Here is a 49,180-nt window from a genome sequence, read left to right on the forward strand (position 1 = left end):
GTGCGGCCGGCGCCGGGGGTGCGGCCACGGCGGTTTCGGCAGGGCGGGGAGCTGGCGGCGGCGCCACCGGGGTGGCGCAGGCGGCGAGCAGCGTCAGCGAGAGAAGGCAGACGGCGCGGGGCAGGGGGGCAGCGCGCGGCGAAGGCGGCTGCCAGGGGTCAGTTTGCATGGGGCAGTTCGATGCGGAAATGGGCGCCGGGGCCGCCGGGCAACAGGTCGATGCGGCCTCCGTGGGCCAGAATGTACTCGTGCACGATCGACAGCCCGATGCCAGAGCCTTTGACCGCATCGGCTGGCTGGCGTTCTCCCCGGTAGAACGGTTCGAAGATGCGTTCGCGGTCTGCCGGCGCGACGCCGGGGCCCTGGTCCTGCACGTCGATCAGCACCCGGCCGGGCTGGCGGGAGAGCGAAAGCCGCACCGTGGCGCCGGAGGGCGAGAAACGGATGGCGTTGGACAGCAGGTTGCCCAGTGCCGAGGCCAGCTTGTCGCGGTCCACCGGCAGCGAAATCGCCGGTCCATCGACCTGCACGTCCAGCTGGTGCGTCTGCCAGCGCAGGCGCTGGGCCTCGACCTGGGTTTCCAGCAGGGCCCGCAGATCGGTCATTTCGCGGTTCAGCTGGCGCGCCTCGAAGGCGGCCGCGTTGAAGCGCAGCAGGGTTTCGATCTGGTGTTGCAGGGCCTGGGTGTTGCCCTGCAGGATGCGCACCACCTCGGCCTGATCGGCGTTGAGTTCGCCGGCGATGCCATCGCCCAGCACGGCCACGCCTTCGTGCAGCGAGGCCAGCGGCGTCTTGAGTTCGTGCGACACATGCCGCAGGAAGCGCGCCTTGTCGGCTTCGAGCTCGGTCAGGCGCAGGCGCAGCCATTCCAGTTGCTGGCCCACGCTGCGGATGTCCGGCGGGCCGGGAATGTCGATCGGTTCGCCCAGGCGGTTTTCGCCCAGCCCGACAATCGCCTTCTCCAGCCGGCGCAGCGGGCGCGTCAGCCAGATGCCGAAACCCACGGCCAGGGCGGCGGCCAGCAGGATCGAGCCGATCACCTGCACCGCCAGTTGCTGGCGGTTGCGCTCGAAGCGCGCCTGCAGGGCCGCGTTGCGGCCGCCAATGATGGCCTGCACCTTCTGGGCGATGGCGCCGCTGTGCATGTCGAGTTCGCGGAAGGCGCGAGCAACCTCGCGTTCGCGCTCCAGGGCGGTTTCGGGAGGGCCGTCGAGCAGGGCGGCAATGTCGTCGAGCTGCCGTTGCCAGGCGGTGGCGAGTTCCGGTGGCAGCTCGTTGTCCTTGAGGCGCACCAGAATGCCGCGCGCCAGCACGGCCGCTTCTTCGAAGCGCTGGCGCAACTGGGCGTCGCGCAGCACCAGCGACTGGCGCGCGGCGCGTTCCATGGCCACGCTGCGCTCGGCCAGCGACTGGGCGGCGGTGCTCAGCTCGATGGCCTGGGTGGCCCCGTCACGGCTTTGCGCCATGAGGTTTTCCAGCGTGAACAGCGCCCGCAGCGCGGTGGCGCCGAGCAGCGATCCGATCAGCAGGAACGCCACCAGCAGCAGTTGCGGAAACGAAAACCGGAAATTCACGGGCGCAATCCCGCCACGCTGCGCGCGCGCTCAAGAGGGCGATGCGGGTGGCCTGGCGAAACCGCCTTCACCGCATTCGCGGCCAAGGCGCGTGCGCCGGAGACAGGTGGGCGTTTCATCTCACTGCACCAGGACGTCACCTCGGAGCGAGTGCGGCAGCGCCTGGGTGATCTTCACATCGATCATCTGGCCGACCAGGCGCGCGCCGTTCGGGCCCCCGTCGAAGTTGACGATGCGGTTGCACTCGGTGCGGCCCATCAGCTCGGCGGCGCCGTCCTTGCCCGGCCGGCGCGACGGTCCTTCGACCAGAATGCGCTGCACCGTGCCTTCGCGGCTGGCGCTGATGCGGCGCACGTTTTCCTCGATGGTGGCCTGCAGGTGCTGCAGGCGCTGGAGCTTGACGGCGTGCGGCGTGTCGTCGGGCAGGTTGGCCGCCGGTGTGCCGGGGCGCGGGCTGAAGATGAAGCTGAAGCTGCTGTCGTAGCCGACGTCGGTGATCAGCTTCATCATCTTCTGGAAGTCTTCTTCCGTCTCGCCGGGGAAGCCGACGATGAAGTCGCTGCTCATGGCAATGTCGGGCCGGATCGCTCGCAGCTTGCGGATCGTGCTCTTGTATTCCATGGCGGTGTAGCCGCGCTTCATCGCCATCAGGATGCGATCGCTGCCGTGCTGCACCGGCAGGTGCAGATGGCTCACCAGCTTGGGCACCTTGGCGTAGGCCTCGATCAGGCGCGGCGTGAACTCGTTGGGGTGGCTGGTGGTGTAACGGATGCGTTCGATGCCCGGGATGTCGGCCACGTACTCGATCAGCATCGCGAAGTCGGCGATCTCGGCCGTGTCGCCCATGGCGCCGCGGTAGGCGTTGACGTTCTGGCCCAGCAGCGTCACCTCCTTGACGCCCTGGTCGGCCAGGCCGGCCACTTCCACCAGCACGTCCTCGAACGGGCGGCTGACCTCTTCACCGCGTGTGTAGGGCACCACGCAGTAGCTGCAGTACTTGCTGCAACCTTCCATGATGGAGACGAAGGCCGAGGCGCCTTCCACGCGCGCGGGCGGCAGGTGGTCGAACTTCTCGATCTCGGGGAAAGAGATGTCCACCTGCGGCTGGCTCAACCGGTCGCGCGCCTTGAGCATCTCGGGCAGGCGGTGCAGGGTCTGCGGGCCGAACACCACGTCCACGAAGGGCGCGCGCTTGATGATCTCGGCGCCTTCCTGGCTGGCGACGCAGCCACCGACGCCGATCAGCACGCCCTTTTTCTTGAGGTGCTTGACGCGGCCGAGGTCGGAAAACACCTTCTCCTGCGCCTTTTCGCGCACCGAACAGGTGTTGAACAGGATCAGGTCCGCCTCTTCGGGGTCCTGGGTTTTTTCGAAGCCTTCGGCGGCGCCGAGCACGTCGGCCATCTTGTCCGAGTCGTACTCGTTCATCTGGCAGCCAAACGTCTTGATGTAGACCTTCTTGCTCATGGGGTGGTTTTCCAATGGCCCCCGGCCGCGCGGTGGTGGCGCTTGCTGGCGGGAGGTTGCCCCGAGGCCGGCCGGGCCGGTACCCGGGTGCGTCGGGGGCGGGTTTTCGGGGGGGCGGTTATTCGCCAGCGCGGGCGCGCTTTTCGGCGGCTTCGGCGTCGGTCAGCACCCAGACTTCGTGCACCAGACCGTGGGCTTCCACGGTGTAGTTGACAGTCAACTCCTGATTGACCAGGGTGGACGACAGCAACAGGGTGTTGTTCGGGCCCTTGATGCGGGCGCCGGGCGAGAGGCGGGCGGCCTGGCCGTCGATCGTGATCGCCGGCGGTTGCGTCACCACCAGGGTGCCGCGCCAGGCGTTGGCGGGAAAGTCGCGCACGGCCTGGGCCGATGCGCTGGTGGCCAGGGCCGCCAGCGCGGCGGCGACCAGCAGGCCGGCAAGGCGCGGGGCGTGTCGGGATGGCGTGGGGCAGCGGTTCATGGTGTAGATCCAGAGGCTGTGAAAGGCCGTCCGGGCGGCGGCCAAAGGAAGCGCAATTGTCTCACGCGGCCCGGCGCGTGCTGAGTCTCACTTCCAGCGCACGGGCTCCAGATGCACGCTGCCCAGCGGGCTGGACAGGGTCAGTGCACCGTCCTGGATCAGCGCCTGCAGCTGCATGCTGCGCTCGGCCAGCGACACCAGCGCCTGGGCCTGCTCGGCCGGCAGGCGCCAGACCTGGAGCTTGTCCAGCCGCGTGAGCTTGGTTTCGATGCCACGCCACCAGACCTCGGCCGCGTGCCCGAAGGCGTAGACGATGACCGCGTCGGACTGGCTGCAGGCCTTGGCCAGCGGCTTGTCTTCAGGCTGGCCGACCTCGATCCACAGGCGTTTGCGGCCGGTGAAGTCGGTCAGGTGGGCATCGGGGTCGGACGGGTCGCTGAGCCCGGTGCCGAAGGCCAGCGTGCCGTCGCCACCGCAGGTGTCCTGCAGTTCGTGTGCTTGCAGCGCCAGCGCCACGAGGCGCACCATCATGCGCTCGTCGGTCTCGCTCGGGTGGCGGGCCAGGGTGAGCGCGTGGTCGGCGTAGTAGCCGTGGTCGATGTCGGCGATCGACAGCTGCGCCTTGAAGATGGTGGATTTGAGGGCCATGGTCGCTCCGGTGTCGCAAGAAAGCCGGGCAAGAAAAAACCCCTGAAAACGGCGTCTTCAGGGGTTTCTTGTCTGGTGGCGATAGGTGGACTTGAACCACCGACATCAGCATTATGAATGCTGCGCTCTAACCAACTGAGCTATATCGCCGAAAGACGCGCATTATAGCCAGTTTTTTGGCGCGCGCTCAAGCATGTTTGAACACGGCCGCCCGCTTGTTCACGAACGCGTCCATGCCTTCCTTCTGGTCGGCGGTGGCGAACAGGGCGTGGAACAGGCGCCGCTCGAACATCACGCCGTCCGAGAGGCCGCTTTCAAACGCGCGGTTGACCGATTCCTTGGCGGCCATCACGGCCAGCTGCGAGAAGTCGCAGATCTGCAGGGCGGCGCCCAGGGCTTCGTCCATCAGCTTGTCCAGCGGCACCACGCGGCTGACCAGGCCGGCGCGTTCGGCTTCGCTGGCGTCCATCATGCGGCCGGTGAGCGCCATGTCCATGGCCTTGGCCTTGCCCACCGCGCGCGGCAGGCGCTGCGTGCCACCGGCGCCGGGGATGATGCCCAGCTTGATCTCGGGCTGGCCGAACTTGGCGTTGTCGGCGGCGATGATGAAGTCGCACATCATCGCCAGCTCGCAGCCGCCGCCCAGGGCGAAGCCGCTCACGGCGGCAATCACCGGCTTGCGCACGCTGCGGATGGTTTCCCAGTTGCGGGTGATGTAGTCGCCCTTGTAGACGTCCGAGAAGGTGTAGGTGGCCATGGCGCCGATGTCGGCACCGGCGGCAAAGGCTTTTTCGCTGCCGGTGACGATCATGCAGCCGATGTTCTCGTCGGCGTCGAAGGCCTTGAGCGCGGCGCCCAGCTCGTCCATGAGCTGGTTGTTCAGCGCGTTGAGCTGTTTGGGGCGGTTCAGGGTCACGATGCCCACGCGGCCCTCGGTGCGCACGGTGATCAGTTCGGGGGAGGTGGTCTCGCTCATGGTGTCCTCGGTGGGTGGGGATGATTGACGTAAACGTCAACTATAGCTGCCCGTTTGGCGGGGGGATGTCTCAGGGAAAACATTAGCCGACCGATTGGTCGGTCAATGGTAGATTGGCACATTCCCTTCGAACCACGCCGCCGGGTACGGTGGCCCAGGAGACCCCTTTTCATGAACACCCCCGCTCCGGGCGGTACCGTGCTGTACGAAGCACGCGGTGCCGTCGCCCTGCTCACGCTCAACCGGCCCGATGCCCTCAACAGCTTCACCCGGCAGATGCACCGCGACCTCTGGGCGGCGCTGGACCGCGCCGAAGCCGATCCGGCCATCCGCGCGGCGGTCCTCACCGGCGCCGGGCGCGGGTTCTGTGCTGGCGCCGATCTGGCCGAGTTCGACTTCGAGCCCGGGCCCGATCTGGTGCAGCGGGCCGACCCCGGGCCGGTGATCGACCAGGCCTTCAACCCCACGGCGCGGCGCATCCAGTCGCTGCGGTTCCCGGTGGTGGCGGCGGTCAACGGGGTGGCGGCCGGCGCCGGCGTTTCGCTGGCCATGACCTGTGACATCGCCATCGCGGCGCCGGGTGCCGGTTTCATCCAGGCCTTCAGCAAGATCGGCCTGATCCCCGATGCCGGCGGCAGCTGGTTCCTGGTCGAGCGGCTGGGGCTGGCGCGCGCCATGGCGCTGGCGATGACGGGCGACAAGCTGCCCGCGCAGCAGGCAAAGGAGTGGGGCCTGATCTGGGACGTGCAGGACGATCCGCTGGCCGCCGCGCTGGCGATGGCCGAGCGCCTGGCGGTGATGCCGACCCAGGCCCTGGTGGCCACGCGCGCGCTGCTGCGTGACGCGTCCACGCGCACGCTGGACGCGCAGCTCGATGCCGAGCGCGACACGCAATCGGCGCTGGGCCGCACGCACGACTACATCGAAGGCGTGATGGCGTTCCGCGAAAAGCGCGGCCCGCGGTTCAAGGGGCAATGACATGAGCCCGGAAGAACGCGCCCGGCAAGTCGGTGACACCATGTTCGCGGCCGACGTGGCGGCGCGCGAAACCATGGGCATTCAGATCGTGAGCGTCGAGCCCGGCCGCGCCGTGCTGCGCATGGGGGTCCAGCCGCTGCACCTCAACGGGCATCGGATCTGCCACGGTGGCTTCATCTTCACCTTGGCCGACACCACCTTTGCCTACGCCTGCAACAGCTACAACCGCAACGCGGTGGCGGCGGGCTGCAGCATTGAGTTTCTCAAGCCCGGTCTGGAAGGTGACGTGCTGACCTGCGAGGGCGCCGAGCAGGTGCTGCAGGGCCGGCATGGCATCTACGACATGCGGGTCACCAACCAGAACGGCGAGGTGGTGGCCGTGTTCCGCGGCAAGAGCGCGGTGATTCCCGGCCAGGTGTTTCCGGAGGAGCCGTGCGCATGAACCCCTTTCCGCTCGAACCCATCGAAAAGGCCAGCGTCGACGAACTGCGGGGCCTGCAACTCAAGCGCCTGCAGGCCACCCTGCGCCACGCCTACCGGAACTCTCCGGTCTACCGCCGCAAGTTCGACGAAGCCGGCGTGCACCCGGACGATTGCAAGTCGCTGGCCGATCTGGCCAAGTTCCCGTTCACCACCAAGCAGGACCTGCGCGACAGCTACCCGTTCGGCATGTTCGCGGTACCGCGCGCGCAGTGCGCGCGCATTCACGCCAGCAGCGGCACCACCGGCAAGCCGACCGTGGTGGGCTACACGCTGCGCGACATCGACACCTGGGCGACGGTGATGGCGCGCAGCATCCGGGCCAGCGGCGCCAAGCCCGGCGACATGGTGCACGTGAGCTACGGCTACGGGCTGTTCACCGGCGGCCTGGGCGCGCACTACGGCGCCGAGAAGCTGGGCCTGACCGTGGTCCCGTTCGGCGGCGGGCAGACCGAGCGCCAGGTGCAGCTGATCCAGGACTTCCGGCCCGACATCATCATGGTCACGCCCAGCTACATGCTGGCCATCGCCGACGAATTCGAGCGCCAGGGGCGGGACCCGCGCGAGAGCAGCGTGCGCCTCGGCATCTTCGGTGCCGAGCCCTGGACCAACGACATGCGCGTGGCGATCGAGGCGCGCATGGACATCGACGCGGTCGACATCTACGGCCTGTCCGAGGTGATGGGGCCGGGCGTGGCCAACGAGTGCGTCGAGACCAAGGACGGCCCGACGATCTGGGAAGACCATTTCTATCCCGAGATCATCCACCCCGAAACGGGCGAACCGGTGGCCGACGGCGAGATGGGCGAGCTGGTGTTCACCAGCCTCACGAAAGAGGCGCTGCCCATCATCCGCTATCGCACGCGCGACCTCACGCGCCTGCTGCCCGGCACGGCGCGCACCATGCGCCGGATGGAAAAGATCACCGGCCGCAGCGACGACATGATGATCGTGCGCGGCGTCAACGTGTTCCCGACGCAGATCGAAGAACTGATCCTCCGGCGCCCGGAACTGACCGCGCACTACCAGTGCCTGTTGCGCCGCGATGGGCACATGGACGAGCTGACCGTGGCGGTCGAGACCCGGCCGGGCCTGTCACCCGACAGCCTGGAGGCGCGCGCGGCGGCCGAGCTGCTGCGGCACGAGATCAAGGTCTATGTCGGCAGCAGCGTCGAGGTCGCGTTGCGGCCCGAAGGCGGCGTGGAGCGCAGCCAGGGCAAGGCCAAGCGGGTGCTGGACCTGCGCCACGGCTGAGGCGCCGCGACGGCGTGCGGCTCAGGGGGCCAGCCAGGCCTGCAGGCGCTGGGCGTCGGCCGGGCCTACCCGCAGCGCCTGCACAGGTTCTTCAGGCCAGACCAGCTCGCAGCGCAGCAGGCGGCGGTCGCGCGCGACGATCGCGGTGCAGCGCCGCCGAGCGCCGAGCAGCAGGGGCAGCTCGTCGAGTTTGCGGATCTGCCAGGCTTCGGCGGGCTGGCCGCGCCGCGGCGGCGGTATCTCGATGCCCAGCCATTCGTCGCCAGCCGCCAGCCCGGCCGCTTCGGCCGCGCCACCGCGCAACACGGTCTTGATGGTGATGCCGCCGGATTCGCTCACGCGCAGCCCCAGTTGCTGCGCCAGCGGCGCCTTGTCGCGGTCCACGCTGGCGCCTTGCGCGCGCAGCAGCTCGGTCAGCGGCAGGTCGTCGGTGCCGTGCACCCAGTCGCGCAATTCGCGGGCGAAGCTGCGGCCGCCGACCGCGCGCAGCGCCCGGGCAATGTCGGCCTCGCGCACCGGGCCCCCGGCACAGGCGGCCCACAGGTGCCGCATCACGTCGTCCAGCGAGCCGGTGCCGGCCGCGCGCAGCGTGAGGTCCAGGCACAGCGCCACCAGCGCTCCCTTGGTGTAGTAGCTGACGGTGGCGTTGGGCGTGTTTTCGCCGACGCGGTAGTACTTGATCCAGGCGTCGAAGCTGGCCTGCGCCACGCTCTGCAGGTGGCGTCCCGGCGTCTGGAGCACCTGGTTGGCGGTCTTGGTGACCAGTTGCAGGTAGGCGAGGTTGTCGATCAGGCCCGCGCGGCGCAGGAACAGGTCGTCGTAATAGCTGGTGAAGCCTTCGAAGAACCACAGCAGCTCGGTGTAGTTCTCGTGCGCGTAGTCGTAGGGGGCGAACTCGGCCGGCCGCAGGCGCTTGACGTTCCAGGTGTGGAAGTACTCGTGGCTGATCAGCCCGAGCAGCGTGGTGTAGCCGTCAGCGGCCTTGAGCGGGGTGGTGGCCCGCGCAGCGGCGGAGCGTGGGGGCAAATCCGCCCTCTGGCAGATCAGGGCGGTGCTGTTGCGGTGTTCCAGGCCGCCGTAGCCGTCGGCGCTGGCGTGCAGCATGAACACGTAGTGGGTGAAGGGCGGTGCCTGGTCGCCATGCCAGAAGCGGATCTGCGCTTCACAGAGGCGGCGCGTGTCGGCCAGCAGCCGTTCGCCGTCGAAGCCCGCGCCGGCACCGCTGACCACGAAGCGGTGGGGCACGCCGCAGGCTTCGAAATCGCCTTGCCAGAAGGTGCCCAGCTCGACCGGGCAGTCGGCCAGCTCGTCGTAGTCGGCTGCCCGGTAGCGCCCACGGCCGTCGGCATCGGCCTGCTCGGGGCTCAGGCCCGTGGCGACGCGCCAGCCGGCCGGCAGATCGTCGGCGGCCAGCGTCAGCGTGTGGGGCTGTGCGGTCTGGCCCGCGACCCGCAGGCACAGGCTGGTGCTGTTGAAGAAGCCGCGCGTGGCGTCGAGAAAGGCGGTGCGCACCGAGGCGTCGAAGGCGTAGACCTCGTAGCGCAGTTCCAGCGGCTGACCGGCTTGGGCATCGATCTGCCAGCTGTGTTTGTCGAGCTGGCGCACCGCCACGGCCTGTCCACCCTGGGTGGCTTGGAGGTTCTGCAGGTGCTGCGAAAACTCGCGCACCAGGTAGCTGCCCGGGATCCAGACCGGCAGCGACACGCGCTGGCGCGCACTGGGGTGGTGAATGGTCAGCGTGAGCGCGAACAGGTGTCGGTGCGGATCGGGGATGGCCACGCGCAGGTGCACGCCGGCCGGCGTTTCGGCCGGGCGGGCGGCGCGTTTCGGGCGGGCGGGACGGGCAGGGGGGCGGGTGGTGGTCATCGGGTCGGGGCGGTCAGAGCGCACCGGCTCCGACGAAGCAGCACAGCGCCGCCACCGCAGACAGGCGGAAGCGCAGGGTCAGCCAGGCTTGCAGCCCGGCACGGGGATAGAGCGTGCGATCGGCCAGATAGCACAGCACGAACAGGAAGCCCAGCCAGGCCAGGCCCGCGAACGGGGGCATGAGGATGCCGGGCCAGGCCAGCAGCGGTGGCACGATGCCCCAGAGGAAATGGGGGCGGCAGGGATGGCGCGGGGGCACGCCGGCGTCCGGATGGCCGAGCGCGTGCCAGCCGATGCCCCAGTGGATGCCGCCCAGGAACGATGCCACCAGCGCGCCGTAGGCGGTGATCGCCATGGCGACCCAGGCTTGCAGGCCCGGTTCCACCAGCCAGAGCAGCACGGCCAGGCCGATGAACGGCAGCAGGCCGGCGTGGCCGAGGGTGCGCACCAGCGCGAGGTCCTGCGGATCGTGCAGTTCGGAGGCGGCCACCGGGGTCATGGGCGAACGGGGCTCAGTTCTTGATCTCGTTCAGGCGCTTTTCCACCCGGTCGGCGCCGATGGCGCCGGGCACACGCGAGCCGTCGGCGAAGAAGATGGTGGGCGTTCCGGTGATGCGCATCTTGCGGCCGAACTCGGTATTGCGGGCCAGCGCGCCGGCTTCGCACTGGGCGGTGGGCGGTGTGACGTCCTTGGTCATCCAGTCGAGGAAGGCCTTGCCCTTGTCCTTGGCGCACCAGATGTTGCGGGACTTTTCCGGTGAATCGCCGCCCAGGATGGGATAGAGGAACACGTGCACGGTCACGTTGTCGATCTTGGCCAGGTCGCGTTCGAAGCGTTTGCAGTAGCCGCAGTTGGGATCTTCGAAAACGGCCAGCTTGCGTTTGCCGTTGCCGCGCACGATGGTGAAGGCGTCCTTGAGCGGCAGCTCATCGAACGCCACCGCCGAGAGCTTGTCCAGCCGCTGTTCGGTCAGGTCGACCCGGTTGCGCGCGTCGATGAGGTTGCCCTGGATCAGGTAGTTGCCCTGTTCGTCGGTGTAGAGCACCTCGTTGCCGTTGATGCGGACTTCGTAGAGCCCAGGCATCGGGGTCTTGCTCACCTCGTCGATCTTGGGCAGGTTGGGCAGCCGCTCGGCCAGGTTCTTGCGGATCGTGGCTTCCTGGGCGAAGACCGCCAGCGACAGGGTGGTGGCCAGCAGCGCTGCCAGGGTGTTCTTGAGAAGGTTCATGCCAGGCCCGAAGGCTCTCCTGATAGACAACAAGTCGGTCGGCTCACAGCGCGTGCTGGCCCATGGCCTGGCGCGCAAGCCAGTGTTTCAGCGGGCCCAGGCGGTCCACACCGCGCAGGCCCCAGTTGCGCAGGGCCTGCACGCGGGCGTCGGGCTGGGCGAACAGGCTGAACAGACCGTCGGTCAGCCGGCTCATGGCGCCCACGTCGGCTTGCCGCGCCCGTTCGTAGCGGCGCAGCAGCCGCGGGTCACCCAGCTCGCGCCAGAACTCCCGGCCGTGCAGCACCCGCGCCAGTTCCGCTGCGTCGGCCAGGCCCACATTCAGGCCTTGCCCGGCCAGCGGATGCATGGCGTGGGCCGCGTCACCCGCGAGCACCACACTGGTACGCCCCTGGGTGGCGATCCACCGCCGGGCGCGCGCCAGTTCCAGCGGCCAGGCCTGGGGGGCGCTTTGCAGCGTCATGTTTCCCAGGGTCTGGCCGGCCCGTTCCTGCACCGCTTCGGCCAGGGCTTCGGGCCCGGCTGCCAGCCAGGTGTCGGCCCGCTGTGCCTGCACAGACCAGACCAGCGCCACAGAGTTCCCCTGGGCGCCGCCCAGCGGCAGCAGGGCCATGACCTCGCCGTCGCGGAACCACTGGCGCGCCACGCCGCCGTGCGGCCGTTCGCAGGCCAGGCGGGCGGCGATGGCCTTGTGGGGGTAGGGGTGGGTGTCGTAGTCGATGCCCCATTCGGCGCGGGTGCTGCTGCGTCGGCCTTCGCACACCACCGTCAGCGGGGCGGGCAGCGTGGGCGGGGCGTCCAGCCGGTCGATGCCGGCCTGGAAGTGCACCGCGTCGGCCAGGCGCTGCTCCAGCGCCGGCACGTCCACGATCCAGGTCAGGGCGTCGGTGCCCAGGGCGCTGGCGTCGAAGTGCAGCTCGCCGCCCTGGTCGCCGTGCACCGCCATGGCGGTGACCGGGGTGACCGACGCGTCGGCCGCCGCGCCGCTGTGCGGGGCCGAGGCCTCCGGCCAGGCGCGCACCGAGCGCAGCAGATCGCGGGCGGCGGTGTTGAGGGCGTAGGCGCGCACGTCGGGCGTGCCCGGGGTAGCGCGGGGCGGGCTTACCAGCGCGACCTTGAGGCGCTCGCGCGCCAGCAGCAGGGCCAGCGTCTGGCCGACCACGCCGGCACCCCGGATGACGACGTCGTACCGGCGTGGGGCGCCTGGGCGGGAAGGGCTGGAAATCATGCGGGGATTCTAGGCGCCGGGCACAATGCGGCCCTGTTTCCCGCCCATGACCCTCCTGTTTGCCCTGTTGCCCGCATGACCGATTCCTTGCCGCAGGCCGATGCTTCGGCCGACCTCCAGGCCCGTATCGCCGAACTCTGGGTCTACCCCGTGAAATCCTGTGCCGGCGTCGCCATGCCGGAGGCCGAGCTCACGCCCACCGGCCTGGCCTGGGACCGGGCCTGGATGGTGGTGGACGAAACCGGCGGGTTCGTGACCCAGCGCGAGCTGCCACGCATGGCCCTGATCCAGCCGGCTTTCCGGCTTGGACAACTGGTGCTGCGCGCGCCCGGCATGCTGGCCCTGCACCTGTCGCTCGAAGCCGCCGAGTTCCCGCGCCGGGTGCGCGTGTGGGACGACGAGGTCGACGCCTGGGACATGGGCGACGTCGCGGCCCAGTGGTTCAGTGACTTCCTCGCGCCCGAGGCACCGCCGGCGCTGAAAAAGCTGCGTCTGGTGCGTTTCGATCCCGAGGTGCAGCGGCGCTGCAGCGAAAAGTGGACGGGCGGTCGCGCGGCGTTTGCGCAGTTCGCCGACGGGTTCAGCGTGCTGGTCACCAGCACCGCTTCGGTGGCCGAGCTCAACCGGCGCCTCGGGGCGGCGGGCGAAGCTGCGGTGGATCAGCGGCGCTTTCGCGCCAACATCGTGCTGGCCGATGTGGAGCCTCACGACGAGGACCGCATCGGGGCCTGGCGCGTGCACACGGCCGAAGGGGTGGCGGCGCTGGAAAACGTCAAACCCTGCTCGCGCTGCCCGATTCCGAACATCGATCCCGACACGGCCCAGTCCCACCCGGCGGTGAACGACGCGCTGCAAGCCTACCGCCAGGATCGGCGCCTCGGTGGCGCCCTGACCTTCGGCATGAACGCCATCGTGCTGGAAGGCGACGGCTTGGTGCTGCGGGTGGGGCAGGCGGTGAGCGCCGACTGGGCGTTTGACTGACCGGGCCCGTGCGCCCCGGCTGTGCGCCCGGCCTTGCGGGGCGCGGGTGTCCGGGGCTCGCAGCGCTTGCGGACAGGCGCTTCTTTAAAATCCCCCGTTTCCCCTGAACCCGAAAGCCTCGCCATGAGCCTCAAATGCGGCATCGTGGGCCTGCCCAACGTCGGCAAGTCCACCCTCTTCAACGCCCTGACCAAGGCCGGCATCGCCGCCGAAAACTACCCCTTCTGCACCATCGAGCCCAACGTGGGCGTGGTGGAGGTGCCCGATCCGCGCCTGGCGCAACTGGCCGAGATCATCAGCCCCGAGCGCATCGTGCCGGCCATCGTCGAGTTCGTGGACATCGCCGGCCTGGTGGCGGGTGCCTCCAAGGGCGAAGGCCTGGGCAACCAGTTCCTGGCCCACATCCGCGAAACCGACGCCATCGTCAACGTGGTGCGCTGCTTCGAGGACGACAACGTCATCCACGTGGCCAACAAGGTCGACCCGATCGCCGACATCGAGGTGATCCAGACCGAACTCTGCCTGGCCGACATGACCACGGTGGAGAAAAGCCTGCAGCGCTACACCAAGGCCGCCAAGAGCGGCAATGACAAGGAAGCAGCGGCGCTGGTGCAGATCCTGACCAAGGTGCAGGCCGTGCTCGACGAGGGCAAGCCGGTGCGCACACTGGAACTCAGCGACCAGGAAAAGGTGCTGCTCAAGCCCCTGTGCCTGATCACCGCCAAGCCGGCCATGTTCGTCGGCAATGTGGCCGAGGACGGTTTCGAGAACAACCCCTTCCTGGACCGCCTGCGCGAGTACGCCGCCGCGCAGAACGCGCCGGTGGTGGCCATCTGCGCCAAGATCGAGGCCGAACTGTCCGAGATGGACGACGCCGACCGGCTGGAATTTCTCAAGGAACTGGGCCAGGACGAACCGGGGCTGAACCGCCTGATCCGCGCCGGCTTCAAGCTGCTGGGCCTGCAGACCTACTTCACCGCCGGGGTGAAGGAAGTGCGCGCCTGGACCATCCACATCGGCGACACGGCCCCGCAGGCGGCTGGCGTGATCCACGGCGATTTCGAGCGCGGCTTCATCCGCGCCCAAACCATCGCCTTTGACGATTTCATCGCCTTCAAGGGCGAGCAGGGCGCCAAGGACGCGGGCAAGATGCGCGCCGAAGGCAAGGAATACGTCGTCAAGGACGGCGACGTGATGAACTTCCTGTTCAACGTCTGATGGACGACAGCGCCAGCCCGGTGGGTGAGCGCCTGGCCAAGCGCCTGGCCGCTCAATTGGGTTGCTCGCGCGCCGAGGCCGAACGCTACATCGCGGGCGGCTGGGTGCGGGTCGATGGCCAGGTGGTCGAAGCGCCGGAAGCGCGGGTGGTGCCGGCCCAGACGGTGGCACTGGACGAAGGTGCGCGACCCGAAGACCTGGGGCCGGTGACCCTGCTCTGGCACAAGCCGGCGGGCGTCCAGGTGCCCGAGGGCCTGCATGTGCCCACCGACACCGCGCTGCTGTGGCTGGCCGATGCGCAGCGCTCGCCCGCCGACCGCTCGCGCGTGCGAGCCCTGCGCGTGCACCGCCACCGCCTGCAAGCCTTGCTGCCCCTGAGCCGGGACGCGTCGGGCCTGATGGTCTTCACCCAGTCGCCGGGAGTGGCGCGAAAGCTCGGCGAAACGGCGGCCGATCTGGAGCATGAGTGGCTGCTGGACCTGGCCGCCACCGCCCCGGTGCCCGACGCCGCGGCACGCGAGTCCGTGCTCCGTTCGTTCGCACAGGCGGTCACCTTTGACGGGCGCCGTCTGCCGCCGGCACGCGCCAGCTGGCAGAGCGACCGCCGTCTGCGTCTGGCCCTCAAGGGATGCGTGCCCGGGCAGCCGGCGTTTCTGGTCGAGCGTGCCGGGCTGGCCGTGGCCAGTGTGCGCCGCCAGCGTCTGGGCCGCGTTGCGCTGACCGGGCTGGACGCCGGGCAGTGGCGCTACCTGCTGCCCACCGAACGTTTCTGAACCCGCGTGGCCCATGTGCTCAGCGCCATGGCCAGCAGCATCAGCACCAGGCCCACGGCATGCAGCCGCAGCATGCCACCCTGGGCAATGAGCGCACCGCCCAGGGCGGCTCCCAGGGCTTGTCCGCCGTAGATGGCCGAGGTGTTCAGGGCCACCGTGGCCGGGGCCAGTGCCGGTGCCATGTGCACGAGCCGGGCCTGCTGGGCGGAGTTGCACGCGAAACAGCCCAGTCCCCAGGGCACCAGCACCAGCATCTGGACCCAGAGCGCGTTGGTGCCCAGCGGCCACAGGGCCAGGCTCAACGCCATGGCGCCCAGGGTGAGCAGCACCGCCCGCGGCGGGCCGAGCCGGTCGATCCGCCGGGACACCAGCATGTTGCCCACCAGCCCGAAAGCGCCGAACCAGAGAAACAGCAAGGACAGGGTGCCGGTCCCGGGGCGCAACACCTGCTGGAAATAGGGGGCGAAATAGGAAAACAGCACGAACTGCCCGAATGCGGACAGCAGTGTGACCCCGACCGCCATCATCAGCGCCGGCGAGGCCAGGGTGCTGGCCCAGTCGCGGCGCGTCAGCGCGGCCGGCCGCACGCCGTCGGGCATGGCGCGCCAGACTGCGACGGCGCTGGCCAGGGCCAGCACGGCCACCAGGCCAAAAGCCCAGCGCCAGCCGAGCAGGCCGCCGATCCATGCCGACAGTGGCATGCCCAGCACCGATGCCACCGACCAGCCGAGGAACACGAAGGTGATGGCCCGCCCCCGGCCGGCCATGGGTACCAGCAGGCCCACGCAGGCCGCGGCCTGGGGCGTGAAGATCGCGGGAGGCACCATGGCCAGCACGCGCAGGGGCAGCAGCATGCCGTAGTGCGGGGCGAGCGCGCAGGCGGCCATGAACACGGCGTACCACAGCATGCACAGGGTCAGCAGGCGCCGCCGGTCCCAGCCGGCGACCAGGCCGGCGAACACGGGCGCGCCGACGCCGATGAGCGCGGCGCCAACCGTGATGAGCTGACCGGCCTGGGGCACCGACACGGCCAGCGAGGCGCTGATGTCGTTGAGGGTGCCCGGCACCGCCATCACCCCGGTGCCGATGACGAAGTTGCCCAGCATGAGCGCCCACAGGCTGGCGGGCAGGCGCGGGGCGGTGGATGGGGGAGCGGCAGGCGGGGTCATGGGGCGCGGTGTGGGCGCCGCAGTATCGCGGCCACCGCTCAGAGCGACAGTCCCCCGGGAAACACCCACATCAGCGCGCCGGTCATTGTGAGATAGCGGGCGAACTTGCCGATGGCCATGTAGACCACGCAGGGCCAGAACGGAAACCGCAGCCAGCCGGCCACGGCGCACAGCGGGTCGCCCACGCCCGGCAGCCAGGACAGCAGGCAGGCCTTGGGCCCGAAGCGCTCCAGCCAGCGCAGCGCGCGCCATTCGGTGGGCGTGTGCCGGGCCTTGTCCACCGCATGGTGCGCGCCGTATCCCATGCCCCAGCTGATGGCGCCACCCAGGGTGTTGCCGGCGGTGGCCACGAGAATCGCGGGCCAGAACAGGGACGGGTTCAGCTTGATCAGGGCAAACACTGCCGGTTCGGAGCCCATGGGCAAGAGCGTGGCCGAAACCGTGGCCACGACAAAAACGGTGCTCAATCCGACCTCGGGCAAGGCCAGGGTGTTCAGCAGGGCAGAGAACCAGTCGGGCATGGGTGGGGCGTGAGGGAGGAAGTCGCGAGCATATCGCCTGCTGAAAAAAGAGGCAGATACAATGCGCGTCCCCCGCCCGTTTCCACCGGGTCCGCCGATGCTGGCGCCGGGGTCTTCCCTTCCCGCAGCCACCACCGAGTTCTCCGCCTTCGCCCGAGCCATGCAACTGGGTCCCTACACCTTGCCCAACGCTTTGTTCGTTGCCCCGATGGCCGGGGTGACGGACCGGCCGTTCCGCAAGCTGTGCAAGCGGCTGGGCGCGGGCTACGCGGTCAGCGAGATGGTGACCAGCCGGCCCGACCTGCAGGACAGCCTCAAGACGTCGCGCCGCGCCGATCACCGGGGCGAACCCGCGCCCATCGCGGTGCAGATCGCGGGCACCGATGCGCAGATGATGGCCGATGCCGCGCGTTACAACATCGACCGCGGCGCGCAGATCATCGACATCAACATGGGCTGTCCGGCCAAGAAGGTCTGCAACAAATGGGCCGGTTCGGCCCTGATGCAGGACGAGGCCCTGGCCCTGGCCATCGTCGAGGCGGTCGTGGCCGCCTGCGCGCCGCAGGGTGTGCCGGTCACGCTCAAGATGCGCACCGGGTGGTGTGCCAGCGTGCAGAACGCGCCCACGATCGCGCTGGCGGCCGAGGCGGCCGGCGTGCAGATGTTGACGGTGCACGGCCGCACGCGCGAGCAGGGCTACAGCGGTCGTGCCGAACACGACACCGTGGCCCAGATCAAGAGCCGCGTGCGCATTCCGGTGGTGGCCAATGGCGACATCGATTCCCCCGAAAAGGCGGCCGCTGTGTTGCGCCAGACCGGCGCCGATGCGCTGATGATCGGGCGTGCCGCCCAGGGGCGGCCGTGGATCTTCCGCGAAATCGCCCACCACCTGACCACGGGCGGGCATCTGCCGCCCCCGGACTTGGGCGAAGTGAAAGGCTGGCTGCTGGAGCACCTGGCCGAGCACCACGAGCTGTACGGCGAATTCACCGGCGTGCGCAGCGCGCGCAAGCACCTGGGCTGGTACGCACGTTCGCTGCCGGTGCCCGCGGCGGAGGCGGAGGCTTTCCGCCGCCGTGTCAACGCCTTGACCACCGCCGATGCGCAGGTGCATTGCGTGGGCGAAGCCCTGGACGCCTGGGCCGCCGGGCTGGCGCTCGACGGCCGGCCGTTGCCGGCACCCGAAGAGGAACCCCTTTGGAGACTGGCCGCCTGACTGGCCAGACATCACAAGACCATGAGCAACCCGCAGAACCTGCACGATTGCGTGCGCGCCAACCTGGAAACCTATTTTCGCGACCTGGGGGGCACCGAGCCTTCGGACCTCTACGACATGCTGGTCAAGGCGGTCGAGAAGCCCCTGCTCGAAGTCGTGATGGCGCAATCGCAGCACAACCAGTCGCGCGCAGCGCAATGGCTGGGGCTCAACCGCAACACCCTGCGCAAGAAGCTGCTCGACCACCACCTGCTCTGATTTCCGTTTTCTCCATCCACCCTCATCCTCCACAGTCATGCGCGCACTGCTCTCCGTCTCCGACAAGACCGGCATCGTCGAATTTGCCCAGGCCCTGCACGGCCTGGGCGTCACGCTTCTTTCCACCGGCGGCACCGCCAAGCTGCTGGCCGACAAGGGCCTGCCGGTGACCGAAGTGGCCGAGGTCACGAACTTCCCCGAGATGCTGGACGGTCGCGTCAAGACCCTGCACCCCAAGGTGCACGGTGGCCTGCTGGCCCGCCGTGAGCTGCCCGAGCACATGGCCGCGCTGAAAGAGCACGGCATCGAAACCATCGACCTGCTGGTGGTCAACCTGTACCCGTTCGAGGCCACCGTGGCCAAGGCCGGCTGCACGCTGGCCGATGCGATCGAGAACATCGACATCGGCGGCCCGGCCATGGTGCGCAGCGCCGCCAAGAACTGGAAGGACGTGGGCGTGGTCACCGACGCCGGCCAGTACGAGGCCGTGATCGCCGAACTCAAGGCCGCCGGCAAGCTGAGCGACAAGCTGCGCTTTGCGCTGTCGGTGGCCGCCTTCAACCGCATCGCCCAGTACGACGGCGCCATCAGCGACTACCTGTCGTCGGTGGCGTTTGAGGAAGAAAAGCTGGCCGAGAGCTATGTGCCGGCCCGCAACCTGTTTCCCGGCCAGTCCAACGGCCAGTTCATCAAGGTGCAGGACCTGCGCTACGGCGAAAACAGCCACCAGCAAGCCGCGCTGTACCGCGACCTGTACCCCGCGCCCGGTTCGCTGGTCACCGGCGTGCAACTGCAGGGCAAGGAACTGAGCTACAACAACATCGCCGATGCCGACGCGGCCTGGGAATGCGTCAAGAGCTTCGACGCGCCCGCCTGCGTGATCGTCAAGCACGCCAATCCCTGCGGCGTGGCGGTGGGCAAGGATGCCCACGAGGCTTATGCCAAGGCCTTCCAGACCGATCCGACGAGCGCGTTCGGCGGCATCATCGCCTTCAACCGCACGGTGGACAAGGCGGCGGCCGAGGCCGTGGTCAAGCAGTTCGTCGAAGTGCTGATGGCGCCCGACTTCACCCCCGAAGCGCTGGAAATCTTCAAACCCAAGGTCAATGTGCGCCTGATGAAGATCGCCATGCCCAAGGGCGGCGCCAGGGCCTGGGACCAGGGCCGCAACGCCATGGACGCCAAGCGCGTGGGCTCGGGCCTGCTGCTGCAGACCGCCGACAACCATGAGCTCGCGCTGGCCGATCTGAAGGTGGTCACCCAGTTGCAACCCACCGCGCAACAGCTCGACGACCTGATGTTTGCCTGGAAGGTGGCCAAGTACGTCAAGAGCAATGCCATCGTGTTCTGCAAGGATGGCATGACCATGGGCGTGGGCGCCGGCCAGATGAGCCGGCTCGACTCGGCCCGCATCGCCAGCATCAAGGCCGAACACGCCAAGCTCTCGCTGCAAGGCACGGCGGTCGCCAGCGACGCGTTCTTCCCGTTCCGCGATGGCCTGGACGTGGTGATCGACCACGGCGCCACCTGTGTCATCCAGCCGGGCGGTTCCATGCGCGACCAGGAAGTGATCGACGCGGCGAACGAGCGCGGCGTGGTCATGGTGTTCAGCGGCGTGCGCCACTTCCGGCACTGAAGGTGATGCTCTCCTTGCGCCGCGTTGCGGCTTTCCCCTCCGTGGCGCGCCTTCGGCGTTTCGCATGAGCTTCGATGACTTTCGGCTGAGCCCCGCGTTGCGTCGCGCGGTGACCGATCTCGGGTTGACCGAACCCACCGCCATCCAGGCCCAGACCATGGCGCCCGTGACCCAAGGGCGCGACGTCTGGGCCGCGGCGCCGACCGGCTCGGGCAAGACGCTGGCTTATGCACTGCCGCTGGTGCAAGGGCACGAACGCGCCGCGCGCAAGGACGGCTACCGCCGGCCCGTGCGCACCCTGGTGCTGGTGCCCACGCGCGAGCTCGCGTTGCAGGTGGGCGAGGTGCTGACCCACCTGGCCTATCCGCTGTTTCTGCGCGTGGGGGTAGTGCACGGCGGTGTGTCGATCAACCCGCAGATGATGGCGCTGCGCGGCGGCGCCGACATCGTGGTGGCCACGCCCGGCCGCCTGCTGGATCTGGTGGCGCACAACGCCGTGCGGCTGGGCGATGTGCAGCACCTCGTGCTCGACGAGGCCGACCGCCTGCTCGACAGCGGCTTTGCCGACGAACTGCAGCGCGTGCTCGCGCTGCTGCCCGCCCGGCGCCAGACCTTGCTGTTTTCGGCCACCTTCGCTCCCGAGGTGCAGGCTTTGGCCGAAGCGGTGCTGCGCGACCCGGTGCGCCTGGGAGTCGTCGCCCCCGACGCCCCGCCATCGGACGATGGGCACCCACAGCCGGACATCCGGCAGCACGCTGTCGCGGTGGACGCGCGCAACCGCACCTCTTTGCTGCGCCACCTGCTGAACACGCAAGGCTGGTCGCGCGTGCTGGTGTTTGTGGCCACCCGCCATGCCTGCGAGCACGTCGCGACCAAACTGCAACGGGCCGGGATCGGCGCGGCACCTTGGCATGGCGAGCTGGCGCAGGGCGCGCGCCAGCGTGTGCTGGCCGATTTCAAGGCCGGGCGGTTGCAGGTGCTGGTGACCACCGATCTGGCCGCACGCGGCATTCACATCGACAGCCTGCCCGTGGTGGTCAACCACGACCTGCCGCGCTCGGCCACCGATTACACCCACCGCATCGGTCGCACCGGTCGTGCCGGCGCGGCAGGCGAAGCCTGGAGTTTTGTGACCGCCGAGACCCACGCCCATTGGGCGTTGATCTGCAAACGCGAACAGATCGACCTGACGCCCGAGCCCGTGGTGGGCTTCGAACCGACGGACGCACCCTTGCCAGCGGCACCGCTGGTCGCCGCCGATGGTGGCGGGATCAAGGGGCGGCGACCCAGCAAAAAGGACAAGCTGCGTGCGGCCCAGGCCGCCGGCACCGGTGCGGCCCGGGGATCAGCGCCGGGCTCGCGCTGATCAGTCTTGCGAGGGCGACTCGGCCGGCGTGTCGGTCTTCGGCGGGCGGGGCGTTCGCACGCCGTGCTTGCCGAGGATCTCCACGTACACCGCGTCGATGCCCGTTTGGGCCAGCGCGTCCACCGTCGCGATGACTTCACTCACCTGCACCGTTTCGGCGCTGTCGGCCGTGGCGCCGACCTTGCAGTCGAAGTCCCAGAAATCCACGCCTTCGGGCAGTGGGCGGCCGCGCTCGCGCCGGAAATAACGGCGGATGTCGTGCTTGACGGCATCGAGCACGCGGTCGGGGTGCTTTTTGCCTTGGGCTTGCAGGGGGTAAGTCTTGCGCATGGGGGCTGTCCTTCTCGGGTGGCCACGGCCCGGGATGGACGTGATGCAGGGGGCGGATTATCACCGCCAGAGCCCCCGCCACCGCCTGTCCTGGCATCTCCGCCCCATCCGGGTGGGTCGGGGTATGGGTTGTTAATGAGATTCATTCTTGATAAATCCGGTATGCTCGCCGGCCATGCGTCCCCCGGCTCTGTCCCTTGTCCTGAACGAGTTTCCCCAGCGCTACGAAGCCATCGTGCGCTTTTTGCGTCGCCGTCTGGGCAGTGTGGAGGATGCCCGTGAGGTGGCACACGAGACCTGGTTGCGGTTGGCCGAGCAGGCGGGCACTGAAGCATCCTGCGGTCCGGCAGCCGATGCCCGGGCGTACCTCTATACCGTGGCGGCCAACCTCGGGCAGGATCGCCAACGCCGCGCACATTGGTTGCAAGCCCATCTGCAGCAAGGGAGGGAGGCTGGAGCGGGCGTCGACCACACGCCCGATGTGGCCGAAGGCCTGATGTACCGCCAGGCTCTGAGCGCGCTTGACGCCACACTGATGGCGATGCCGGCCAGGGTACGCGATGTCTTTGTGGCGCACCGTATCCACGGCGAAGCGCAGGCCGATATCGCCTTGCGCCTGGGGGTGTCGCTCAATACCGTGGAGCGCGACCTCATGGCGGCCCATGACCGGGTGGATACTGCGCTTCGACACTGGCGGGGGGAGCCCCGGCGCGGCCTGGGTGGCCCGACACAGGGGCGGCGCAAAAGCCTGGCTTCGCTGCTGGGGGCGGCGGCGGTGGGGGTGCTGGGCCTGGTCGGAGGCTGGCGCTACCGGCAGACCCAGGCGCTGCATTGGGCGGCGGCTCTGTCGACGCCGCAGGGGCAGCGTCTGCAACAGAGTTTGCCCGACGGTTCGATGCTCACGCTCGATGCGCAGACCAGTGTGGAGATGGCTTTCGATGCGCGCCGCCGCACTGTGCGACTGCTGCGGGGAGCCGCTTTTTTTGCCGTCAGCACCGATGCCGATCGCCCTTTCACGGTGGAGGTGGGGGCGCTGAGTGTCACCGTTCTGGGCACGCGGTTCGGTGTCGACATCGAGCCGGCCGGCACGGTGCTCGTGCAGGTCGAATCGGGCCGTGTGCGGGTCGCGCGCTCCACGCAGGTATTGGCGGCGGGGCTGACGGCGGGCCAGGGGCTTCGCGTGGCGTCGGACGGGCGGAGCCAGGCGGTCATTGGCCCAGCGTCGGCGTGGCGGCAGGGGCGTGTTCATTTCGACGCGGTTCCCCTTGGCGAGGCCGTGGAACGCCTGGCACGTTATGCGAGAGTCGATCTCCGTGCCGACCCCAGGACGGCCCAACTGCGTGTCAGCGGCACGGTCGAGATCGCTCGGTGGGACGACTGGTTGCAGGCCTTGCCCGCTGTCTTGCCGGTGCGCGTCGTGCGCGACAGCGAGGGTGGCGTCATGCTGATGGCTCGCTAGCGTTGCGTTCCGCGATGCGACGTCGCTTCGCTCTTTCAAAAAAAGCTTCAGGGTTGTGCCGATTCGTTCGTCCAGCAGAAGAAAGCCTTTTCTTCATGCCCTATCCAGGACGATCTTCTATGCATCACCGATTCCCCGCTTCTTCCCTGCCGCGCACCCGTGTGGTGGCCAGAGCGGCCCTGGCCCTGGGCCTGGCACTCCAGATACAGGCCACCATGGCACAGACTGTGCGCTTCGACATTCCCGCGCAACCGCTGGCGCCCGCGCTCACCGCACTGGCCAGCCAAGCCGGGCTGCAACTGGCTTTTGCGCCGGAGCTCGCGCAGGGGCGGCAGGCGCCCCCGATCCTCGGCCTGCAGGACGTGGCGCAGGCACTGCGGACCCTGTTGGCCGGCAGCGGTTTGCAAGGGCGGGTGCAAGGGCGAACGCTGGTGATCGAGCGCCCGGCACCTGGCGGCACCGTTCTGCCCGAAGTGGTGGTGCGTGCCAGCGCCGAGCGTGATGCCGCCACAGGTCCGGTCAGCGGTTACGTGGCACGACGCAGCGCGACCGGCACCAAGACCGACAGCTCGATTATCGAGACGCCGCAGTCGATCACCGTCATCGGGGCGGAAGAGATCGACACCCTGAAGGCGCAAAGCCTGCAAGGCGCGCTGGGTTATGTGGCCGGCGTCAGCCGCACCGAGGGCATGGACCGAACAACCGACGGCATGTTTCTGCGCGGGTTCCAGACCGGCAGTGTCGGCAGCCACTACCGGGACGGCACACCGTACAGCGTCAACTACTACAACGGTCAGCAGGAGCCCTATGGGCTCGAGCGCATCGAACTGCTCAAGGGCGCAGCGTCGGTGCTGTACGGCGCTGCTGCGCCCGGCGGCATCATCAACACGATCAGCAAGCGCCCGACGGCGACGCCGCTGCGTGAGCTCAATGTGGAGGTCGGTAGCTTTCGCCGGCGCCAGGTGTCGGGGGATTTCGGCGGGGCGTTGGGAGACGGCAGCGACTGGTCGTACCGGCTGACCTTTCTCCGACGGGACAGCGACAGCTTTGTCGAGCACGTGCCCGATGACCGCACTTACCTGGCGCCGGCCCTGCGCTGGCAGCCCAGCGCGGACACCTCGCTGACTTTGCTGGCCGAGTACCACGAAGACAAGACGGCCTATGTCTACGGCCTGCCAGGCCCCGGCACCGTGCTGCCCAACCCCAGCGGTCGATTGCCGCGCAACCGCTTCACAGGCGAGCCCGGCTACGACCGGTTCCACCTCCGGCGCCACAGCGTCGGCTATCTGTTCGAGCACGCCTTCACCGAGCAACTCAAACTCCGCCACAGTCTGCGCCACTACCGTGCCGAGAATGTGTACAACAACGCGTGGATCTGGGGGCTGGAGAGTGATCTGCGCACCACCGCCTTTCGGGGTGCCCAAGATCGTCAGGACCGTTCATCGGCGACGACGATGGACACCTCGTTGCAGTACCAGACCTCACACGGCAACGTGCAACACACCCTGCTGGCGGGCTTCGATTACGCCACACCGCGCCATCGGGATGAGCGCTACAACCGCGACAGCGCACCGCTGGACCTGTACGCGCCGGTGTACGGCGCCGAGCGTGGACCAGCAGCTCCCGCGTCCAATTCGTCCATTGCCAGGATGAAACGCATGGGCGTGTACGCACAGGACCAGATCAAGATCGATCAGCGCTGGGCGATGCTGCTGGGCGGGCGGTACGACACCGTGCGCTATGACGAGCAGGCACTCTTTTCCGGTGACAAGAGCGCCGATGGCGAAAAGAGCCACGCCTTCACCGGCCGCGCTGGGCTGGTCTACCTGGCGGACAACGGGGTGGCGCCGTTTCTGAGCTACAGCGAGTCTTACGAACCCACCACCGGCACCGATCGCCTGGGGCGTCGCTTCAAACCCACGAGCGGTGAGCAGGTGGAGGCGGGGGTGCGTTTTCAGCCCCCCGGCACGGAGACACTGCTGTCAGCGGTGGTCTACCGGTTGACGCGTGACCATGTCACCGTGACCGATCCGCTGGACGTGAACCACATGATCCAGCAGGGCCGGGTGCGCTCCCAGGGGTTGGAGCTGGAAGCCCGCACCCGCATCGGGCGCCACACCAACCTGATTGCCGCCTATGCCTACACCGACGCCCGCACGCTGCGGGCCAGCCCTTTGCAACCCGAAGAAAGGGGGCAGCGATCGATCGGTGTGCCTGACCACCAGGCATCGCTCTGGGGGGATCACGACTTTGGCGCGTTTGGGCTTTCGGCGCTGAAGGTCGGCCTTGGGGCGCGTTACGTCGGCGAGTCACGTGGTCGCGCTCACGGACTGGCCGTGAGCGTGCCGGCCTTCACGTTGTTTGACGCCATGGTGGCGTACGACACCGGTCTGTGGAGGTTGGCCCTGAACGTGAGCAACCTGGCGGACAAAACCTACATCGGCAGCTGCGCCATGTACGGCTGCTTCTACGGAGAGCCGCGCAAGGCCATCGTCACGGCCACCCGTCGCTGGTGATGCAGGCCGGAGCCGCCAGATGGCAGTCCTTTCAGGGACTGAATTCCAGGAGGCGTTGAGGGCTCAGGACCCGCGGGCGAATACCGCTCGCGCGGCAGCCACCGTGGCCGCGATGTCCTCATCGCTGTGCGCCGCGCTCACGAAGCCCGCTTCGTACAGGGCTGGCGCGATGTACACCCCCCGGTCCAGCAGGCCGTGGAACAGGGCGTTGAACTTCGTGCCATCGCTCTTCATCACGGCCGCGTAGTTCTGGGGCAGTTCGGGCAACAGGAAGAAGCCGAACATGCCGCCCTGGCAGTCGGCGCTGAAGGGGACGCCTTCTGCGGCGGCGGCGGCCTGGAGACCGTCGACCAGCGTGCGGGTTTTGGCCGACAGCGCTTCGAAGAAACCGGGCCGGCTGATCTCGCGCAGCGTGGCCAGACCGCAGGCGGTCGCCACGGGGTTGCCGCTCAGGGTGCCGGCCTGGTACACGGGCCCCAGCGGGGCGAGCTGCTCCATCACGGCGCGCTTGCCGCCAAAGGCCGCCAGCGGCATGCCGCCGCCGATGACTTTGCCCATGACCGTCATGTCGGGCTCGAAACCCGGGATCAGGCTGGCATAGTGGCCCTGGGCACTGCCCAGACCGACGCGAAAGCCCGTCATCACCTCATCGAAGACGAACAGCGCGCCATGTTGCGTGCACAACTCGCGGATGCGCGCCACGAACGGCACGCTGGCGCGGACGAAATTCATGTTGCCGGCGATGGGCTCGATGATCACGCACGCGATGTCGGCGCCATGCTGCGCAAAGGCCGCTTCGATCTGCGCGACGTTGTTGTACTCAAGCACCAGCGTGTGCTGAACCACCTCGGGCGGCACGCCAGCGCTGGTGGGGTTGCCGAAGGTGGCCAGGCCCGAGCCGGCCTTGACCAGCAGCGCGTCGGCATGGCCGTGGTAGCAGCCCTCGAATTTGATGAGGGTCTTGCGGCCGGTGGCGCCACGGGCCAGGCGGATCGCGCTCATGCCGGCTTCGGTGCCCGAGCTGACCAGGCGCACCATTTCCAGGCTGGGCACCAGTTTGATGATCGCTTCGGCCAGTTCAACCTCGCGTTCGGTGGGCGCGCCGAACGAGAAGCCGTCGAGCGCCGCTTTCTGCACCGCTTCCAGCACGGCCGGGTGGCCGTGGCCCAGGATCATCGGACCCCAGGAGCCGATGTAGTCGATGTACCGCTGGCCATCGGCGTCCCAGAAATACGCGCCCTGGGCGCGCTGCACGAAGCGCGGCGTGCCCCCCACCGCGCGGAAGGCGCGCACGGGCGAGTTCACGCCGCCGGGAATGGTCTGCTTGGCGCGTTCGAACAGGGCAAGGTTGCGGTCGGTCATGGCGGGGAGGTCCATCAATGCTTGGTGGTGTCGAGCGGAAAGTCGTCGGCGTCGAGCGCGCTGTCCGGGGTGGGCTCGCCGTCTTCGGCGCTTTCGTCGGCTCCATCGTCTTCGTGCGCCCAGAACAGCCGGTCGGGAACCGCGTGGCCCATGCCAGGCTGGAAACCGGCGTTCAGGCACTGGTCCAGATAGGTCAAGGCCTCGGCACAGGCTGTCTGCAGGTCGTTGCCGCCGGCGATCAGGGCGCACAGCGCGGCCGACAGGGTGTCCCCGGCGCCGCTGAAAGTGGCTTCGAAGCGTTCGTAGCGCGCGCTGGCCAGCACGCTTTCGGGGCTGGCGAGGTGGCTTTCCAGGTACTGGTCGGCCGCGTTGAATCCGGTCACCAGGGTGTAGGGCACACCGTGTACGGCGGCCGCACGGGCCACTTCGCGGGCATTGGGGGGGCGGTCGCCTTCCCATTCGGGCAGCAGCCAGCGGCACAGGGTGCTGTGATTGCCCACCAGCACCGTGGTCTGGGGCAGCAGCAGTTCGGCGAAAGCATCGAGGTAGGTCTCGATGGCCAGTTCATCCCACCAGGACAGGTCGGGCATGTAGGCAATCACCGGCGTCTCGCTGTAGTCGCTGGTGATTTCAGCGATGGCGCTGAGGTTCTCGGGGGTGCCCACGAAGCCCACCTTGAAGGCTTGCACCGGCATGTCCTCCAGGGCGCAGCGTGCCTGGTCGGCCACGGCTTCCTCGTCGAAGGCGACGTGATCGTGGATCTCGGTGGTGTCGCGCACGTAGCTGCCCGTGACCACGGCCAGCACGTGCGCCGAAGCGCTGCTCATGGCCGTGAGGTCGGCGCTGAGCCCGCCCGCACCGCTGGGGTCGTTGGCGTTGAACACCATGGCGCAGGGCAGGGTGGCTTCGGCAGCGGACAGGGAGAGGTTGGTGGCGCCGGATTCGGGGGAGTCAGACATGGAGGGCGCGATGAACGGGGCCGTGAGGGCGATGGCCGGCAGATCGGGTTGGGCCCTCGCGACAAAGCCATGGATGTGTGACCGGAGGGGCTGTCATGGCTCGATACAATGATTGCATTCTATGCCATCGCCCTCTATAACCATGCCCGAAACGAAGACTTGGATGTGCCTGATCTGCGGCTGGATTTACGACGAGGCAGCGGGTGCGCCCGATCACGGCATTGCCCCCGGCACGCCGTGGGATCAGGTTCCCATGAACTGGACCTGTCCGGAGTGCGGTGCACGCAAGGAAGATTTTGAAATGGTCCAGATCTGAGACGGCGGCTGGATCACGGAACGACGTTCGGGAAGGCTTCGAATCGCCCGCCCCCTTGACCCAACGATCACCCAACCAGGGAGCCTGCGCGCATGAGTTCCACGCCTTTGAAAGTCCTCGTGGTGGACGACAGCAACACCATCCGGCGCAGTGCGGAGATCTTCCTCAAGCAGGGAGGGCATGAGGTGTTGCTGGCCGACGACGGATTCGATGCGCTGGCCAAGATCAACGACTACAAACCCGATCTGGTGTTCTGCGACATCCTGATGCCGCGCCTGGATGGTTACCAGACCTGCGCGATCATCAAGCGCAACGCCCGTTTTGCCGACATTCCCGTTGTGATGCTGTCTTCCAAGGACGGGGTGTTCGACAAGGCCCGTGGCCGCATGGTCGGGTCGCAGGAATACCTGACCAAGCCGTTTACCAAGGACCAGCTGCTGCAGGCCGTGCAGCAGTTCGGTATGCATTCAACCGGAGCCGCGTGATGCCCATTCGAAGTGTCCTGATCGTTGACGATTCCAAGACCGAACTGATGGTTCTGTCGGACCTGCTGGGCAAGAACGGCTACAGCGTCCGCACGGCCGAGAATGCCGAGGAGGCATTCCGCAAGCTCAGCGAGCAAAAACCCGACCTCATCCTCATGGACGTGGTGATGCCGGGGCAGAACGGCTTTCAGCTGACCCGGGCCATTGCGCGCGACCCGCAATACTCGGAAATCCCCATCGTGATGTGCACCAGCAAGAACCAGGAGACCGACCGGGTCTGGGGGATGCGCCAGGGTGCCCGGGACTACGTGACCAAGCCGGTGAATGCCGAGGAACTGCTGTCCAAGATCCGGGCCATCGGCTGACGGTCGGCATCTTCGAGCACAGCATGGCCAAACGCCAGTCCCTCAAAGAATTGCAGGAACGCCTGGCGCGGCGTCTGACCGCCGCCCGGGCCGAAGCCGCCACCGCCTCCTGGCTGGCCATTGAAGTGGCCGGCCAGGGATTTCTGGTGCCCTTGGTCCAGTCGGGCGAGATCTTTCCGTGGTCCGGGGTGCAGAAGGTGCCTTTCACCAAGCCCTGGTATGCGGGGGTTGCCAGCTTGCGCGGCGGGCTGTTCGGTGTGGTCGACCTGGCCGGTTTCCTCGGCGTCGATGCGGCCGGCGGTGACCGGTTGAGCATGGATGCGCGGCTGGTCAGTCTGAACCCCACCTTCGGGGTCAACGCGGTCCTGTGGGTGGATCGCCTGCTCGGGCTGCGCAATCCGTCCGTGTTCACGTCGGTGGAGCCGACTCCGCCGGAAGCGCCGGGCTTTGTTCCGCGCCAACTGACCGACGCGCAGGGCCGGGTCTGGAAAGAGCTGGACCTGGGCGTGCTGGCCAGTCAGGCCGAGTTCCTGGCCATCGCGGCGTGATGCGGCGCGCGGGAGCCAGGGTTTTCTTCAAGGCCGGAGCCCGGTTCCGGTCCGGGCATTAGTTCACTCATCGTTGGAAGGTTGTTTCATGGCCATGTTTGATCGACTTCAGGGGCTGTTCAAGCGCAAGGAGGTGGGCAACGAGGACGTGGACCTCTCGCGCGCGACGGACCAGGATCTGGCCGAACTCGCGGCCGCGCGGCTGGCGCCCGCTGCGACCGTCCAACCCTTTGCGGAAAGCCGGCTGGCGCCGGACGAGGGGGATGCCGGACCTGTGGACCTGGAGACGGTGTCGGTTCCCCTGCTGGGTCGCAAGCCGGTCGAGGTGCACCGCCGCTCGCTGCTGACCCTGCTGGGGCTGGGCGCGGTGGTGCTGCTGGCCACCATCTTCTTCATCCTCACCCAGACCGAGAAGTTCGGTCAGCAGGTGGCCGCCAGCGGTCAGGCGTTGATGCAGTCCCAGCGGTTGGCCAAGAGCGTGTCGCAGGCGCTGGTGGGCAGTGTGCCCGCCTTCGGCGAGGTGCGCGAAAGCGCCGACGTGCTGGCCCGCTCGGTGCGCGGCCTCAAGCAGGGCGACGACGCGATGTCGCTGGCCGCGGTGGGGCCAGAGTTCGGTGCGTCGCTGGAGGAGATCGCGCCACGGGTCGACCGGGCCGAGCGCAATGCGGCGGCCGTGTTGGCCCAGCAACAGATCCTGACGCAGGTGGGCGACGCGCTGCGCTCCATCAACCGCCAGACGTCCGATCTGCTGGAGATCGCCGAGACCGTGTCTTCGCTCAAGTTGCAACAGGGTGCGCAGGCGGCCGAGATTTCGGCCACCGGCCAGCTCGTGATGCTGACGCAGCGCATCGGCAAGTCGGCCAACGAGTTCCTGACCATGGAGGGGGTGAGTCCCGAGGCGGTGTTCCTGCTCGGCAAGGACCTCAACACTTTCAAGGAAGTGGCCGAAGGTCTGCTCAATGGCAGCAGCGAACTGCGCCTGGCCCCGGCGCGCGATGCGCAGGTGCGCGAGCGGCTCGGGGCCCTGCTCAAGCTCTACGACGAAACCCGGGTGGAAGCCGGTGCGATTCTGGGGAACCTGCAGGGGTTGGTGTCGGCGCGCGAAGCGCAGGCAGGCATCGTGGCCGACAGCGAACCGCTGCGGCTGGGGTTGCAGAAGCTGCAGGACGGGCTGTCGGCCCGTTCGGGGCTGGGTGGTGGTGAGCTGGTGGCCCTGCTGCTGTCGACGCTGTTCGTGCTGCTGTGCGGTGGGGGCCTGGCTTATGTGCAGCTGCAGGACAGCCGCCAGCGTCAGCAGATTGCCGAGTCGCAACGGCTGTCGGCCGAGTCGCTGGAGCAGGATGCCAAGCGGGTCAACGACGCCAACCAGGCGGCCATTCTCCGGCTCATGAACGAGTTGCAGACGGTGGCCGAAGGCGACCTGACCCAGGAAGCCACGGTGACGGAGGACATCACCGGCGCCATCGCCGACTCGGTGAACTACACGGTCGAGGAACTGCGGTCGTTGGTGGGCAACGTGCAGGCCACGGCGCAACGGGTGGCGCAAACCACGGCCGCCGTCGAAAGCACGTCGACCGAACTGTTGGCCGCCTCCACGGAGCAGCTGCGGGAGATCCGCGAAACCGGCCAGTCGGTGCTGGACATGGCGCAGCGCATCAACCAGGTGTCCGGTCAGGCGCAGGAATCCGCCACGGTGGCGCGGGCTTCGCTGGAAGCCGCCGAATCGGGCCTGAAGGCGGTGCAGGATGCCATTGGCGGTATGAATGCCATCCGTGACCAGATCCAGGAAACCTCCAAGCGGATCAAGCGGCTGGGCGAATCGTCGCAGGAGATCGGCGAAATTACCGAGCTGATTTCCGACATTACCGAGCAGACCAACGTGCTGGCACTCAACGCCGCCATCCAGGCCGCCTCGGCCGGTGAAGCGGGCCGGGGCTTCTCGGTGGTGGCGGAAGAAGTGCAGCGGCTGGCCGAACGGTCGGGCGATGCGACGCGCCAGATCGCGGCGCTGGTGAAGGCCATTCAGACCGATACGCAGGATGCGGTGGCCGCCATGGAACGTTCCACGCAGGGTGTGGTGGAAGGGGCGCGCCTGTCGGACAACGCCGGCACGGCGCTGTCCGAGATCGACCGCGTGTCGCGCCGGCTGGCCGACCTCATCGAGCAGATTTCCAGCGCGGCCTCTCGCGAGGCCCAGTCGGCCAACGAGGTGGCGGGCAACATCCAGCACATTTTTGCGGTGACCGAGCAGACCGGTGAGGGCACGCGCTCCACCGCCGAGCAGGTGCGTGAACTCTCGGCGGTGGCCGAGGAACTTCGCCAGTCGGTGGCGCGGTTCAAGATCGCCTGATTCATCGACACGTTCCGAACCCCCATCCGATCGCCATGTCCGATTCCACGTCCCACCGATCGCCCGAAGACGCATCTCTGGCCGACCTCGGGCCACTGGCCTGGGTGTTCGATGAACTGCGCAAGTCGCTGGACGGCGCGAACAAGGCGGTTCGCCGTTTCCTGCGCGAGCACGAGCAGTCCCACCGCGAGGACCTGGAGGCGGTGGACCCGGCTTCGCTGCGTCTGGCGCGGCAGCAGCTGCACCAGGCCGTGGGGGCGCTGGAGATGGTGGGTCTGGGCGCGCCGGCGCAGGTGTTGCGGGCCATGGAGGCTGCGGTTCACCGCTTCATCCAGAAGCCGCAGACCTGCACCGAGGCCGCCGCCACCCAGGTCGAGCAGGCCAGCTTTGCCCTGATCGAATACCTGGAAGCCGTGCTGGGCAACAAGGTGTTGTCGCCTGTGGCGCTGTTCCCCCAGTACCGCGATGTGCAGGCACTGGCGGCAGCCGAGCGGGTGCACCCGGCCGATCTGTGGCCGTTCGAGCAGCGCGGGCAGGAAATGGGCGCGCCCGCCGACGTGGCCCCCCTGCAGCCCGACGTGCGCATCCGCTCGATGCTGGACCGTCTGGTGCTGCTCTCGATCAAGACCCGCAGCCCCGCGGCGGCGCAGCAACTGGTGCGCCTCTGTGCAGGGCTGTCCGCCAGCGCCGGTGCGGTGCGCGCAACCACCTTCTGGCGCGTCGCCGCAGCCTATTTCGAGGCGCTGGCACTGGACGCTCTGCCGGGTGATCTGTACGTGAAGCGGGCCGCGTCGCGCGTGCTGCTGCAGTACACGACCCTGGCCCAGGGACAGCAGCAGGTGTCCGAGACGCTGATGCACGACCTGCTGTTCTTCTGTGCGCAGGCCACCTTGCCGGCGGATGCGCCGGCGCCCCATGTCCGGGCGGTGCGGCAGGCGTTCGGGCTGGAGCAGGAGCCGCGTGTCGACTACGCCCGCGCCGAACTGGGCCAATACGATCCGGCCGTGCTCGCGCAGGCGCGCAAGCGCATCGGGGCGGCCAAGGAATCCTGGTCCCTTTTCACCGGTGGCGATACCAGTCGGGCGCGCCAGGTGCTGGACCAGTTCAGCCTGATCGGTGACTCGCTGATCAAGCTGCATCCCGGCAGCCAGGCGCTGGCCAAGGCCCTGCTCAAGGCGGTCGATTTTGCGGTCCGCAGCAGCCAGGGCGTGCGCCCCGAGCTGGCGATGGAGGTGGCGACCACGACCCTTTATCTGGAGGCCACGTTCGAGGACTTCGACCCGAACGATGCCGAGCTGTCGCGGCGGACCGAAGCGCTGGCGCAGCGCCTCGAAGGGGTGTTGTCGGGGCAGGCACCGCAACCGCTCGAACCCTGGATGGAGCAGTTGTACCGCCGCATCAGCGATCGCCAGACGATGGGCTCGGTGGTCGGCGAGCTCAAGGTGTCGCTGGCCGAGGCCGAGAAATCGCTCGACCAGTTTTTCCGCACCCCTGCCGAGAAGGGCGGCTTGCACGCCGCCGTGTCCCAGTTGTCGCAGATGCGGGGCGTGTTGTCGGTGCTCGGCCTGGAGCCGGCGGTGCAGACGGTGTCGCGCATGCGCACCGTGATTGAACAGAGCCTGCACGAAGACAGCGCGCTGGCCGAAGGCGAGAGCCTGCGGCTGCTCGGCAACAACCTCAGCGCGCTGGGTTTCCTGATCGACATGCTCAGCTACCAGCCGGCGCTGGCCAAGAAGCTCTTCGTGTTTGACGAGGAACGTGGTGAGCTGCTGCCCATGATGGGGCGCCGGGGCGAATCGGCCGAGCCGCGCCCAGCCCAGCGCGAGGCCTTGGCCCTCAGCGAGGATGTGCAGCGGGTCGTTGACGACGTGCAGCAGGGCACCGACCTGGTGGACCTCAGCCAGCGCCTGGACCGTCTGGCCGACGAGGCGACGCTGGCCGAGCATGCGGGGGTGGCCAAGGCCGCCCGCGATGCCGCGCAGGCCGTGGTGCGTCCCGATGCGTTGGAAGGCGCGCAGGCACTGGTGGGGCTGGCCGGGGCGGTGTCGCCACCGGCGGCACCCGCACAGGCGGAAGGCGCCGGTGCGGACGACGAGGATGACGGCGATCTGCTCGATATCTTCCTGGAGGAAGCCCGCGAAGTGACGGGCCAGGGCCACGCCGCCATCGAGGGCCTGCGCCAGGCTCCTGGGCAGCTCGAACCCCTGACCGCGTTGCGCCGGGCTTTTCACACCCTCAAGGGCAGCTCGCGCATGGTCGGGCTCACCGATTTCGGCGAAGCCGCCTGGGCGCTGGAGCAGGCGCTCAACGCGGCGCTGGCCGAACAGGGCGCGGTCGAGTCCGGTCTGTTGTCGCTTTCCACCGAGGCGCTCGACGCGTTGGGCCAGTGGGTGGAGGACATTGCCCAGGGCCGTGCTGGCCACTGGCGCCCGCAGCCATTCCGTGCCAGTGCCGACGCCTGGCGGCTGGAGCGGCGCGAACTGCCCCTGTCGGGTGTGGCGGCCGTTGACGCTCCGGTTGAACCGGGATCCGATGACGCGGTGCTGGCGGCACCGGTGGTGCTGTCGGACGAAACCACCGAAGCCGAGGTGACGCCGGACCTGGTGCCGCAAGCCGATGGCGAGGGGCCCTTGCCGGTCACCGTGGAGTTCGATGGCGATTTTGTCGAAACGGCGCCGTTCGATGAAGACACGATCACCGAAGAGGATCTGCTGGCAGCGGGAATTCCCGTGCCCGGTGCCGAGCCGCCACCCGCAGAGATGCCGTCTCTGGAGGCCATCGATTTCGAGCGTCTGGCCGCTTTGTCGGACCGTGCGGCCGAGGCGTCTGACGAGCCGGCGCAGGCGCCTGCGCCGGCGGGTATGAGCTTCCCGCCGATCGAGCCGCCCGCGCCCGACACGGCAGCGGTCGAGGTGGTGGAAATGCCGGCTTCGGCGTTCTCGGCCGACTGGCCGGAGCTGTCGCTCCCAGCCGAAGTGCCGGAGGCGCCTGCACCGGCCGCCGTGCCGGAAGAGCTCCAGCCCGTGATCGTCAGCGACGCGGAGGAGGCGCCAGCGCCCGACCCCGAGCCGGAACCGGCATCGCCCACAGCAGGAGCCGACGAGGGGCTGGTGACCGCTGACAGCGACATGCCGGCGGTCGCGGTCGTGGCCGAGGAATCCGCAGACGCGGCGAACATGGCCGATGACACCAAGGTCATCGGACCGTTGTGCATCGGCATCCGGCTCTACAACGTGTACCTCAACGAGGCCGACGAATGGTCCCGCCGGCTGGGCAATGGTCTGGCCGAATGGGCGCTGGAACGGCACGAACCCCTGGGCGGGCAGGCCGAGGCGCTGGCGCACTCGCTGGCCGGCAGCTCCGCCACGGTGGGATTCGAGCCGCTCTCGCGCATTGCCCGTGCCCTCGAGCACGCCCTGGGGGTGGCCGCTTCGCACCAGCAGGCCGGCCAACCCGTGAGCGCCGAGCGGGCGAAGCTGTTTGTCGATGCGGCCGAAGACATCCGCCGCCTGCTGCACCAGTTTGCCGCCGGGTTCTACAAGGAGCCGTCGGCGGAGCTGATCGCCGCGCTCGACGCCGTGACCCATGAGCCCTTGCCGAGTCTGGACGAGGGTGATTTCGATCCGCTCGCTTCGCCCCTGGACAGCCCGTGGGCACCTGGCGACGCCTTGGCGGTGGCGGAGCCTTTGCCCGCTGATGAAACCCCGGCCGACTTTGGCGTGTCGACCTTCGGCGCGATGACGGCACTGGAGCCGCCCGAGCCCCGCCGCGACGGGCCGGTGCAGGACATCGATGACGACATCGATGCGCTGGACACCATCGACGTCGATCTCTTTCCCATCTTTGCCGACGAAGCGCAGGAGTTGCTGCCCCATCTGGGCGGGGCTCTGCGCCAGTGGGTGGCAAGGCCGGAAAACGCCAGTGCCCGGGGCGAAGTGCTGCGCACTTTGCACACCCTCAAGGGCAGCGCGCGACTCGCGGGTGCCCTGCGCCTGGGCGAAATGGCCCACCGCATGGAAACCGAGGCCGAACGCCTGGGTTCCGACGTTCACCGCAGCGCGGATGTCGAGCCGTTGCTGGCGTCGTTTGACGCCATCAGCGCCCGGTTTGACCTTCTGCGTCGCAACGACTCGCCGGCCCAGGGGGTGGTGCAAACGGCGCCGGAACAGGACCTCTCGGCGACGCCGTTGCAACCGGATACCCAGGTCGCTGGTGAACCGTTGCCCGAGGTGTTCTCGCCTGCCGCTCCGGCACCCGAAGCCGTGGATAGACTGGCTGTGTCGGCCAGCATGGCGCCTGCTGTTCCCGGGCTGCAGGGTCTGGCCTTGCCGCCAGGGCCTACGGCCCCGGCACGTGCGGCGGGCGCGGCCGTGCGCGTGCGCCCGGAGCTGCTCGACCGGCTGGTCAACCAGGCCGGGGAGGTGATCATCACCCGCTCGCGTCTGGAGTCCGAACTGGTGACCTTGCGCGGTTCGCTCAAGGACCTCACGGGCAACCTCGACCGTTTGCGCCAGCAGTTGCGCGACATCGAACTGCAGGCCGAAACCCAGATGCAGTCGCGCCTGGCCCAGGCCAAGGACGCCAACCAGTCCTTCGATCCGCTGGAGTTCGACCGCTTCACGCGGGTGCAGGAGCTCACGCGCATGATGGCCGAGTCGGTGAACGACGTGGCCACCGTGCAGCGCAACCTCCAGCGCGCCGTGGACGCGACCGAAGACGGCCTGGCCGCCCAGGCCCGCCAGACGCGCGAGTTGCAGCGCGACCTGCTGCGTACGCGCATGGTGGAGTTCGAAGGGATTTCCGAACGCCTGTACCGCGTGGTGCGCCAGGCGTCGAAGGAGTCGGGCAAGCAGGTGCGGCTGGACATGACGGGCGGTGCCATCGAAATGGACCGTGGCGTGCTCGACCGCATGACCGCTGCGTTTGAACACCTGCTGCGCAACAGCGTGGTGCATGGCATCGAAACGCCGGACGTGCGCATGGCCGCCGGCAAGCCACCGGAAGGGCAGATCCACATCCGGCTGCAGCAGGAACTCAACGACGTGTCGGTCACCTTCGAGGACGATGGCGCCGGGCTCAACCTGCCGAAGCTGCGGGAAAAGGCGGAGGCTCAGGGCTTCGTCACGCCCGGGACGCAGCTGTCCGACGAAGAGGCTGCGCAACTGGTTTTTGCGCCTGGCCTGAGCACAGCCACCGAGGTCTCGGCGTTGGCCGGGCGTGGGGTGGGCATGGACGTCGTGCGCAACGACGTGGTCGCCCTGGGGGGGCGTGTCGAAACCACGACGCAACCGGGCCAGGGCACGCGCTTCAAGCTGGTGCTGCCGCTGACGACCGCCGTCACCCAGGTGGTGATGGTGCGGGCCGGATCGCTGGCTTTCGGGGTGCCGTCCAATCTGGTGGAAATCGTGCGCCGGGTTTCGGCCGACGAGCTGACGCAGGCCTACGCCAGCGGCACGCTGCAGGCCAGTGGCGAGGCCATTCCGTTCTACTGGGCGGGTGCTCTGCTGCAGGCTTCGCCGCAGTCGCAGGAACTGCAGGGCCGCACCCTGCCGGTGGTGATCTTCCGCTCGGCGGCGCAGCGCGTGGCGATGCACGTCGACGAAGTGCTGGGCAACCAGGAAGTGGTGGTCAAGAACCTGGGGCCGCAACTGTCGCGCCTGCCGGGCCTGGCCGGCATGTCGGTGCTGGCTTCGGGGGCCGTCGCCCTGATCTACAACCCGGTGGCTTTGTCCACCGTGTATGGCGCCCAGGTCCGCGAATGGGTGCTGGCCCAGCAGCAGCAAGCGCCGCAGGCGCACGAACCGGTGGTGGCCGATCTGGTGCCGAACGCCGTGCCGCTGGTGCTGGTGGTCGACGATTCGATCACGGTGCGGCGGGTCACGCAGCGCCTGCTGCAGCGCGAAGGCTACCGGGTGGTGCTGGCCGCCGATGGCTTGCAGGCGCTGGAGAAGTTGCAGGGCGAGCGGCCGTCGGTGGTGCTGTCCGACATCGAAATGCCGCGCATGGACGGCTTCGATCTCGTGCGCAACCTGCGCAACGACCCACGCCTGGCCAGCCTGCCGGTGATCATGATCACCTCGCGCATCGCCACCAAGCACCGCGACCACGCGCGCGAGCTCGGCGTCGACCACTACCTGGGCAAGCCGTACGCGGAAGACGAGCTGCTGGCGCTGATCGCCCATTACGCGCGCAGCGAAGCCCAGGCCTGAAGGGGCCGGGGCGCCGCTTTCAGCGGTGCCCGTGTGACCCGGAGGGCGAAGGGGCGGCCGCCCGGCTCTTGACCACCGCGTAGCGCTGCAGCGTGCGCTCGCGCGCCTGGGCGTGGTCGACGACGGGCGCGGGGTAGGTGGCCCCCAGTTGCACGCCCGCCGCCAGCAGTTCGAGTTCCCGTGCCTGCCAGGGGGCGTGCACCGCGTTGTCGGGCAGGGCCTGCAAGGCGGGCAGGTAGCGGCGGATGAACTTGCCTTGCGGGTCGAACTTCTCGCTCTGTGTCACCGGGTTGAAGATGCGGAACCAGGGCTGGGCGTCGCAGCCGCTGGAAGCCGCCCATTGCCAGCCGCCATTGTTGGCCGCGAGGTCATAGTCGATCAGGTGGTCGGCGAAGTAGCGTTCGCCCCAGTGCCAGTGCAGGCCCAGGTCCTTGACCAGGAAGCTGGCCACCACCATGCGCAGCCGGTTGTGCATGTAGCCGGTCTGGTTGATCTGCGCCATCGCTGCGTCCACCAGCGGATAGCCGGTGCGGCCTTCGCGCCAGGTGTCGAAGAGGGTCTGGGCGTGTTTGCCGTGTTCGAAGCGGATGGCGTCGTATTCGGGCCGGAAGGCCCGCTCCACCACGTGCGGGAAGTTGGCCAGGATCTGGTGGTAGAAGTCGCGCCAGATCAGCTCGCCCAGCCAGGTGGAGGCGCCTTGCAGGCCTTGCAGGTGCATCTGGTAGGCCACGGAGGCGACCTGACGGATGGAGATCGTGCCGAAGCGCAGGTGGACGCTGAGGTAGCTGGGGCCTTTGACCGCCGGGAAGTCACGCGTCTCGTGGTAACGGTCGATGCGCTCGACAAAATCCTCGAACAGGCGCTGCGCCCCGCGGGCGCCGGTGGGCAGGGGCAGTTGCGACAGGTTGGTGGGCGCGAAGTCGATGTCGGACAGGCGCGGCACCGGGGTGTTCCATTCGCCACCCTCCGGGCCAGGCAGCGGCGCCAGGCTGGCGGCGTGGCGGTCGATGGGGTAGGGCTGCAGGTAGAACGGGGTCAGCGCCTTGAGCCAGGCGTTGCGGTAGGGCGTGAACACGCCAAAGGGCTGTCCGGCCTGCGTCAGCACCTCGCGCCGCTCGAAGACCACGTGGTCCTTGAAGCCGTGGAACATGATGCCGGCGTGCGCGAGCGACCCGAGCACGTGGGCGTCGCGTGCCTTGGCGTCGGGTTCGTCGTCGTGGTTGGCGAACACGGCCTGCACGTGCAGGGCCTGGGCGATGGCCGGGATGGCGTCGCGGGCGCGGGCATGGCGCACGATCAGCCCGGTGGCTGCTTGGCCGTGCGCGGCGCCGAGGGCGCGCAGCCGCTGGTCCAGATCGACCAGCGACTCGCGAATGAACTCCACCCGGCGGTCTGCTTCGAGTCCGCGCGCCAGCAGCGGGTCGAGAATGTCGGTGTCGAAAACGAACACGCACCAGACCTGCCGGCACTGGCGCAGCGCGTGGTGCAAGGCGGCGTTGTCTTCCGCCCGCAGATCGCGGCGGAACCACATCAGGCCTCGGTCGTAACGGTTCATGCGCAACTGCGTGAAAGGGGGCTGAAGGTGTGCGGGTGGGCCGGAGGGGGCCGCTTAAAATCACCGGATGCCCGCTGATTTTGCCCCCATCAATCTGACCAATCACTTCCTGATTGCGATGCCCGGCCTCAGCGACGAGCTTTTCGGCCGCAGCGTGGTGTTCATGTGCGAGCACAGCGAGCGCGGCGCCCTGGGGCTGGTGATCAACAAACCCAGCGACATCCTGCTGCCCCAGCTGTTCGAAAAAGTGGAACTGCCGCTGCAGCGCGACGACCTGAGCGCGCTGCCGGTGTTCCAGGGCGGGCCGGTGCAGACCGAGCGCGGCTTCGTGCTGCACGACGCCATCGAGGCGGGCGAGGGCGAATCGGTCTACGCCTCCACGATGTCGATTCCGGGCGGGCTGGAGATGACGACCTCGCGCGACGTGCTCGAAGCCATGGCTTCGGGTGCGGGGCCGCGCCGGGTCTTCGTGACCCTGGGCTATGCCTCCTGGGGGCAAGGCCAGCTCGAATCCGAAATCACCGAAAACAGCTGGCTGACGGTGGAGGCCGATCCGGCGCTCATCTTCGACGTGCCGGTGACCGAACGCTACGACCGGGCCATGGCGCTGCTGGGGCTGCAGTCCTGGATGCTGTCGCCCGATGCGGGGCATGCTTGATGCACACCCCCTGCGCCGCTTCGCGTCTTCCCCCTCTCTCGCCTGCGGCGGGAGGGGGACGGCAGCCGTGGCCCGGCCAAGCCGGTTCCACGCTGCCCTGCGGATTGGGGCTTCCCTTCGTTGGCGTGGGGTTTCTTTCCAACCCTTCGCGTGTTGCGGAGTTGGCCTGATGGCGTCGTCGCCTTTTTCGGGCCAGACATTTCTGGCCTTCGACTATGGTCTCAAGCGCACCGGGGTGGCCACGGGCAACCGGCTTACGGGCACGGCCACGCCGCGTGGCACGATCACGGCCGAGGGCGATGCGCGTTTCGTGCAGATCGCCACGAGGCTGAAGGAATGGCAGCCCGATGCGCTGGTGGTGGGCGTGCCGTTCCACCCCGACGGGGCCGCGCACGAGAACACGGCGCGGGCGCAGAAGTTCGCCCGCCAGTTGCGGGGCCGTTTCGGCCTGCCGGTGTTCGAGGTGGACGAGCGCTACAGCACCACCGAAGCCCACAGCCTGGGCGCCCGCGACGCCGACAGCGCGTCAGCCTGCATCATTCTGGAACAGTTTCTGAGGAGCCTGCCGTCATGACTTCCCCGACCCCGTTGCCCGATGCCGAGCAACTGTATGGCGCGCTGCTCGCGGGGGTGAAAGCCCTGGCCGCCGCCACACCGCAGCCGATCCACCTGGCGGGCATTGCCTCCGGCGGCGCTTGGCTGGCCGAGCGGCTGCACCGCGACCTGGGGTGGCCCGGGGCGCACGGCGTGATCTCGTCGGCCATGCACCGCGACGACTTTGCGCGCCGCGGCCTGGCGCACAGCGAGCAGACGGTGCTGCCGTTCGAGATCGCCGGTGCCCACGTGCTGCTGATCGACGACGTGCTCTACACCGGGCGCACCATCCGCGCCGCACTCAACGAGCTGTTCGACTACGGCCGCCCGGCCAGCGTGCAACTGGCGGTCCTGATCGACCGTGGCGGCCGCGAACTGCCGGTGGAAGCCACCTTCAGCGCGGCACGGCAGGCCCTGCCGGAAGGCCAGTCGATCGAGCTCGGCCGCGACGCCGACGGGCGCCTGCATTTCGTGCTGGAAAACAAGGAAGCCTGAACACCATGGCACGCAACCCGCAACTCAACAAGAACGGCGAGCTGATCCACCTGCTGTCCACCGAAGGCCTGTCGCGCGACATCCTCACGCACATCCTGGACACCGCGACCAACTTCGTCAGCGTCAGCGACCGCGAGGTCAAGAAGGTGCCGCTGCTGCGCGGCAAGAGCGTGTTCAACCTGTTCTTCGAAAACAGCACCCGCACCCGCACCACTTTCGACATCGCCGCCACGCGCCTGTCGGCCGACGTGTACACGCTGGACATCGCGCGCAGCTCCACCGCCAAGGGCGAGTCGCTGCTCGACACCATCGCCAACCTCTCGGCGATGGCGGCCGACATCTTCGTCGTGCGCCACAGCGAAAGCGGCGCGCCCTACCTGATCGCCCAGCACGTGGCGCCCCACGTGCACGTGGTCAATGCCGGCGATGGCCGCCACGCGCATCCCACGCAGGGCATGCTGGACATGTACACCATCCGGCACTACAAGAAAGATTTCAGCAACCTGTCGGTGGCCATCGTCGGTGACGTGCTGCACTCGCGCGTGGCGCGCAGCGACATCCACGCGCTGACCACGCTGGGCTGTCCCGACGTGCGTGTGGTCGGCCCGCGCACCCTGGTGCCCAGCGACCTCTCGCACCTGGGCGTGCGTGTGTGTCACACGCTGGAAGAGGGCATCAAGGACTGCGACGTGGTGATCACGCTGCGCCTGCAGAACGAGCGCATGAGCGGCGCGCTGCTGCCGTCGAGCCAGGAGTATTTCAAGAGCTTCGGCCTGACCACCGAGCGCCTGCGCTGGGCCAAACCCGATGCCATCGTCATGCACCCGGGCCCGATCAACCGCGGCGTCGAAATCGAATCGGCCGTGGTCGACGGGCCGCAGAGCGTGATCCTGCCGCAGGTGACCTTCGGCATCGCGGTGCGCATGGCGGTGCTGAGCATCGTGGCCGGGAACGAGGCATGACTGTGCCCGCCTCGCCGTTCTGGAGCCCGGCGATCCGCGGCCTGCACGCCTACGTGCCGGGTGAGCAGCCGCAGGGTGAAGGCTGGATCAAGCTCAACACCAACGAGAGCCCGTACCCGCCGTCGCCGCGCGCGCTGGCCGCGATCCGGGCAGCGGCAGACGAGCGCCTGCGCCTGTACCCCGACCCCCAGTCGCTGGCGCTGCGCCAGACCGTGGCCAGCCGTTTCGGTCTGGAGGCTGCGCAGGTGTTCGTGGGCAACGGCTCCGACGAGGTGCTGGCGCTGGCCTTCATGGCGCTGCTGCGGCATCAGCGGCCGGTGCTGTTTCCCGACATCACCTACAGCTTCTATCCGGTCTACGCCAACCTGTACGGGGCGGCCTTCGAGCAGGTGCCGCTCGATCCGCAGTTCGCGGTGCGGGTCGCCGATTACGAACGGCCCAACGGCGGCATCCTGCTGCCCAACCCGAACGCGCCCACCGGGGTGGCCCTGCCCCTGGCCGACATCCGGGCGCTGCTGCGGGCCCACCCGACGTCGGTGGTGGTGATCGACGAGGCCTATGTGGATTTCGGCGCCGAGAGCGCCGCCGCGCTGGTGCCCGAATTCCCGAACCTGCTGGTGGTGCAGACGCTGTCCAAGTCGCGCGCGCTGGCCGGCCTGCGGGTCGGGTTCGCGCTCGGCCAGGCGGCGCTGATCGAAGCGCTCACCGTGGTCAAGGACAGCTTCAATTCCTACCCGCTGGACCGTCTGGCCCAGGCTGGCGCACAGGCGGCGCTGGCCGACGAAGCGCACTTCGAACACACGCGGCAGCAGACCATCGCCTCGCGCGAATGGCTGGCGGCGGCGCTGGCGGCGCGCGGTTTTGCCTGTTTGCCGTCGTGCGCCAATTTCCTGTTCGTGGCGCACCCGGACCATCCGGCCGCCGGGCTGATGCAGGCGCTGCGCGAGCGGCGTATCCTGGTGCGGCATTTCCGCCAGCCCCGCATTGACAACCACCTGCGCATCACCATCGGCACGCAGGCCGAATGCGAGCGCCTGGTGGCGGCCATCGACGAGGTGTTGGCGTGACGTCCCCCTGCGCCGCTTTGCGACGTCTCCCCCCTCTGGCGCAGCCCGGTGTGGTGCGGGGAGCGGCTGCGGCGCGTGGCATCCCTGAATGGAAAGAACGACCGGTCGCCGGTCAGCGAGTTGAGGCAGCATGAAGATCCTGATCCAGAACGGCCGCGTCATGGACCCCGCCACCGGGCGCGATGAAATCACCGACATCGCGATCGCCGCCGGGCGCATCATCGCGGTCGGCAACGTGGCGGCCGACTTCCACCCCAACCGCACCATCGATGCCAGCGGCTTGGTGGTGGCGCCGGGGCTGGTCGATCTGGCCGTGCGCCTGCGCGAGCCGGGGCAGGAACACGCGGGCATGCTCGAAAGCGAGATGGCCGCGGCCGCCGCCGGCGGCGTGACGGCGCTGGTCTGCCCGCCCGACACCGACCCCGTGCTTGACGAACCGGGCTTGGTCGACATGCTCAAGTTCCGAGCCGAAAAGCTGCACCAGTCGCGCGTGTTCCCGCTCGGGGCGCTCACGCGCGGCCTGCAGGGCGAGGTGCTGACCGAGATGGCCGAGCTGACCGAGTCGGGCTGCATCGGTTTCGGCCAGGCCGAGGTGCCCATCGTCAACACCCAGGTGCTGCAGCGCGCGTTGCAGTACGCGGCGACGTTCGGCTACACGGTCTGGCTGCGGCCGCAGGACCCGTGGCTGGGCAAGGGCGTGGCCGCCAGCGGCCCGCTGGCCACGCGCATGGGCCTGTCGGGCATCCCGGTCACGGCCGAAACCATCGCCCTGCACACCCTGTTCGATCTGCTGCGCAGCGTGCACAGCGCCAGCCGCGCGGCCGGCGAAAAAGGCCTGCGCGTGCACCTGTGCCGCCTGAGCAGTGCCGCCGGGCTGGAGCTCGTGCGCCAGGCCAAGGCCGAGGGGCTGCCCGTGACCTGCGACGTGAGCGTGCACAACCTGCACCTGGCCGATGTGGACATCGGCTATTACGACAGCCGCCTGCGCCTGCAGCCGCCGGTGCGCCAGCAGCGCGACCGCGAGGCCCTGCGCGCCGGCCTGGCCGATGGCACGGTCGATGCCCTGGTGTCCGACCACAACCCCGTCGACAGCGACGCCAAGGTGCTGCCGTTTGCCGAAGCCGAGCCTGGAGCGACGGCGGTCGAGCTGCTGCTGGGCCTGTCGGTCAAATGGGCGCAGCAGGAGGGGCTGGGCCTGATGCAGGCGCTGGCCGCGCTGACCACCGGGCCGCAGCAGGTGCTGGGCTCGGCGCTGGGCACGCTGCAGCACAGCGTCGGGCAGATCGCCGTCGGGGGGGTGGCCGATCTGTGCCTGTTCGACCCGAACGACAGCTGGGCGGTGCAGCCCGGCCAGTTGCGCAGCCAGGGGGTGCACACACCCTTCGAAGGCCATGAAATGCCGGCGCGCGTGCGCTGGACCCTGGTGGGCGGCTACGTCGCCTACGAAGGCAGGGGCTGAGGTGGCGGCGGGCCGGCGCTCGCCCCTGCAGGCGGCGTGGCGCATTGTGCGCGCCGTGACCCATGTGCTGCGCGGCATCTGGACCATCCGCAGCGAATTCGGCCGTCTGACGCCCGAGGCCTGCGACCTGCTGGTGCGCGAATGGTCTCGGCAGATGCTGGGCATCCTGGGCGTGGCGCTGCGCGTGCAGGGGGAGCTGCCCTCCCGCGGGCCGGTGCTGCTGGTGGCCAACCACAGCTCCTGGCTCGACATCCTGGTGATGAACGCGGCCCAGCCGGTGCGCTTCGTGTCCAAGGCCGACGTCAAGCGCTGGCCGGTGCTGGGCACCCTGGTGACCGGTGCCGGCACGCTCTTCATCGAACGGGAAAAACGCCGCGACGCCATGCGCGTGGTGCACCAGATGGCCGAGGGCCTGCGCGGCCATGCCCGGCTGGCGGTCTTTCCTGAAGGCACCACGGGCGACGGCCGCGCGCTGCTGCCTTTTCATGCCAACCTGATCCAGGCCGCCATCGTGGCCGAGGCGCCCGCGCTGCCCGTCGGTCTGCGCTTCGTGGACACGGCCACCGGCGAGCCCAGCGAGGCGCCGCTGTTCGTGGGCGACACCACCTTGCTGCAATCGGTGTGGCGCACGCTGCGCACCACGGGGGTCGGAGCGGAGGTGTTTTACGGCGATCCCCAGCGGGCCGACGGGCGCGACCGCCGCGCCTGGGCCCGCGATCTGCGTGTGGCGGTGGGCGGCCTTTGCGGTGCGGCCACGCCCGATACGGCGCACAGTCTTCCTGATCGGCGCGGGCTTCCTTCATAATCGGGGCCATGCAATCCCTGCGCGCTGCCACCACGCTCGCACGCCTCGTCCTGGCGTGGTTCGTGTTGACGCTGGGCGTTGCGGTGGCCTCGCCGATCATTCAGCCCCACTCGGTGGAGATGGTGTGTTCGGCGGCGGGCAACATGAAGCTGGTGGTGGTGGACAGCAACGGCGAAGCCGTGGTCTCGCCCCATTCGTCGCTCGATTGCCCGGCGTGCCTCGTGGTCACGCCGCCCACGCCGGCCATCGCGTGGGATTTTGAACCGGTGCAGCCGCTCAGCCAGGCGCTGCATCCTTTCACGGCCGCACACATCGCGGCCCTGACCGGGGCACCACTGCCCCCCCGCGGCCCGCCGGCCGCCGCCTGAACGGTCGCCGGCTTCCGCGTTCCGGGCTCTGTGGCCCGTGACATCGCGGCGGTGAACGGCGGCAATCGGTTCGGTATCGCAGCGGCAGGCCCGCCCGGTACCGATCTTCTTGCGGTGGTCAGGCCCCAGGGGCCCCGTCCGATCTGTGGCCCTGTCGAACCGGGGCGGGTCGACGGTGATGGTGGATCTTCATGGTTTCTTTGCGATGGTGGGCGTGCTGCGTATCGGCAGGCGCCTTGTTCATGCCCGCGGCCGCCTGGCCGCAGACCGCCGCGCCCGCTGCGGCGCCCCTTCCGGTGTTGCCCACGGTGGAGGTCCGCGCCAGCGGGTCGGTCGACGCGCTGGCCGAGCAAGCCCAGGAGCAAGCCCGGGAAGCCCTGTCACAGCGTGCTGGTGGCACGGCGCTGGTCACGGCCGACAGCTTCCGCCAGGGGCGCGCTGCCACGCTGACCGATGCCCTGGCCTGGGCGCCGGGGGTGCTGGCCCAGACCCGGCACGGGCAGGAGGCGCGGTTTTCCATCCGGGGTTCGGGCATCCAGCGCGGGTTCCTGATGCGGGGCATCCAGATCTACCAGGACGGCACACCGCTGAACCAGGCCGACGGGGCCGGTGATTTCCAGTCCGTCGATCCGCTGTCCACGCAGTACGTCGAAGTCTGGCGCGGCGCCAACGCGCTGGAGTACGGGGCCAACGGCCTGGGGGGTGCGGTGAACTTTGTCTCCCCCACTGGCCTGACGGCGCCGCGCGCGTCGCTGCGGCTGCAGGCGGGCTCTTTCGGCCAGCAGCAGGTGCAGGCCAGCCTGGCCGGCCGCCATGAGGCGCTGGATGGCTATCTCAGTGTCAGCGACAGCCGCCAGGACGGCTGGCGCGAACAGTCGGCCACGCGGACCCGCCGCGTTTCGGCCAACGTGGGGGCACAGGTGGGGGAGGGGCTGGAGCTGCGCGCCTTCCTGGCTTACCTTGATGCCGATCTGCAGATGCCCGGCAGCCTGACCCGTGCGGCCCTGAACACCGATCCGCGTCAGGCCGCGCCCGGTTATGTGAACCAGAACGCGGTCAACAACTACACGCGCACCCGGGGGGCCGTGCGGGCCACGTGGCAGCTCAGCGACCAGGTGCGCTGGACCACCGTGGCCCACACCTCCGAGCGCGACCGGTTCCACGCCATGACCATGGGGATCCTCCAGCAGGACCTGCGCGACAGCGGTTTCGATTCGCGCGTGGTGGCCGCGTGGGGCCCAGCGGGGCTGACGCGGCAGCTCACGGCCGGCCTGTCCTCGGCCCGTCTCAAGGGGGAAGAATGGCGCTTCGCCAATGTGGGCGGGCAGGCCGGCGCGGCCACCGGCCGCAATACCTTGCGTGCGCGCCAGGACACGCTGTACGGCGAATACGCGCACGGGCTGGATGAACGCTGGACCGTGCAGGCCGGGGCCCAGGCGGTCCGGGTGAAGCGGCGGGTAGACAACCACACCACGCCTTCGGCCAGCTACGACACCGCATTCGACCATGTGGCCCCCAAGCTGGGCGTGCTGTACGCGCTGACCCCGACGGCCCAGGCCTACGCCAACGTGAGTGGCAGCGACGAAGTGCCGCCCATTGGCGAGATGGTGGTTCGGCCGCAATGGCCGCTGGGCCATCCGCAAAAGGCCACCACGGTCGAAGCGGGCTGGCGCGGTCGCGCGGGGGACCTTTCGTGGGACATGGCGGTCTACCACGCGCGGGTCCGCCACGAACTGCTGGCACTCACCGACGCCACCGGCGCAGCGCTGGGCACGACCAACGCCGACCGCACCGTGCACCAGGGGCTGGAGCTGTCGGCCAGCGTGCCGGTGGCGCCGTCGTTCGCGTTGCGCCTCCAGTACCTCTACAACGACTTCCGCTTCGACGGTGATCCGCTCTATGGCGACAAGCGCCTGGCCGGCATTCCGCCGCACCTGCTGCGTGCCGAACTGCGCTGGAAGGCCGCGCCGTGGCTGACCGTGACGCCCGGTCTGGAGTGGTTGCCCGGCAAAACCTGGGTCGACCACGCCAACACCGTGTCGACCCCGGGGTACGCGCTGTGGAACCTCACGTTCAGCGGCGAACTGGGCCAGGGCTGGAGCTGGTTCGTCGAAGGCCGCAATTTGAGCGATCGCCGCTATGTGGCCACCACCGCGGTGCAGGCCCAGGTGCGGGGCGCCGACGGGGCCTATTACTTCCCGGGCGACGGCCGCGCGGTCTACGCCGGCCTGAGCTGGCGCATGCCCTGAGCGTTGCCTGTTATTTCTTTCTGTTTTCCATCCCCTGTCCAAGGAGCTTACCCATGAAAACCTTCATCACCGCCAGCCTCATGGCCCTGGCTTCGCTGAGCGCCGCCGCCCACGACGGCCACGCCCACGGCAGCACCAGCGTCGACGTCAAGGACGCCTGGGTGCGTGCCACCGTCGCCCAGCAAAAAGCCACCGGAGCGTTCATGCAGCTGACGGCCAAGGCTGACAGCAAGCTGGTGGCCGTGCAGTCGCCCGTCGCCGGTGTGGTGGAAATCCACGAAATGGCGATGGACAACAACGTCATGAAAATGCGCGCCCTGCCGGCCGGGCTGGAGTTGCCCGCCGGCAAGGCCGTGGAACTCAAGCCCGGTGGCTACCACGTGATGCTGATGGACCTGAAGGGCCAGGTGAAGGCCGGTGACACCGTGCCGCTGACCCTGGTCTTCGAAGGCAAGGACGGCAAGCGCGAGACCGTCGAGCTGCAGGCACCCGCCCGTCCGCTCAACAGCGCCGGCATGGCCGCGCCCCAGGGCGACCAGGGTGGCCACGGCGCGCACAAGCACTGACCGGAAAAGCCCTGACGCGCTGATCTCACTCGCCCGATGACCCTCTCCCGCCTGTCCGTCACGGCCCGTGGCCTCACCCGCTGGGTGCTGGCCATGATGCTGCTGGCCAGCCTGGCGCCCGCGTTCTCGCGCGCGCTGGGGGCCGGTGGCGGGCCGCCGGGCGCGGCGGCGCCGGGCAGCGGCT

The 49,180-nt window shown here is 68.7% G+C and carries 43 protein-coding genes and 1 tRNA gene; 28 read left to right on the plus strand and 16 right to left on the minus strand.

Features of this window, described 5'->3' with window-relative positions:
• Positions 1-158 precede the first annotated feature (158 nt).
• The 6 genes from QQK43_RS14760 to QQK43_RS14785 form a co-directional block, all read right to left on the minus strand.
• Positions 159-1,574 carry an ATP-binding protein gene (locus QQK43_RS14760; protein WP_284308338.1) on the minus strand — a complete coding sequence of 472 codons (1,416 nt, stop codon included), beginning with the start codon at positions 1,572-1,574 and terminating at the stop codon, positions 159-161.
• Positions 1,575-1,694: 120 nt separating this feature from the next.
• Entirely contained in the window at positions 1,695-3,041 is a 1,347-nt protein-coding gene (gene miaB / locus QQK43_RS14765; protein WP_284308339.1) for a tRNA (N6-isopentenyl adenosine(37)-C2)-methylthiotransferase MiaB, read from the minus strand.
• Positions 3,042-3,159: 118 nt separating this feature from the next.
• Positions 3,160-3,522 carry a hypothetical protein gene (locus QQK43_RS14770; protein WP_234265571.1) on the minus strand — a complete coding sequence of 121 codons (363 nt, stop codon included), beginning with the start codon at positions 3,520-3,522 and terminating at the stop codon, positions 3,160-3,162.
• A gap of 87 nt (positions 3,523-3,609) precedes the next feature.
• Complete coding sequence (locus QQK43_RS14775; protein WP_234265570.1) at positions 3,610-4,170, minus strand: YaeQ family protein; 561 nt, start codon at positions 4,168-4,170, stop codon at positions 3,610-3,612.
• Between the two features lie 73 nt (positions 4,171-4,243).
• Positions 4,244-4,320 (minus strand) — tRNA-Met (locus QQK43_RS14780).
• A 37-nt stretch (positions 4,321-4,357) separates the two neighbouring features.
• Entirely contained in the window at positions 4,358-5,146 is a 789-nt protein-coding gene (locus QQK43_RS14785; RefSeq protein ID WP_234265569.1) for an enoyl-CoA hydratase, read from the minus strand.
• A 171-nt stretch (positions 5,147-5,317) separates the two neighbouring features.
• Between QQK43_RS14785 and QQK43_RS14790 the strand changes: the two genes are divergently transcribed.
• The 3 genes from QQK43_RS14790 to paaK are packed head-to-tail and all read left to right on the plus strand — an operon-like array spanning position 5,318 to position 7,858.
• Positions 5,318-6,124: an enoyl-CoA hydratase-related protein gene (locus tag QQK43_RS14790; protein ID WP_284308340.1), complete on the plus strand. Its 807-nt coding sequence runs from the start codon at positions 5,318-5,320 to the stop codon at positions 6,122-6,124.
• Position 6,125: 1 nt separating this feature from the next.
• Positions 6,126-6,566, plus strand: a complete 441-nt coding sequence (paaI, locus tag QQK43_RS14795; protein ID WP_284308341.1) for a hydroxyphenylacetyl-CoA thioesterase PaaI — start codon at positions 6,126-6,128, stop codon at positions 6,564-6,566.
• On the plus strand, positions 6,563-7,858 hold the full coding sequence (gene paaK / locus QQK43_RS14800; RefSeq protein WP_284308342.1) for a phenylacetate--CoA ligase PaaK: 1,296 nt from the start codon (positions 6,563-6,565) through the stop codon (positions 7,856-7,858). Before paaI ends, paaK begins: the two co-directional genes overlap by 4 nt.
• Before the next feature lie 21 nt (positions 7,859-7,879).
• Here paaK and QQK43_RS14805 read toward each other — a convergent pair whose 3' ends face one another.
• Genes QQK43_RS14805 through QQK43_RS14820 form a run of 4 tightly spaced genes read right to left on the minus strand, consistent with a single transcriptional unit; the run spans position 7,880 to position 12,181 of the window.
• The gene (locus tag QQK43_RS14805) at positions 7,880-9,724 is read right to left on the minus strand and encodes a M61 family metallopeptidase (RefSeq protein ID WP_284308343.1); all 1,845 of its coding nucleotides are present in this window, start codon (positions 9,722-9,724) and stop codon (positions 7,880-7,882) included.
• 13 nt (positions 9,725-9,737) lie between these two features.
• Positions 9,738-10,223, minus strand: a complete 486-nt coding sequence (locus QQK43_RS14810; RefSeq protein ID WP_234265564.1) for a DUF3429 domain-containing protein — start codon at positions 10,221-10,223, stop codon at positions 9,738-9,740.
• A 13-nt stretch (positions 10,224-10,236) separates the two neighbouring features.
• Complete coding sequence (locus tag QQK43_RS14815; protein WP_234265563.1) at positions 10,237-10,953, minus strand: DsbC family protein; 717 nt, start codon at positions 10,951-10,953, stop codon at positions 10,237-10,239.
• A 43-nt stretch (positions 10,954-10,996) separates the two neighbouring features.
• The gene (locus tag QQK43_RS14820; RefSeq protein ID WP_284308344.1) at positions 10,997-12,181 is read right to left on the minus strand and encodes an FAD-dependent monooxygenase; all 1,185 of its coding nucleotides are present in this window, start codon (positions 12,179-12,181) and stop codon (positions 10,997-10,999) included.
• 75 nt (positions 12,182-12,256) lie between these two features.
• Here QQK43_RS14820 and QQK43_RS14825 point away from each other — a divergent pair, with 75 nt between their 5' ends.
• The 3 genes from QQK43_RS14825 to QQK43_RS14835 all read left to right on the plus strand — a co-directional run bounded on the left by QQK43_RS14825 (position 12,257) and on the right by QQK43_RS14835 (position 15,153).
• A complete protein-coding gene (locus QQK43_RS14825) occupies positions 12,257-13,162 on the plus strand; it encodes an MOSC domain-containing protein (RefSeq protein ID WP_284308345.1) in 906 nt (301 codons plus the stop codon).
• Between the two features lie 123 nt (positions 13,163-13,285).
• Positions 13,286-14,380 (plus strand): redox-regulated ATPase YchF, encoded by a 1,095-nt coding sequence (gene ychF, locus QQK43_RS14830; RefSeq protein ID WP_234265560.1) that lies wholly within the window; start codon positions 13,286-13,288, stop codon positions 14,378-14,380.
• Positions 14,380-15,153 carry an RNA pseudouridine synthase gene (locus QQK43_RS14835; protein WP_284308346.1) on the plus strand — a complete coding sequence of 258 codons (774 nt, stop codon included), beginning with the start codon at positions 14,380-14,382 and terminating at the stop codon, positions 15,151-15,153. The genes ychF and QQK43_RS14835 overlap by 1 nt, the downstream gene beginning before the upstream one ends.
• On the opposite strand, the gene QQK43_RS14840 is transcribed toward QQK43_RS14835, so the two are convergent.
• Positions 15,126-16,322: an MFS transporter gene (locus QQK43_RS14840; RefSeq protein WP_284308347.1), complete on the minus strand. Its 1,197-nt coding sequence runs from the start codon at positions 16,320-16,322 to the stop codon at positions 15,126-15,128. The genes QQK43_RS14835 and QQK43_RS14840 overlap by 28 nt on opposite strands.
• 38 nt (positions 16,323-16,360) lie before the next feature.
• Complete coding sequence (locus QQK43_RS14845) at positions 16,361-16,843, minus strand: YqaA family protein (RefSeq protein WP_234265556.1); 483 nt, start codon at positions 16,841-16,843, stop codon at positions 16,361-16,363.
• A gap of 160 nt (positions 16,844-17,003) precedes the next feature.
• Between QQK43_RS14845 and dusB the strand changes: the two genes are divergently transcribed.
• From dusB to QQK43_RS14865, 4 genes are all read left to right on the plus strand, one after another.
• Positions 17,004-18,059, plus strand: coding sequence for a tRNA dihydrouridine synthase DusB (gene dusB / locus QQK43_RS14850; protein ID WP_284308348.1), 1,056 nt, complete (start codon positions 17,004-17,006; stop codon positions 18,057-18,059).
• A gap of 21 nt (positions 18,060-18,080) precedes the next feature.
• On the plus strand, positions 18,081-18,317 hold the full coding sequence (locus QQK43_RS14855) for a helix-turn-helix domain-containing protein (RefSeq protein WP_234265555.1): 237 nt from the start codon (positions 18,081-18,083) through the stop codon (positions 18,315-18,317).
• A 37-nt stretch (positions 18,318-18,354) separates the two neighbouring features.
• Positions 18,355-19,953 carry a bifunctional phosphoribosylaminoimidazolecarboxamide formyltransferase/IMP cyclohydrolase gene (gene purH, locus QQK43_RS14860; RefSeq protein WP_284308350.1) on the plus strand — a complete coding sequence of 533 codons (1,599 nt, stop codon included), beginning with the start codon at positions 18,355-18,357 and terminating at the stop codon, positions 19,951-19,953.
• 64 nt (positions 19,954-20,017) lie between these two features.
• Positions 20,018-21,319 carry a DEAD/DEAH box helicase gene (locus QQK43_RS14865; RefSeq protein ID WP_284308351.1) on the plus strand — a complete coding sequence of 434 codons (1,302 nt, stop codon included), beginning with the start codon at positions 20,018-20,020 and terminating at the stop codon, positions 21,317-21,319.
• Here QQK43_RS14865 and QQK43_RS14870 read toward each other — a convergent pair whose 3' ends face one another.
• Positions 21,320-21,649 (minus strand): DUF6172 family protein, encoded by a 330-nt coding sequence (locus tag QQK43_RS14870; protein WP_284308352.1) that lies wholly within the window; start codon positions 21,647-21,649, stop codon positions 21,320-21,322.
• A gap of 175 nt (positions 21,650-21,824) precedes the next feature.
• On the opposite strand from QQK43_RS14870, the gene QQK43_RS14875 reads away from it, so the two are divergent.
• The gene (locus tag QQK43_RS14875) at positions 21,825-23,108 is read left to right on the plus strand and encodes a sigma-70 family RNA polymerase sigma factor (RefSeq protein ID WP_284308353.1); all 1,284 of its coding nucleotides are present in this window, start codon (positions 21,825-21,827) and stop codon (positions 23,106-23,108) included.
• Between the two features lie 119 nt (positions 23,109-23,227).
• The gene (locus QQK43_RS14880) at positions 23,228-25,624 is read left to right on the plus strand and encodes a TonB-dependent siderophore receptor (RefSeq protein ID WP_284308354.1); all 2,397 of its coding nucleotides are present in this window, start codon (positions 23,228-23,230) and stop codon (positions 25,622-25,624) included.
• Between the two features lie 63 nt (positions 25,625-25,687).
• Here the strand turns inward: QQK43_RS14880 and hemL are convergent, their stop codons facing one another.
• The gene (hemL, locus tag QQK43_RS14885) at positions 25,688-26,986 is read right to left on the minus strand and encodes a glutamate-1-semialdehyde 2,1-aminomutase (RefSeq protein ID WP_370465282.1); all 1,299 of its coding nucleotides are present in this window, start codon (positions 26,984-26,986) and stop codon (positions 25,688-25,690) included.
• A 14-nt stretch (positions 26,987-27,000) separates the two neighbouring features.
• The gene (thiD, locus tag QQK43_RS14890; RefSeq protein ID WP_284308356.1) at positions 27,001-27,945 is read right to left on the minus strand and encodes a bifunctional hydroxymethylpyrimidine kinase/phosphomethylpyrimidine kinase; all 945 of its coding nucleotides are present in this window, start codon (positions 27,943-27,945) and stop codon (positions 27,001-27,003) included.
• Positions 27,946-28,087: 142 nt separating this feature from the next.
• Between thiD and QQK43_RS14895 the strand changes: the two genes are divergently transcribed.
• The 6 genes from QQK43_RS14895 to QQK43_RS14920 all read left to right on the plus strand — a co-directional run bounded on the left by QQK43_RS14895 (position 28,088) and on the right by QQK43_RS14920 (position 38,218).
• Positions 28,088-28,261: a rubredoxin gene (locus tag QQK43_RS14895; protein WP_234265646.1), complete on the plus strand. Its 174-nt coding sequence runs from the start codon at positions 28,088-28,090 to the stop codon at positions 28,259-28,261.
• Between the two features lie 92 nt (positions 28,262-28,353).
• Positions 28,354-28,746 carry a response regulator gene (locus tag QQK43_RS14900; protein ID WP_234265547.1) on the plus strand — a complete coding sequence of 131 codons (393 nt, stop codon included), beginning with the start codon at positions 28,354-28,356 and terminating at the stop codon, positions 28,744-28,746.
• Positions 28,746-29,111 carry a response regulator gene (locus QQK43_RS14905; RefSeq protein WP_234265546.1) on the plus strand — a complete coding sequence of 122 codons (366 nt, stop codon included), beginning with the start codon at positions 28,746-28,748 and terminating at the stop codon, positions 29,109-29,111. The genes QQK43_RS14900 and QQK43_RS14905 overlap by 1 nt, the downstream gene beginning before the upstream one ends.
• 23 nt (positions 29,112-29,134) lie before the next feature.
• Positions 29,135-29,659, plus strand: coding sequence for a chemotaxis protein CheW (locus tag QQK43_RS14910; RefSeq protein WP_284308358.1), 525 nt, complete (start codon positions 29,135-29,137; stop codon positions 29,657-29,659).
• An 88-nt stretch (positions 29,660-29,747) separates the two neighbouring features.
• Positions 29,748-32,009 (plus strand): methyl-accepting chemotaxis protein, encoded by a 2,262-nt coding sequence (locus QQK43_RS14915; RefSeq protein ID WP_284308359.1) that lies wholly within the window; start codon positions 29,748-29,750, stop codon positions 32,007-32,009.
• Between the two features lie 35 nt (positions 32,010-32,044).
• On the plus strand, positions 32,045-38,218 hold the full coding sequence (locus tag QQK43_RS14920) for an Hpt domain-containing protein (protein WP_284308360.1): 6,174 nt from the start codon (positions 32,045-32,047) through the stop codon (positions 38,216-38,218).
• A gap of 19 nt (positions 38,219-38,237) precedes the next feature.
• On the opposite strand, the gene QQK43_RS14925 is transcribed toward QQK43_RS14920, so the two are convergent.
• Positions 38,238-39,773 (minus strand): cryptochrome/photolyase family protein, encoded by a 1,536-nt coding sequence (locus QQK43_RS14925; protein WP_284308361.1) that lies wholly within the window; start codon positions 39,771-39,773, stop codon positions 38,238-38,240.
• Positions 39,774-39,840: 67 nt separating this feature from the next.
• Between QQK43_RS14925 and QQK43_RS14930 the strand changes: the two genes are divergently transcribed.
• The 10 genes from QQK43_RS14930 to QQK43_RS14975 all read left to right on the plus strand — a co-directional run bounded on the left by QQK43_RS14930 (position 39,841) and on the right by QQK43_RS14975 (position 48,996).
• Positions 39,841-40,431, plus strand: a complete 591-nt coding sequence (locus QQK43_RS14930; protein WP_234265540.1) for a YqgE/AlgH family protein — start codon at positions 39,841-39,843, stop codon at positions 40,429-40,431.
• A 169-nt stretch (positions 40,432-40,600) separates the two neighbouring features.
• Positions 40,601-41,005, plus strand: coding sequence for a Holliday junction resolvase RuvX (gene ruvX, locus QQK43_RS14935; protein WP_234265539.1), 405 nt, complete (start codon positions 40,601-40,603; stop codon positions 41,003-41,005).
• Positions 41,002-41,520 carry a bifunctional pyr operon transcriptional regulator/uracil phosphoribosyltransferase PyrR gene (pyrR, locus tag QQK43_RS14940; RefSeq protein ID WP_284308363.1) on the plus strand — a complete coding sequence of 173 codons (519 nt, stop codon included), beginning with the start codon at positions 41,002-41,004 and terminating at the stop codon, positions 41,518-41,520. Before ruvX ends, pyrR begins: the two co-directional genes overlap by 4 nt.
• 5 nt (positions 41,521-41,525) lie before the next feature.
• Positions 41,526-42,482, plus strand: a complete 957-nt coding sequence (locus tag QQK43_RS14945) for an aspartate carbamoyltransferase catalytic subunit (RefSeq protein WP_284308364.1) — start codon at positions 41,526-41,528, stop codon at positions 42,480-42,482.
• Positions 42,479-43,549 carry a histidinol-phosphate transaminase gene (gene hisC / locus QQK43_RS14950; RefSeq protein ID WP_284308365.1) on the plus strand — a complete coding sequence of 357 codons (1,071 nt, stop codon included), beginning with the start codon at positions 42,479-42,481 and terminating at the stop codon, positions 43,547-43,549. The genes QQK43_RS14945 and hisC overlap by 4 nt, the downstream gene beginning before the upstream one ends.
• 130 nt (positions 43,550-43,679) lie before the next feature.
• Entirely contained in the window at positions 43,680-45,008 is a 1,329-nt protein-coding gene (locus QQK43_RS14955) for a dihydroorotase (protein ID WP_234265535.1), read from the plus strand.
• A 1-nt stretch (position 45,009) separates the two neighbouring features.
• Positions 45,010-45,813, plus strand: a complete 804-nt coding sequence (locus QQK43_RS14960; protein ID WP_234265534.1) for a lysophospholipid acyltransferase family protein — start codon at positions 45,010-45,012, stop codon at positions 45,811-45,813.
• 8 nt (positions 45,814-45,821) lie between these two features.
• Positions 45,822-46,181 carry a DUF2946 domain-containing protein gene (locus QQK43_RS14965; RefSeq protein ID WP_234265533.1) on the plus strand — a complete coding sequence of 120 codons (360 nt, stop codon included), beginning with the start codon at positions 45,822-45,824 and terminating at the stop codon, positions 46,179-46,181.
• A gap of 242 nt (positions 46,182-46,423) precedes the next feature.
• The gene (locus QQK43_RS14970; protein ID WP_284308366.1) at positions 46,424-48,430 is read left to right on the plus strand and encodes a TonB-dependent receptor family protein; all 2,007 of its coding nucleotides are present in this window, start codon (positions 46,424-46,426) and stop codon (positions 48,428-48,430) included.
• Positions 48,431-48,483: 53 nt separating this feature from the next.
• Positions 48,484-48,996 (plus strand): copper chaperone PCu(A)C, encoded by a 513-nt coding sequence (locus QQK43_RS14975; protein WP_284308367.1) that lies wholly within the window; start codon positions 48,484-48,486, stop codon positions 48,994-48,996.
• Positions 48,997-49,180 lie beyond the last annotated feature (184 nt).

Origin of the sequence: Hydrogenophaga electricum (assembly GCF_030160815.1) — a bacterium.
Taxonomy (GTDB): domain Bacteria; phylum Pseudomonadota; class Gammaproteobacteria; order Burkholderiales; family Burkholderiaceae_C; genus Hydrogenophaga; species Hydrogenophaga electricum.

Bases quoted from the DNA above. Each gene is read 5' to 3' on its own strand.
- QQK43_RS14865 (WP_284308351.1), top strand. From the start codon at position 20,018: ATGAGCTTCGATGACTTTCGGCTGAGCCCCGCGTTGCGTCGCGCGGTG.
- QQK43_RS14880 (WP_284308354.1), top strand. From the start codon at position 23,228: ATGCATCACCGATTCCCCGCTTCTTCCCTGCCGCGCACCCGTGTGGTG.
- QQK43_RS14925 (WP_284308361.1), bottom strand. From the start codon at position 39,773: ATGAACCGTTACGACCGAGGCCTGATGTGGTTCCGCCGCGATCTGCGG.
- paaK (WP_284308342.1), top strand. From the start codon at position 6,563: ATGAACCCCTTTCCGCTCGAACCCATCGAAAAGGCCAGCGTCGACGAA.
- QQK43_RS14895 (WP_234265646.1), top strand. From the start codon at position 28,088: ATGCCCGAAACGAAGACTTGGATGTGCCTGATCTGCGGCTGGATTTAC.
- QQK43_RS14905 (WP_234265546.1), top strand. From the start codon at position 28,746: ATGCCCATTCGAAGTGTCCTGATCGTTGACGATTCCAAGACCGAACTG.
- purH (WP_284308350.1), top strand. From the start codon at position 18,355: ATGCGCGCACTGCTCTCCGTCTCCGACAAGACCGGCATCGTCGAATTT.
- QQK43_RS14770 (WP_234265571.1), bottom strand. From the start codon at position 3,522: ATGAACCGCTGCCCCACGCCATCCCGACACGCCCCGCGCCTTGCCGGC.
- QQK43_RS14820 (WP_284308344.1), bottom strand. From the start codon at position 12,181: ATGATTTCCAGCCCTTCCCGCCCAGGCGCCCCACGCCGGTACGACGTC.
- QQK43_RS14815 (WP_234265563.1), bottom strand. From the start codon at position 10,953: ATGAACCTTCTCAAGAACACCCTGGCAGCGCTGCTGGCCACCACCCTG.
- QQK43_RS14845 (WP_234265556.1), bottom strand. From the start codon at position 16,843: ATGCCCGACTGGTTCTCTGCCCTGCTGAACACCCTGGCCTTGCCCGAG.
- QQK43_RS14970 (WP_284308366.1), top strand. From the start codon at position 46,424: ATGCCCGCGGCCGCCTGGCCGCAGACCGCCGCGCCCGCTGCGGCGCCC.
- ruvX (WP_234265539.1), top strand. From the start codon at position 40,601: ATGGCGTCGTCGCCTTTTTCGGGCCAGACATTTCTGGCCTTCGACTAT.
- QQK43_RS14955 (WP_234265535.1), top strand. From the start codon at position 43,680: ATGAAGATCCTGATCCAGAACGGCCGCGTCATGGACCCCGCCACCGGG.
- QQK43_RS14855 (WP_234265555.1), top strand. From the start codon at position 18,081: ATGAGCAACCCGCAGAACCTGCACGATTGCGTGCGCGCCAACCTGGAA.
- QQK43_RS14790 (WP_284308340.1), top strand. From the start codon at position 5,318: ATGAACACCCCCGCTCCGGGCGGTACCGTGCTGTACGAAGCACGCGGT.
- QQK43_RS14910 (WP_284308358.1), top strand. From the start codon at position 29,135: ATGGCCAAACGCCAGTCCCTCAAAGAATTGCAGGAACGCCTGGCGCGG.
- miaB (WP_284308339.1), bottom strand. From the start codon at position 3,041: ATGAGCAAGAAGGTCTACATCAAGACGTTTGGCTGCCAGATGAACGAG.
- QQK43_RS14840 (WP_284308347.1), bottom strand. From the start codon at position 16,322: ATGACCCCGCCTGCCGCTCCCCCATCCACCGCCCCGCGCCTGCCCGCC.
- QQK43_RS14775 (WP_234265570.1), bottom strand. From the start codon at position 4,170: ATGGCCCTCAAATCCACCATCTTCAAGGCGCAGCTGTCGATCGCCGAC.
- paaI (WP_284308341.1), top strand. From the start codon at position 6,126: ATGAGCCCGGAAGAACGCGCCCGGCAAGTCGGTGACACCATGTTCGCG.
- hemL (WP_370465282.1), bottom strand. From the start codon at position 26,986: ATGACCGACCGCAACCTTGCCCTGTTCGAACGCGCCAAGCAGACCATT.
- hisC (WP_284308365.1), top strand. From the start codon at position 42,479: ATGACTGTGCCCGCCTCGCCGTTCTGGAGCCCGGCGATCCGCGGCCTG.
- QQK43_RS14920 (WP_284308360.1), top strand. From the start codon at position 32,045: ATGTCCGATTCCACGTCCCACCGATCGCCCGAAGACGCATCTCTGGCC.
- ychF (WP_234265560.1), top strand. From the start codon at position 13,286: ATGAGCCTCAAATGCGGCATCGTGGGCCTGCCCAACGTCGGCAAGTCC.
- QQK43_RS14900 (WP_234265547.1), top strand. From the start codon at position 28,354: ATGAGTTCCACGCCTTTGAAAGTCCTCGTGGTGGACGACAGCAACACC.
- pyrR (WP_284308363.1), top strand. From the start codon at position 41,002: ATGACTTCCCCGACCCCGTTGCCCGATGCCGAGCAACTGTATGGCGCG.
- QQK43_RS14835 (WP_284308346.1), top strand. From the start codon at position 14,380: ATGGACGACAGCGCCAGCCCGGTGGGTGAGCGCCTGGCCAAGCGCCTG.
- QQK43_RS14870 (WP_284308352.1), bottom strand. From the start codon at position 21,649: ATGCGCAAGACTTACCCCCTGCAAGCCCAAGGCAAAAAGCACCCCGAC.
- QQK43_RS14915 (WP_284308359.1), top strand. From the start codon at position 29,748: ATGGCCATGTTTGATCGACTTCAGGGGCTGTTCAAGCGCAAGGAGGTG.
- thiD (WP_284308356.1), bottom strand. From the start codon at position 27,945: ATGTCTGACTCCCCCGAATCCGGCGCCACCAACCTCTCCCTGTCCGCT.
- QQK43_RS14805 (WP_284308343.1), bottom strand. From the start codon at position 9,724: ATGACCACCACCCGCCCCCCTGCCCGTCCCGCCCGCCCGAAACGCGCC.
- QQK43_RS14785 (WP_234265569.1), bottom strand. From the start codon at position 5,146: ATGAGCGAGACCACCTCCCCCGAACTGATCACCGTGCGCACCGAGGGC.
- QQK43_RS14945 (WP_284308364.1), top strand. From the start codon at position 41,526: ATGGCACGCAACCCGCAACTCAACAAGAACGGCGAGCTGATCCACCTG.
- QQK43_RS14965 (WP_234265533.1), top strand. From the start codon at position 45,822: ATGCAATCCCTGCGCGCTGCCACCACGCTCGCACGCCTCGTCCTGGCG.
- QQK43_RS14810 (WP_234265564.1), bottom strand. From the start codon at position 10,223: ATGACCCCGGTGGCCGCCTCCGAACTGCACGATCCGCAGGACCTCGCG.
- QQK43_RS14975 (WP_284308367.1), top strand. From the start codon at position 48,484: ATGAAAACCTTCATCACCGCCAGCCTCATGGCCCTGGCTTCGCTGAGC.
- QQK43_RS14875 (WP_284308353.1), top strand. From the start codon at position 21,825: ATGCGTCCCCCGGCTCTGTCCCTTGTCCTGAACGAGTTTCCCCAGCGC.
- QQK43_RS14930 (WP_234265540.1), top strand. From the start codon at position 39,841: ATGCCCGCTGATTTTGCCCCCATCAATCTGACCAATCACTTCCTGATT.
- QQK43_RS14825 (WP_284308345.1), top strand. From the start codon at position 12,257: ATGACCGATTCCTTGCCGCAGGCCGATGCTTCGGCCGACCTCCAGGCC.
- dusB (WP_284308348.1), top strand. From the start codon at position 17,004: ATGCAACTGGGTCCCTACACCTTGCCCAACGCTTTGTTCGTTGCCCCG.